The 55,902-nt window shown below is 72.0% G+C and carries 51 protein-coding genes (2 of these 51 running past the window's edge); 35 read left to right on the top strand and 16 right to left on the bottom strand.

Translation table 11 applies throughout. From position 1 onward, the window contains the following. Nucleotides 1-385, top strand: partial view of a diaminopimelate epimerase gene (dapF, locus tag ACH54P_RS16595; protein ID WP_489913654.1) — the end only. Its footprint begins 443 nt before the window's first position; only the last 385 of its 828 coding nucleotides appear in the window; its start codon lies beyond the left edge, outside the window; its stop codon occupies nt 383-385. Between the two features lie 377 nt (nt 386-762). Here dapF and valS read toward each other — a convergent pair whose 3' ends face one another. Together valS and ACH54P_RS16585 are read right to left on the bottom strand one after the other, a co-directional pair. Next, nucleotides 763-3,282: a valine--tRNA ligase gene (valS, locus tag ACH54P_RS16590; protein WP_489913652.1), complete on the bottom strand. Its 2,520-nt coding sequence runs from the start codon at nt 3,280-3,282 to the stop codon at nt 763-765. Between the two features lie 9 nt (nt 3,283-3,291). Further along, a complete protein-coding gene (locus ACH54P_RS16585) occupies nt 3,292-4,545 on the bottom strand; it encodes an MFS transporter (RefSeq protein WP_489913650.1) in 1,254 nt (417 codons plus the stop codon). Nucleotides 4,546-4,609: 64 nt separating this feature from the next. Between ACH54P_RS16585 and ACH54P_RS16580 the strand changes: the two genes are divergently transcribed. The 3 genes from ACH54P_RS16580 to ACH54P_RS16570 are packed head-to-tail and all read left to right on the top strand — an operon-like array spanning nt 4,610 to nt 7,666. Continuing rightward, entirely contained in the window at nt 4,610-5,113 is a 504-nt protein-coding gene (locus tag ACH54P_RS16580) for an ArsR/SmtB family transcription factor (RefSeq protein WP_489913648.1), read from the top strand. A 43-nt stretch (nt 5,114-5,156) separates the two neighbouring features. Further along, on the top strand, nt 5,157-6,605 hold the full coding sequence (hflX, locus tag ACH54P_RS16575; RefSeq protein ID WP_489913646.1) for a GTPase HflX: 1,449 nt from the start codon (nt 5,157-5,159) through the stop codon (nt 6,603-6,605). 53 nt (nt 6,606-6,658) lie between these two features. Further along, a complete protein-coding gene (locus ACH54P_RS16570; protein ID WP_489913644.1) occupies nt 6,659-7,666 on the top strand; it encodes a hypothetical protein in 1,008 nt (335 codons plus the stop codon). Between the two features lie 238 nt (nt 7,667-7,904). On the opposite strand, the gene lexA is transcribed toward ACH54P_RS16570, so the two are convergent. Next, nucleotides 7,905-8,564 (bottom strand): transcriptional repressor LexA, encoded by a 660-nt coding sequence (gene lexA, locus ACH54P_RS16565; protein ID WP_051736098.1) that lies wholly within the window; start codon nt 8,562-8,564, stop codon nt 7,905-7,907. A gap of 359 nt (nt 8,565-8,923) precedes the next feature. Between lexA and ACH54P_RS16560 the strand changes: the two genes are divergently transcribed. The 3 genes from ACH54P_RS16560 to ACH54P_RS16550 all read left to right on the top strand — a co-directional run bounded on the left by ACH54P_RS16560 (nt 8,924) and on the right by ACH54P_RS16550 (nt 13,047). Beyond that, a complete protein-coding gene (locus tag ACH54P_RS16560) occupies nt 8,924-9,406 on the top strand; it encodes a LysM peptidoglycan-binding domain-containing protein (protein ID WP_489913641.1) in 483 nt (160 codons plus the stop codon). Between the two features lie 300 nt (nt 9,407-9,706). Further along, on the top strand, nt 9,707-10,222 hold the full coding sequence (nrdR, locus tag ACH54P_RS16555) for a transcriptional regulator NrdR (protein WP_489913639.1): 516 nt from the start codon (nt 9,707-9,709) through the stop codon (nt 10,220-10,222). An 11-nt stretch (nt 10,223-10,233) separates the two neighbouring features. Next, nucleotides 10,234-13,047: a vitamin B12-dependent ribonucleotide reductase gene (locus ACH54P_RS16550; protein WP_489913637.1), complete on the top strand. Its 2,814-nt coding sequence runs from the start codon at nt 10,234-10,236 to the stop codon at nt 13,045-13,047. A 34-nt stretch (nt 13,048-13,081) separates the two neighbouring features. Here ACH54P_RS16550 and ACH54P_RS16545 read toward each other — a convergent pair whose 3' ends face one another. Beyond that, nucleotides 13,082-13,873, bottom strand: a complete 792-nt coding sequence (locus tag ACH54P_RS16545) for an isocitrate lyase/PEP mutase family protein (protein ID WP_489913635.1) — start codon at nt 13,871-13,873, stop codon at nt 13,082-13,084. 76 nt (nt 13,874-13,949) lie between these two features. Between ACH54P_RS16545 and ACH54P_RS16540 the strand changes: the two genes are divergently transcribed. Genes ACH54P_RS16540 through ACH54P_RS16530 form a run of 3 tightly spaced genes read left to right on the top strand, consistent with a single transcriptional unit; the run spans nt 13,950 to nt 16,887 of the window. After that, nucleotides 13,950-14,828, top strand: a complete 879-nt coding sequence (locus ACH54P_RS16540) for a LysR family transcriptional regulator (protein ID WP_489913633.1) — start codon at nt 13,950-13,952, stop codon at nt 14,826-14,828. Next, on the top strand, nt 14,825-16,087 hold the full coding sequence (locus ACH54P_RS16535) for a hypothetical protein (protein WP_489913631.1): 1,263 nt from the start codon (nt 14,825-14,827) through the stop codon (nt 16,085-16,087). Before ACH54P_RS16540 ends, ACH54P_RS16535 begins: the two co-directional genes overlap by 4 nt. Before the next feature lie 53 nt (nt 16,088-16,140). Then, nucleotides 16,141-16,887, top strand: coding sequence for a ferritin-like domain-containing protein (locus tag ACH54P_RS16530; RefSeq protein WP_489913629.1), 747 nt, complete (start codon nt 16,141-16,143; stop codon nt 16,885-16,887). Here the strand turns inward: ACH54P_RS16530 and ACH54P_RS16525 are convergent. Then, nucleotides 16,884-17,984, bottom strand: coding sequence for a Shedu anti-phage system protein SduA domain-containing protein (locus tag ACH54P_RS16525; RefSeq protein ID WP_489913627.1), 1,101 nt, complete (start codon nt 17,982-17,984; stop codon nt 16,884-16,886). The two genes, ACH54P_RS16530 and ACH54P_RS16525, sit on opposite strands and share 4 nt — an antisense overlap. Nucleotides 17,985-18,089: 105 nt before the next feature. Next, entirely contained in the window at nt 18,090-18,641 is a 552-nt protein-coding gene (locus ACH54P_RS16520) for a TetR/AcrR family transcriptional regulator (RefSeq protein WP_489913625.1), read from the bottom strand. Between the two features lie 76 nt (nt 18,642-18,717). Between ACH54P_RS16520 and ACH54P_RS16515 the strand changes: the two genes are divergently transcribed. After that, nucleotides 18,718-19,329: an FMN-dependent NADH-azoreductase gene (locus ACH54P_RS16515; protein ID WP_489913623.1), complete on the top strand. Its 612-nt coding sequence runs from the start codon at nt 18,718-18,720 to the stop codon at nt 19,327-19,329. After that, a complete protein-coding gene (locus tag ACH54P_RS16510; protein WP_489913621.1) occupies nt 19,329-19,643 on the top strand; it encodes a DMT family transporter in 315 nt (104 codons plus the stop codon). Before ACH54P_RS16515 ends, ACH54P_RS16510 begins: the two co-directional genes overlap by 1 nt. On the opposite strand, the gene ACH54P_RS16505 is transcribed toward ACH54P_RS16510, so the two are convergent. Continuing rightward, on the bottom strand, nt 19,633-21,645 hold the full coding sequence (locus tag ACH54P_RS16505) for a prolyl oligopeptidase family serine peptidase (protein ID WP_489913619.1): 2,013 nt from the start codon (nt 21,643-21,645) through the stop codon (nt 19,633-19,635). The two genes, ACH54P_RS16510 and ACH54P_RS16505, sit on opposite strands and share 11 nt — an antisense overlap. A 112-nt stretch (nt 21,646-21,757) precedes the next feature. Between ACH54P_RS16505 and ACH54P_RS16500 the strand changes: the two genes are divergently transcribed. After that, nucleotides 21,758-22,753: a neutral zinc metallopeptidase gene (locus ACH54P_RS16500; RefSeq protein WP_489913617.1), complete on the top strand. Its 996-nt coding sequence runs from the start codon at nt 21,758-21,760 to the stop codon at nt 22,751-22,753. Here the strand turns inward: ACH54P_RS16500 and ACH54P_RS16495 are convergent. Further along, on the bottom strand, nt 22,750-23,319 hold the full coding sequence (locus tag ACH54P_RS16495; protein ID WP_489913615.1) for a TIGR03086 family metal-binding protein: 570 nt from the start codon (nt 23,317-23,319) through the stop codon (nt 22,750-22,752). The two genes, ACH54P_RS16500 and ACH54P_RS16495, sit on opposite strands and share 4 nt — an antisense overlap. An 83-nt stretch (nt 23,320-23,402) precedes the next feature. Between ACH54P_RS16495 and pdxR the strand changes: the two genes are divergently transcribed. From pdxR to ACH54P_RS16480, 3 genes are all read left to right on the top strand, one after another. Continuing rightward, nucleotides 23,403-24,815, top strand: a complete 1,413-nt coding sequence (gene pdxR, locus ACH54P_RS16490; protein WP_489913613.1) for a MocR-like pyridoxine biosynthesis transcription factor PdxR — start codon at nt 23,403-23,405, stop codon at nt 24,813-24,815. Beyond that, nucleotides 24,812-25,258 carry a hypothetical protein gene (locus ACH54P_RS16485; RefSeq protein WP_489913611.1) on the top strand — a complete coding sequence of 149 codons (447 nt, stop codon included), beginning with the start codon at nt 24,812-24,814 and terminating at the stop codon, nt 25,256-25,258. Before pdxR ends, ACH54P_RS16485 begins: the two co-directional genes overlap by 4 nt. A 102-nt stretch (nt 25,259-25,360) precedes the next feature. Continuing rightward, the gene (locus tag ACH54P_RS16480) at nt 25,361-25,792 is read left to right on the top strand and encodes a CBS domain-containing protein (protein ID WP_489913609.1); all 432 of its coding nucleotides are present in this window, start codon (nt 25,361-25,363) and stop codon (nt 25,790-25,792) included. A gap of 58 nt (nt 25,793-25,850) precedes the next feature. Here ACH54P_RS16480 and ACH54P_RS16475 read toward each other — a convergent pair whose 3' ends face one another. After that, nucleotides 25,851-27,407, bottom strand: coding sequence for a DUF4139 domain-containing protein (locus ACH54P_RS16475; RefSeq protein WP_489913607.1), 1,557 nt, complete (start codon nt 27,405-27,407; stop codon nt 25,851-25,853). Nucleotides 27,408-27,492: 85 nt separating this feature from the next. Here ACH54P_RS16475 and ACH54P_RS16470 point away from each other — a divergent pair, with 85 nt between their 5' ends. From ACH54P_RS16470 to ACH54P_RS16460, 3 genes are all read left to right on the top strand, one after another. Next, on the top strand, nt 27,493-29,298 hold the full coding sequence (locus tag ACH54P_RS16470) for a Xaa-Pro dipeptidyl-peptidase (RefSeq protein WP_489913605.1): 1,806 nt from the start codon (nt 27,493-27,495) through the stop codon (nt 29,296-29,298). Then, nucleotides 29,298-29,960 (top strand): YdcF family protein, encoded by a 663-nt coding sequence (locus ACH54P_RS16465; protein WP_489913603.1) that lies wholly within the window; start codon nt 29,298-29,300, stop codon nt 29,958-29,960. The genes ACH54P_RS16470 and ACH54P_RS16465 overlap by 1 nt, the downstream gene beginning before the upstream one ends. 76 nt (nt 29,961-30,036) lie before the next feature. After that, nucleotides 30,037-31,434 carry an FAD-binding oxidoreductase gene (locus ACH54P_RS16460; protein ID WP_489913601.1) on the top strand — a complete coding sequence of 466 codons (1,398 nt, stop codon included), beginning with the start codon at nt 30,037-30,039 and terminating at the stop codon, nt 31,432-31,434. 4 nt (nt 31,435-31,438) lie between these two features. Here the strand turns inward: ACH54P_RS16460 and ACH54P_RS16455 are convergent, their stop codons facing one another. Both ACH54P_RS16455 and ACH54P_RS16450 read right to left on the bottom strand, forming a co-directional pair. Then, nucleotides 31,439-32,080 (bottom strand): response regulator, encoded by a 642-nt coding sequence (locus tag ACH54P_RS16455; RefSeq protein WP_489916466.1) that lies wholly within the window; start codon nt 32,078-32,080, stop codon nt 31,439-31,441. Beyond that, nucleotides 32,077-33,192, bottom strand: a complete 1,116-nt coding sequence (locus ACH54P_RS16450; protein WP_489913599.1) for a sensor histidine kinase — start codon at nt 33,190-33,192, stop codon at nt 32,077-32,079. Before ACH54P_RS16450 ends, ACH54P_RS16455 begins: the two co-directional genes overlap by 4 nt. Nucleotides 33,193-33,285: 93 nt before the next feature. Here ACH54P_RS16450 and ACH54P_RS16445 point away from each other — a divergent pair, with 93 nt between their 5' ends. Next, complete coding sequence (locus ACH54P_RS16445) at nt 33,286-34,140, top strand: M23 family metallopeptidase (protein WP_489913597.1); 855 nt, start codon at nt 33,286-33,288, stop codon at nt 34,138-34,140. A 158-nt stretch (nt 34,141-34,298) separates the two neighbouring features. Then, nucleotides 34,299-35,360: a DUF4192 domain-containing protein gene (locus ACH54P_RS16440; protein WP_489913595.1), complete on the top strand. Its 1,062-nt coding sequence runs from the start codon at nt 34,299-34,301 to the stop codon at nt 35,358-35,360. A gap of 304 nt (nt 35,361-35,664) precedes the next feature. Here ACH54P_RS16440 and galE read toward each other — a convergent pair whose 3' ends face one another. The 3 genes from galE to ACH54P_RS16425 all read right to left on the bottom strand — a co-directional run bounded on the left by galE (nt 35,665) and on the right by ACH54P_RS16425 (nt 38,645). Further along, nucleotides 35,665-36,645 (bottom strand): UDP-glucose 4-epimerase GalE, encoded by a 981-nt coding sequence (galE, locus tag ACH54P_RS16435; RefSeq protein ID WP_489913593.1) that lies wholly within the window; start codon nt 36,643-36,645, stop codon nt 35,665-35,667. Nucleotides 36,646-36,747: 102 nt separating this feature from the next. Continuing rightward, a complete protein-coding gene (gene galK, locus ACH54P_RS16430; RefSeq protein ID WP_489913591.1) occupies nt 36,748-37,932 on the bottom strand; it encodes a galactokinase in 1,185 nt (394 codons plus the stop codon). After that, complete coding sequence (locus tag ACH54P_RS16425) at nt 37,929-38,645, bottom strand: iron-dependent transcriptional repressor DtxR (RefSeq protein WP_103351598.1); 717 nt, start codon at nt 38,643-38,645, stop codon at nt 37,929-37,931. Before ACH54P_RS16425 ends, galK begins: the two co-directional genes overlap by 4 nt. A 113-nt stretch (nt 38,646-38,758) precedes the next feature. Here ACH54P_RS16425 and ACH54P_RS16420 point away from each other — a divergent pair, with 113 nt between their 5' ends. The 4 genes from ACH54P_RS16420 to ACH54P_RS16405 all read left to right on the top strand — a co-directional run bounded on the left by ACH54P_RS16420 (nt 38,759) and on the right by ACH54P_RS16405 (nt 44,998). Beyond that, entirely contained in the window at nt 38,759-39,604 is an 846-nt protein-coding gene (locus ACH54P_RS16420) for a sulfurtransferase (RefSeq protein WP_489913589.1), read from the top strand. 398 nt (nt 39,605-40,002) lie between these two features. Then, entirely contained in the window at nt 40,003-41,172 is a 1,170-nt protein-coding gene (locus tag ACH54P_RS16415; RefSeq protein WP_489913587.1) for an acetoin utilization protein AcuC, read from the top strand. Nucleotides 41,173-41,174: 2 nt separating this feature from the next. Continuing rightward, a complete protein-coding gene (locus ACH54P_RS16410; RefSeq protein ID WP_489913585.1) occupies nt 41,175-43,856 on the top strand; it encodes a bifunctional acetate--CoA ligase family protein/GNAT family N-acetyltransferase in 2,682 nt (893 codons plus the stop codon). 2 nt (nt 43,857-43,858) lie between these two features. Further along, nucleotides 43,859-44,998 (top strand): serine hydrolase domain-containing protein, encoded by a 1,140-nt coding sequence (locus ACH54P_RS16405; protein ID WP_489913583.1) that lies wholly within the window; start codon nt 43,859-43,861, stop codon nt 44,996-44,998. Here the strand turns inward: ACH54P_RS16405 and ACH54P_RS16400 are convergent. Both ACH54P_RS16400 and ACH54P_RS16395 read right to left on the bottom strand, forming a co-directional pair. After that, entirely contained in the window at nt 44,995-46,029 is a 1,035-nt protein-coding gene (locus ACH54P_RS16400) for an acyl-CoA dehydrogenase family protein (protein ID WP_489913581.1), read from the bottom strand. The genes ACH54P_RS16405 and ACH54P_RS16400 overlap by 4 nt on opposite strands. Nucleotides 46,030-46,037: 8 nt before the next feature. After that, nucleotides 46,038-47,201 carry an acyl-CoA dehydrogenase family protein gene (locus ACH54P_RS16395; RefSeq protein WP_489913579.1) on the bottom strand — a complete coding sequence of 388 codons (1,164 nt, stop codon included), beginning with the start codon at nt 47,199-47,201 and terminating at the stop codon, nt 46,038-46,040. 70 nt (nt 47,202-47,271) lie between these two features. Here ACH54P_RS16395 and ACH54P_RS16390 point away from each other — a divergent pair, with 70 nt between their 5' ends. The 10 genes from ACH54P_RS16390 to ACH54P_RS16345 all read left to right on the top strand — a co-directional run. Then, nucleotides 47,272-47,463: a ferredoxin gene (locus tag ACH54P_RS16390; protein ID WP_489913577.1), complete on the top strand. Its 192-nt coding sequence runs from the start codon at nt 47,272-47,274 to the stop codon at nt 47,461-47,463. An 84-nt stretch (nt 47,464-47,547) separates the two neighbouring features. Further along, on the top strand, nt 47,548-48,405 hold the full coding sequence (locus ACH54P_RS16385; RefSeq protein ID WP_489913575.1) for a 3-oxoacyl-ACP reductase: 858 nt from the start codon (nt 47,548-47,550) through the stop codon (nt 48,403-48,405). Further along, nucleotides 48,402-49,160 (top strand): glucose 1-dehydrogenase, encoded by a 759-nt coding sequence (locus ACH54P_RS16380; RefSeq protein ID WP_489913573.1) that lies wholly within the window; start codon nt 48,402-48,404, stop codon nt 49,158-49,160. Before ACH54P_RS16385 ends, ACH54P_RS16380 begins: the two co-directional genes overlap by 4 nt. Nucleotides 49,161-49,258: 98 nt before the next feature. Beyond that, nucleotides 49,259-50,047: an MlaE family ABC transporter permease gene (locus ACH54P_RS16375; protein ID WP_013224299.1), complete on the top strand. Its 789-nt coding sequence runs from the start codon at nt 49,259-49,261 to the stop codon at nt 50,045-50,047. Further along, nucleotides 50,047-50,895, top strand: a complete 849-nt coding sequence (locus ACH54P_RS16370) for an MlaE family ABC transporter permease (protein WP_489913571.1) — start codon at nt 50,047-50,049, stop codon at nt 50,893-50,895. Before ACH54P_RS16375 ends, ACH54P_RS16370 begins: the two co-directional genes overlap by 1 nt. Beyond that, nucleotides 50,892-52,226, top strand: a complete 1,335-nt coding sequence (locus tag ACH54P_RS16365; protein ID WP_489913569.1) for an MCE family protein — start codon at nt 50,892-50,894, stop codon at nt 52,224-52,226. The genes ACH54P_RS16370 and ACH54P_RS16365 overlap by 4 nt, the downstream gene beginning before the upstream one ends. Continuing rightward, complete coding sequence (locus ACH54P_RS16360; RefSeq protein ID WP_489913567.1) at nt 52,223-53,260, top strand: MCE family protein; 1,038 nt, start codon at nt 52,223-52,225, stop codon at nt 53,258-53,260. The genes ACH54P_RS16365 and ACH54P_RS16360 overlap by 4 nt, the downstream gene beginning before the upstream one ends. After that, the gene (locus ACH54P_RS16355; RefSeq protein ID WP_489913565.1) at nt 53,257-54,327 is read left to right on the top strand and encodes an MlaD family protein; all 1,071 of its coding nucleotides are present in this window, start codon (nt 53,257-53,259) and stop codon (nt 54,325-54,327) included. The genes ACH54P_RS16360 and ACH54P_RS16355 overlap by 4 nt, the downstream gene beginning before the upstream one ends. Then, nucleotides 54,324-55,517: an MCE family protein gene (locus tag ACH54P_RS16350; protein WP_489913563.1), complete on the top strand. Its 1,194-nt coding sequence runs from the start codon at nt 54,324-54,326 to the stop codon at nt 55,515-55,517. Before ACH54P_RS16355 ends, ACH54P_RS16350 begins: the two co-directional genes overlap by 4 nt. Then, nucleotides 55,514-55,902 carry the start of an MCE family protein gene (locus ACH54P_RS16345; protein WP_489913561.1) on the top strand. It continues 775 nt past the right edge of the window, so the window shows 389 of its 1,164 coding nt (coding positions 1-389); the start codon lies at nt 55,514-55,516; its stop codon lies off the right edge, out of view. The genes ACH54P_RS16350 and ACH54P_RS16345 overlap by 4 nt, the downstream gene beginning before the upstream one ends.

Below are 55,902 nucleotides of genomic sequence, written 5' to 3'. Positions count from 1 at the left end.
CGACGTCGGCAACCCGCACCTGGTGTCGCTGCTCGACGACGACGTCGCGGAGCTCGACCTGCGGGACCAGCCCGACTTCGACCACGACGTCTTCCCGCACGGGGTGAACCTCGAGTTCGTCAACCGCCTCGGCGAGGGCGCGCTGCGGATGCGCGTGCACGAGCGCGGGGTGGGGGAGACGCGCGCGTGCGGCACGGGCACGGTCGCCGCGGTCGCCGCGGCCTTCCACCTGGCGGGCACGGACACCGGCGCGTCCACTGTGGACATCCCGGGTGGCCGGGTGGAGGTGACGGTGTCACGGGGCGCTTCGACGCTGTCGGGCCCCGCCGAGATCGTGGCGCGCGGCGAGATCGACGACGCGTGGTGGGCCGCCGCCGGTTCCTGACCGGCGTCGGGTCATCTGGGGTGATCCAGGCCTCGCCTCGGCTCGAGCGGCGGAACGCTCCGTCGCGAGCGACCGGAAGGGCCGACTCCGTAGGCCCGTTGAAGGGAATTGCTGAGCCCAAGACGGTCCGGTCAAGAGGACGACGGCTGTGGAGCCGGCCGTATCCACGCCACCACACTTCCCGCTTGTGGCGTGGCTTCCCCTTCCCGAAGTTTGGCGAAGGCGGCGATGGGTGATTTTCGGTGCGCTGCTGCCCAGCCGCGACCCAGGCGCCGCTGAACTCGCCGAAGAAGATCCGGCCACGACGCTCCCCCATCGCTGTTCCTCGATGTACGCCCGGTGGGCGGAGTGGCTGAACGCCGCTCCGCCCACCGGGGTCAGGCGCCGATCTTCGCCTCCAGCGCGAAGTCGCCTTCGCGCGTCTCCACCGAAGCGATCGCCCCCGCGGTGCGGATGTCCGGCTCGATGGCCGCGAAGCGCTCCAGCAGCTCGGCCGGTCCGGTCACGGTGAGCGTTTCGACGGCGGACCGCATGGACACCTTCGCGTCCGTCTTCGCCCGGCGCACCGCCGCGATCACCTCGCCGGCCAGGGTGAGCAGCTCCGGGTCGCCGTCGCCGGTTTCGGGGACCGGCCACGAAGCCCGGTGCACCGATCCCTCCCGCCACCACGACCAGACCTCCTCGGTCGCGAACGGCAGGAACGGCGCGAACAGCCGCAGCACCGCCGACAACGCCGTGACCAGCGCCGCCTGGGCCGAGGAGGCGGCCGCCGGCCCCAGGTCGCCGTACGCGCGGCCCTTCACCAGCTCGACGTAGTCGTCGCAGAACGTCCAGAAGAACGTCTCCGTCACCTGCAGCGCCCGCGCGTAGTCCAGCGCCTCCAAGGCCGCGGTCGCCGAAGAGACGACGGCCGAAAGCGACGCCAACAGCGCCCGGTCCAGCGGCTCGGTGGCGACCGCGGCCGAAGCAGGCACGCCGAGGCCGAGCACGAACCGGCTCGCGTTGAGCAGCTTCGTCGCCAGCCGCCGCCCGACCTTCATCTGGCCTTCGTCCACCGCCGTGTCGACGCCGGGCCGCGCGCTCGCCGCCCAGTACCGCACCGCGTCCGAGCCGTGCCGCTCCAGCATGCCCACCGGGGTCGTCACGTTGCCCTTGGACTTCGACATCTTCTTGCGGTCCGGGTCGAGCACCCAGCCCGCGATCGACGTCTCCCGCCACGGGAGCACGCCGTGCTCCAGCTCCGCGCGCACCGCCGTCGAGAACAGCCAGGTGCGGATGATCTCGTGCGCCTGCGGCCGCAGGTCCATCGGGAACACCCGCGCGAACAGGTTGTCGTCCAGGCTCCACCGGCCGACGATCTGCGGCGTGAGCGACGACGTCGCCCAGGTGTCCATCACGTCGGCTTCCGCGACGAACCCGCCCGGCATTCCCCGTTGCCCGGAGGTGAAGCCGGGCGGGACGTCGCTGCTCGGGTCGACCGGCAAGGTGTCCGGCAGCAAGCGGGCGTCGTAGTCCGGCTCGCCGTGCGCGTCGAGGCGGTACCACAACGGGATCGGCACCCCGAAGAACCGCTGACGGCTGATCAGCCAGTCCCCGGCCAGGTTTTCCACCCACGACGAGTACCGCACGCGCATGTGCTTCGGCACCCAGTTGAGCTCTTCGCCGCGGGCGAGCATCTTCTCCCGGAAGGAAGCGTCGTTCCCGCCGTTGCGCAGGTACCACTGGCGGCTGGCCACGATTTCGAGCGGCTTGTCGCCCTTTTCGTAGAACTTCACCGAGTGCGTGATCGGCCGTGGTTCGCCGCGCAGGGCACCGGCTTCGCGCAGCAGGCGGACCATGATCTCGCGTCCCGTGTGGACGGTCTTGCCCACCAGCGGCGCGTAGGCGTCCGCGGGCACGTCGTGCGGCGCGTCGGGCAGGAACCGGCCGTCCCGGCCCAGCACCACCCGCGTCGCCAGGCGCAGCTCGCGCCACCAGGTGACGTCGGTGGTGTCGCCGAAGGTGCACACCATCGCGATGCCGCGGCCCTTCTCCGGATCCGCGAGGTGGTGCGCCACGACGGGCACCTCGACGCCGAACACCGGCGTCCGCACGGTCTTCTCGAAGAGCGGCTTGAACCGCTCGTCATCGGGGTGCGCGACCAGCGCGACGCACGCGGGCAGCAGCTCCGGCCGGGTGGTCGCGATCACGACGTCGGCGCCGTCCGGCCCGGTGAACGCGAGGTCGTGGAAGGCACCCGGGCGTTCGCGGTCCTCCAGTTCGGCCTGCGCGACGGCGGTGCGGAACGAGACGTCCCACAGCGTCGGCGCTTCGGCCTGGTACGCCTCACCGCGTTCGAGGTTGCGCAGGAACGCGCGCTGCGAGATCAGCCGCGAGTCGTGCCCGATCGTCTGGTAGGTCATCGTCCAGTCGACCGACAGCCCTAGCCGCCGCCACAGTTCCTCGAAAACCTTCTCGTCGGTCTCGGTCAGGGTTTCGCACAGCTCGACGAAGTTGCGCCGCGAGATCGAGACCACGTCCTTGCCCGGCTTCTCCGGGGCGCGGAAGTCCGGGTCGTAGGGCAGCGACGGTTCGCAACGCACGCCGAAGTGGTTCTGCACCCGGCGTTCGGTCGGCAGGCCGTTGTCGTCCCAGCCCATCGGGTAGAAGACTTCGAGCCCGCGCATCCGCTTGAACCGCGCGACGACGTCGGTTTGGGTGAAGGAGAAGACGTGCCCGATGTGCAGCGCCCCGCTGACCGTCGGCGGGGGAGTGTCGATCGAATAGATCTCGTCCCGGTTCTTCGTGCGGTCGAAGCGGTAGGCACCCGTGGATTCCCATACGGGTACCCACTTGGCCTCCAGACCGTCGACACCGACCTTGTCCGGGACTCGCGGGCGCTCGTATGGAGTACTCATGAATCAACTCTAGGCGGCCCCGGAACCGGTTTTCGCTTCGGTCGGCAGGTCGCGCATGTGCCGCAAGGGCGAGCACACGACCCACAGGACCGCCGCGGCCTCGCCGGCGACGGCGACCCACATCGCGCCGCGCAGCCCGAGTCCTTCGCCGAGCGCACCCCCGAGCAGACCGCCGAGCGGGATGGTGCCCCAGACGACGAACCGCACGCTCGCGTTCATCCGGCCGAGCAGCCGGTCCGGGCAGATCGCCTGCCGGTACGAAACCTGCGCGATGTTGTAGATGATGATCCCGAACCCGCTGGCGACGAGCCCGAACCCGGAGAGCCCGAGCCGCCAGTCCGGCGCGGCGAGCGGGACCAGCAGGTAGCCGGGCGCGGTGACCAGCGGGACCAGCCAGATCGCGCGGGACTGGCCGACCCGGCGGGTGACCGCGCCCGAGCAGACCGCGCCGAGGATGCCGCCGGCGCCGCCGACCGCCATGAGCGCGCCCACCGCGGCCGGCGGCAGCCCGACGGTCCGAGTCAGGAACAGCACGTACACGGCGGTGAACGCGCCGTTGAAGAAGTTCGCCGTCGCCGTCGTGCCCACGATCGCCCGCAACGGCTTGTCGGAGAAGACGAACCGCAGACCCTCGGCGATCTGCGGGAGCAGCCGGGCGTGGCCGTCGCGCTGCGGCGCGGGTTCCTCCGCGTGGATCCGCAGCAGGCACAGCGCCGAGGTGAGGAAGCCGAGGCCGGTGACCAGCACGGTGTTCGCCGCGGTCACCAGCTGGACCAGCACGCCGGCGGCGCCCGGCCCGGCGATCTGCGCGGTCGACTGGACGGCCTGCAGCTTCGCGTTGCCCTCGAGGAGGCGCTCCCGGCCCACGAGCGAGGGCAGGTACGACTGGTAGGCGATGTCGAAGAACAGCGTCGCGATGCCGACGAGCAGCACGACCACCAGCAGCTGCGCGAGGGTCAGCACCCCCGCCCACCAGGCGACCGGAACGCTCAGCAGCAGCGCCGCCCGCGTGAAGTCGGCGGTGAGCATGACCCGGCGGCGGCGCATCCGGTCGACCCACACGCCCGCGGGCAGCCCGATGAGCAGGAAGGCGAGCGTCTCGGCCGCGGTGAGCAAGCCCATCTCGAACGGCGTCGCGGCCAGCGTCACCGCCGCGAGCAGCGGGACGGCGGTGGTGCCGACGAACGTGCCGAACTGGCTGGCCGTGTCGCCGGCCCAGAGCCGCCTGAAGTCGGCGTGACGGAAGAGTGACCCCCGGTGCATGGGTCCCGAGTCTGGCGTGAGTGATTGGAAAGTGTCAATCACTGTTCGCTCTAAGCTGTCCCGCGTGCTCCCCGCGAAACGACGTGCCGCGACCGAAGCCGAGGCCGCCGCGCTGGCCTCCGGAATACGGCTGCGCATCATCCGGTTGACCTTTTCGGAGGCGCTGACGAACAAGGAGCTCGCCGAACGGCTGGGCCGGGACCCGGCGACGACGCTGCACCACGTGCGCAAGCTCGTCGAGACCGGTTTCCTCACCGCGCAGCCGCCGCGCCGCGGAGCCCGGGGCGCCAGGGAAATCCCGTATCTTTCGACGGGCCTTTCGTGGACACTCGACTCATGCGGTGACAAGGGCGTGGAACAGGCGGTTCTCGAGGCCTATCTGGCCGAGATCGCCGAGACCGGATTCGACGGCGTGCACCAGGCACGCCTGGTCGTCCAGGTGGCCCCGGAGGAGCGCGCGGAGCTCGAAACGCGGCTCAACGCCCTGCTCGAGGAGTTCCGCGCGCGACCCCGCCGTCCCGGCGCGGAACGCACCGCGGTCTACCTCGCCACCTATCCCAGCAGCTAATGAGTTCGGTTCCCGCGGCGAATCGTGGGACCATGGAGGCACGATGACAGAACTGACACACACCGAAGACCACGACGACAACCTGTACGACGGAGACCCGTCGACGGGCGAGATGGAGCTCGAAGACCGGGCGTCGCTGCGCCGGGTCCGGGGACTGTCCACGGAACTCGAGGACGTCACCGAGGTCGAGTACCGGCAACTGCGGCTGGAACGCGTCGTGCTGGTCGGCGTGTGGACCGAGGGCACGGCCCTGCAGTCCGAGGCGTCGCTGGCCGAGCTGGCGCGCCTGGCCGAGACGGCGGGCTCGGAGGTCCTCGAAGGCCTCATCCAGCGGCGGCCCAAGCCGGACCCGGCCACCTACATCGGCTCGGGCAAGGTGCGGGAACTGCGGGACATCGTCGGCTCCACCGGCGCCGACACCGTGATCTGCGACGGCGAGCTCTCGCCCGGCCAGCTGCGGCAGCTCGAGGAGAAGGTCAAGGTCAAGGTCATCGACCGGACCGCGCTGATCCTCGACATCTTCGCCCAGCACGCCCGGTCGAAGGAGGGCAAGGCGCAGGTCGAGCTGGCCCAGCTGCAGTACCTGATCCCGCGGCTGCGCGGGTGGGGTGCGTCGCTGTCCCGGCAGGCCGGTGGCCGCGCCGGGGGCGCGAACGGCGGCGTGGGCCTGCGTGGTCCCGGTGAGACGAAGCTCGAGACCGACCGGCGGCGGATCAACAAGCGCGTGGCGAAGCTGCGCCGGGAGATCGCCGCCATGGACACCATCCGCGAGACCAAGCGCGGGCGGCGGCTGGCCAACGAGGTGCCCAGCGTGGCGATCGTCGGCTACACCAACGCCGGCAAGTCGAGCCTGCTCAACGCGCTGACCGGGGCCGGGGTGCTGGTGGAGGACGCGCTGTTCGCCACCCTCGACCCGACCACGCGGCGCGCGCAGACCCCGGACGGCCGCGGCTACACGCTGACCGACACCGTCGGGTTCGTGCGGCACCTGCCGCACCAGCTGGTGGACGCGTTCCGCTCGACGCTGGAGGAAGCGGCCGACGCGGACCTGCTGGTGCACGTGGTCGACGGGTCCGACCCCGCGCCGGAAGAGCAGGTCAGCGCCGTGCGCGAGGTGCTCGGCGAGATCACGCGCAAGCGCAAGGAGCCGCTCCCGCCGGAGCTGCTGGTGATCAACAAGACGGACGCGTCCGACGACGTCACCCTCGCCCGGCTGCGGCACGCGCTGGCCGGGTCGGTGCCGGTGTCCGCGCGCACCGGCGCGGGGATCCCCGAGCTCGTCGAGGTGATCTCCGAACGCCTGCCGCGGCCGGAGGTCACGGTCGACGTCCTCCTGCCCTACTCGCGCGGCGAGCTCGTCGCGCGGGCGCACGCGGAGGGCGAGGTGCTCGAAGAGGAGCACGCCGAGGACGGCACGCGCCTGCTGGTGCGGGTCCGCCCGGACCTCGCCGCGGCTTTGCGCGAGTTCGAGACCAACTCGACCAGGGCCTGAGACGTCTCCGTAGTGTGCGGTCCACGGGGATCGCACACTACGGAGGTGGCTGGGTGCGCTGGGCTGTCGTTCTGGTCTTCTTGACCGTGCTCGGCGGGGCGGTGCCCGCGTCGGCGGCGGAGACGCCCCAGCCGGTGTGCACGATGAAGGATTCCCGGATCGGCGAGCTGTCCGGCCTGGTGTCCGACGGCTCGACGCTCTACGCGATCAACGACGGCGGCACCAAGGTGCAGGTGTTCGTCCTCGGGCGCGACTGCAAGGTGCAGAAGGTCCTCACCGATCGCACCGACCCGTTCGACGTCGAGGACCTGGCCCGCACCCCGGACGGGCGGCTGTGGCTGTCCGACACCGGTGACAACCAGAAGGGCCGGCTGACGGTCGCCCTGCTGGAGATGAGCCCCCAGGGCAAGGTCACGCTGCACCGGCTCACCTATCCGGACGGCCAGCACGACACCGAAGCGCTGATCATGGACAAGGCGGGCACGCCGTACCTGATCACCAAGGACGTCCTCGGCGAGGCTCGCGTCTACCGGCCTTCGGGTCCGCTGGGGAGCCCGGGCCCGACCAACCTCGAGAAGGTCGGTTCGCTGAAGATCGAGACGACCGACACCCAGGGCGGCCCGGTGGGCTCGATCGGTTCGGTGCTGGTCACCGGCGGCGCGTCCACCGCCGACGGCACGGTCGTGGCCGTGCGCACGTACACCGACGCCTATGTCTACGCCGCGCCGGACGGCGATGTCCTGGCCGCGCTGCAGCGGACGCCGGTCCGGATCCCGTTGCCGGGGGAGAAGCAGGGCGAGGCGATCGCGTTCGACCCGGACGGGACGCTGCTGTCCGGCAGCGAGGGCGTGGGCCAGCCGATCCGCGCGGTCAAGGGCGCCGCGGCCCTGGCGGCGGAGTCGTCGGCGGCGTCGACGAACGACAAGCCCGCTTCGAGTGCGAGCGGCGGGGGGTCGTCGGACGGCGGAGGCGTGCCGTTCCTGCCGGCGGCGGGCATCGCGGTGGCCGTGGTGGGCCTGGGCTGGTTCGGGTTCAGCCGGTTGCGCCGCCGCCGCGGCTGAGGGCCGCCGCTCGCTGGCGTGGGTGCGGGGCGCGGCCGCTCGGGCCGCGCGTCCTGCGCACCGCACGGGGGAAACCACGAGCACGGCGTCCGGCCGGCGGGGGACGAGGCCGGGCTTCCCGTCCTCCCCGCCGCCGGACGCGCGGTCGCGGTGGCGCTGCCGATCTCGGCTCCCCACGGCCAAGATCACTCGATCCAGTGAACGTTTCCGGGCCGTGCGATAGCCCGGAAGCGTCGTTTCACAGCCTGCGAAGCACCGCCACGACCTTGCCGAGCACCGTGGCGTCGTCACCGGGGATCGGCTCGTACGCCTCGTTGTGCGGCATCAGCCAGATGTGGCCGCCCTTGCGCTTGAACGTCTTGACCGTGGCCTCGCCGTCGATCATCGCCGCGACGATCTCACCGTTGTCGGCGTCCGGCTGCTGCCGGACCACGACCCAGTCGCCGTCGGTGATGGCCGCGTCGACCATCGAGTCGCCGGTGACCTTGAGCAGGAACAGCTCGCCCTCGCCGACGATCTCCCGCGGCAGCGGGAACACGTCCTCGATGGCCTGCTCGGCCAGCACCGGGCCACCGGCGGCGATCCGGCCGACCAGCGGCACGTACGCCGCCTTCGGCATGACCGGCTGCTGGTCCATCTCGATGCCCATGGGGTTGTCGTCGGTCGCCGAGAGCACCCCCACCGCGCGGGGCCGGTTCGCGTCCCGGCGCAGGTAACCCTTGCGCTGCAGGGCACGCAGCTGGTGCGAGACCGACGACGTCGACGTCAGCCCCACCGCCTCGCCGATCTCGCGGACGCTCGGCGGGTAGCCGAACCGGCTCACCCAGGAGCGGATCACGTCGAGCACCTGCTGCTGGCGGACCGTGAGGGTCTCGTCCACGTCGTACACCTCGGGCATGGAGTGCACCTTTCCGGCGCCCCCGGGGGACCCACTGGTCCTGCCCGCCTTGTTCTCCTTCGCCACTGCGTCGCCTCCCAGACGTTCGCTGCACGTATCTGCGCGCCGGCCGCCGCCCGCGGGTGCGGGCAGCCTCGCCGGCGGCATCTGCCCGGCAGATGCCCTGGTCACCGACGTTAGCCCCCGGGCACGACGATTTCAAACATCTGTTCGATCGACACGCCGTGTCCGCTCGATTTTGTCGGTGGTAGGTGGTAGACCTTCGCACGGGCGTTCGATAGAACGCCTGTTCGACCTTGATCCACGGGCCTGCGGTGGCCCGCGAATCGGGCGGACACCAGGGTTTCGAGGAGGTTCGGATGTCCATTCTGGCCGAACGCGGGCACGCCCGCCCGGCGACCCCGGTCCCGGCGCCACCCCGTCCCGTGCGCGTGCTGCGCGGCCGCCGGGGAGAAGTGCAGCGTCCGCCGACGCGCGTGCGGGTCGTCGCGGGCCGCCGTCCGGCCGGCGCGCCCTGCGCGGCGCCGCGGCGGGTGCCGGTGCGGTGGCCGTGGCTCGCCGGGCTCGCCGTCGCGAGCTGCCTCGTGGTCACCGGATTGGGTCTTTTCGGCGGCGGCGTGGGCGGTGCTTCGGGCGCTCCGGTGCCGGAGCAGACCGCGACGGTGTCGGTCGAACAGGGCGACACGCTGTCCTCGCTGGCCGCGCGATTCGCGCCGGAGAGCGAGCCTGGCGCGGTTGTCGCCCGGATCAAGGAGCTCAATCGCCTGGACGGGGCCGTTCTGGTGCCCGGGCTCCCGCTCACGGTCCCGGTCGCCGGCCCCGCCGCCGGGTCCGCGCCCTGAGCCGTCCCGCATCGCCCGGACGGGTTCTTCCGTCTTGTCCACCGTGCCGTGTCGGCTTGCGCGCGCCCTCCCCGAGTTCTACGCTCGCCCGCTATATGTAGTAGTTACACCGCTGTAGTTGGTCCACAGGTTGGGGTAGACTGGGCAGCAGTTGTCCACAGCTGGCCGGCGTTTACCCACCGGATGTCCACAAGTCGATCACCAGGTGCAGGGGTACCGGGTGATCGCGGCACGGCCACGCGTGGTGGCCGGGGGGACGTCGACCGGGGCAGCCGGCGCGGAGGGGAAGGTGATCGGCGGATGAGGTGCCCGTTCTGCCGGCATGCGGACTCTCGGGTCGTCGACTCCCGAGAGGTGGATGAAGGCCAGGCGATCCGCAGGCGGCGCTCGTGCGCGTCGTGCGGACGGCGGTTCACGACGTCGGAGACGATGGTGCTCGCCGTCGTCAAGCGGTCCGGGGTCACCGAACAGTTCAGCCGGGACAAGGTGGTGAGCGGCGTCCGCCGTGCCTGCCAGGGCAGGCCGGTCGACGACGACGCGCTGCAGCAGCTCGCGCAGCGCGTGGAGGAGTCGATCCGCTCCGCCGGCTTGGCGGAGATCCCGAGTCACGAGGTCGGCCTGGCCATCCTGGGCCCGCTGCGTGAGCTCGACGGGGTCGCCTACCTCCGGTTCGCCAGTGTCTACCGGTCCTTCTCTTCGGTCGAAGACTTCGAGAAGGAGATCGCCGACCTGCGTGAGGCCATGGCGGGTTCTGCTGCCCAGGAGGAGAGCGATCAGCGCGAAGACGGCGATCAAGCCGTCCCGCTGCGGGAGTGAGGGTTCAACCGATGACCGAAACCGTGGGAACCGGAGCCGGCGCGGCCACCGGCAAGAAGAGCAAGGCCGCCGGCGGGCTGAGCGTGCGGCGCGTCTTCACGACCGAGGGGCAGCACCCGTACGACCAGGTGACCTGGGAGCAGCGGGACGTCGTGATGACGAACTGGCGCGACGGCACGGTCAACTTCGAGCAGCGCGGCGTGGAGTTCCCCGAGTTCTGGTCGGTCAACGCCACCAACATCGTCACCAGCAAGTACTTCCGCGGCGCCGCCGGCAGCCCGCAGCGTGAGCGCAGCCTCAAGCAGCTGATCGACCGCGTCGTGAAGACCTACGTCAAGGCCGCGGGCGACCACGGCTACTTCGCCACGCCGCAGGACCTCGAGATCTTCGAGCACGAACTCACCTGGATGCTGCTGCACCAGGTCTTCAGCTTCAACTCCCCGGTCTGGTTCAACGTCGGCACGGCGTCGAAGCAGCAGGTCAGCGCGTGCTTCATCCTCGCCGTCGACGACACCATGGAGTCGATCCTCAACTGGTACCGCGAGGAGGGCCTGATCTTCAAGGGCGGCTCCGGGGCCGGCCTGAACCTCTCCCGCATCCGCTCCTCGAAGGAACTGCTCACCTCCGGCGGCACCGCCTCCGGCCCGGTCTCGTTCATGCGCGGCGCCGACGCGTCCGCGGGCACCATCAAGTCCGGCGGCGCCACCCGGCGCGCGGCCAAGATGGTCGTGCTCGACGTCGACCACCCGGACATCGAGGAGTTCATCCAGACGAAGGCCCGCGAAGAGGAGAAGATCAAGGTCCTCCGCGACGCCGGGTTCGACATGGACCTCTCCGGCGCGGACATCTCCTCGGTGCAGTACCAGAACGCGAACAACTCGGTCCGCGTGTCCGACGAGTTCATGCAGGCGGTGGAGAACGGCACCGACTTCGGCCTGCGCGCCCGGCTCACCGGCGAGGTGATCGACCGGACCGACGCGAAGAAGCTGTTCCGCAGCGTGGCCCAGGCCGCGTGGGAGTGCGCCGACCCCGGCATCCAGTACGACGGCACGATCAACGACTGGCACACCTGCCCCGAGTCGGGCCGGATCACCGCGTCCAACCCGTGCAGCGAGTACATGCACCTCGACAACTCGAGCTGCAACCTGGCTTCGCTGAACCTGCTCAAGTTCGTCACGCCCGAGGGCACGTTCGACGCGCCGCTGTTCGCCCGCGCCGTCGAGTTCGTCATCACGGCGATGGACGTCTCGATCTGCTTCGCGGACTTCCCGACCGAGCCGATCGCCGACACCACGCGCAAGTTCCGCCAGCTCGGCATCGGCTACGCCAACCTCGGCGCGCTGCTGATGGCGCTCGGCCACGCGTACGACTCCGACGGCGGCCGCGCGCTGGCGGCGGCGATCACGTCGCTGATGACCGGCGTCTCCTACCGGCGCTCGGCCGAGCTGGCCCGGGCCGTCGGCGCGTACGAGGGCTACGCCCGCAACGCCGAGGCGCACCAGCGCGTGATGCGCAAGCACGCGGCGGCGAACGAGCTCGTCCGCACCTACCACTCCAACGACGCCGCGGTCCGCGCGCTCGCGACGGAGGAGTGGAAGAAGGGCATCGACATCGGGACGAAGCACGGCTGGCGCAACGCGCAGGCGTCCGTGCTCGCCCCCACCGGCACCATCGGCTTCATGATGGACTGCGACACCACCGGGATCGAGCCGGACTTCTCGCTGGTGAAGTTCAAGAAGCTCGTCGGCGGCGGCTCGATGCAGATCGTCAACCAGACCGTGCCGCGCGCGTTGTCCGCGCTCGGCTACCAGGACGAGCAGGTCGAGGCGATCGTCGAGTACGTGGCGCAGCACGGCCACGTCGTCGACGCGCCGGGGCTGCGGCCGGAGCACTACGAGGTGTTCGACTGCGCGGTCGGCGAGCGCTCGATCGCGCCGATGGGGCACGTCCGGATGATGGCCGCGGTGCAGCCGTTCCTCTCCGGCGCCATCTCCAAGACGGTCAACATGCCGGAGTCGGCGACGGTCGAAGAGGTCGAGGAGATCTACTTCCAGGGCTGGAAGCTCGGGCTCAAGGCGCTGGCGATCTACCGCGACAACTGCAAGGTCGGCCAGCCGCTGTCCACCGGCAAGAAGGAGACGGCGGCCGCCGAGCCCGAGAAGGTCGTCGAGTACCGGCCGGTGCGCAAGCGCCTGCCGAAGAAGCGCCCGAGCCAGACGGTGTCGTTCACCGTCGGCGGCGCGGAGGGCTACCTGACCGCGGGCTCGTACCCGGACGACGGCCTCGGTGAGATCTTCGTCAAGCTGGGCAAGCAGGGCTCGACCCTGGCCGGCGTGATGGACGCGTTCTCGATGTCGATCTCGGTCGGCCTGCAGCACGGCATCCCGCTCGAGTTCTACGTCTCGAAGTTCTGCAACCTGCGCTTCGAGCCGGCGGGCATGACCGACGACCCGGACATCCGCATCGCGACGAGCGTGATGGACTACCTGTTCCGCCGCCTGGCGCTGGACTACCTGCCGTACGAGAAGCGTTCGCAGCTGGGCATCCTGTCGGCGGACGAGCGCTCGGCGGAGGTCGAAGCCGGCTACGGCAACCAGGGCGTCGACCTCGAAGCGTTGCAGTCCACAGTGGATTCCTCGCCCGAGCCGCACGCGGAGGAAACCGAGCACCCGCACCGCGAAGCCCAGACGACGACGGAGCTGATGGAGCTGCGCCTCGGCAAGGCGGCGGACGCCCCGCTCTGCATGACGTGCGGCACGAAGATGCGCCCGGCCGGCTCGTGCTACGCCTGCGAAGGCTGCGGCGCGACCTCGGGTTGTAGCTGACGGCCGAGGCTGGCCCGGGCGAGCTCCGCCCGGGTCAGCCGAACGCCTGCTGCAGTTCCGAAATCGGCGGCAGGTCGGCGACGAAGCCGAACCGGCCCGCCCGCATCTCCTTGGCTCCGTCCATGAAGGACTTCAACGCGAGCCGGGACAGCGCCGCGCCGATGCTGACCCGCCGGACGCCGATCCCGGCCAGCTGCTCCAGGGTGATCGACGGGTCCGCGAACCCCATCACGACGTTGACCGGCTTGCCCACCGACGACACGACCGCGCGCATCTCCTCCAGCGTCCGCAGTCCCGGCGCGTACAGCACGTCGGCGCCCGCTTCCTCGTAGGCCTGCAGACGCCGGATCGTGTCGCCGAGGTCGTTGACCCCGAGCCAGAGGTTCTCGCAGCGGGCGGTGAGCACCACCGACCGGGCGCGGGCCGTCTCCACCGCCGCGCGGACGCGGTCGACCGCCAGGCCGAAGTCGTAGATCGGGGTGCGGGTGTCGCCCGTGTGGTCCTCGATGGACGCGCCGACCACTCCGGCGTCGGCCGCCGCTTCGATCATCTTCGCGGCTTCGGCCGGTTCGTCGGCGAAGCCGTTCTCGAGGTCGGCGTTCACCGGCAGCGGCGTCGCCTCGGCGATCTCCCGGCAGTTGTCCAGGATCTCCGCCCGGGTCGCGCGGGCCCGGCCCACGACGTTGGCCACACCCAGGCTCGTCGTGGCCAGGGCTTCGAAGCCGAGACTCGCCAGCAGCCGGGCGGTCCCGGCGTCCCACGGGTTCGGCAGCAGGAAGGGTTCGGGACGTTCGTGCAGGGCGCGGAACTGCTCGACGGTCGTCATCGCTCCAGCTTCCCGCCGTCCCGTCCATCGGACAAATGCATAGTTTTCAGACCAGCCGATCAGGAATACTGATCGGGTGACGGTCGACGAGCTCGAAACCTTCGTCTGCATCGCCGAGGTGGGCGGGTTCACCGAGGCGTCGCGGCGGCTGCACCGGTCGCAGCCCGCGGTGAGCCGCCGGATCCACGAACTGGAACACGGCCTCGGCGCGCCCCTGTTCGAACGCGCCGGCCGCCGGGTCACGCTGACCGACGCGGGACGCGCGTTGCTGCCGCACGCCGAGGCCGCGCTGGCCGCGATCCGCGACGGCGAGCGAGCGGTCCGGGAGCGCGGGACGACGTTCCGGCTGGCCATCGTCGGCACCCTGGCCGACTCGCAGGTGGTGGACGCGCTGCGCGAGTTCACCGCGCGGCGGCCGGTCGGCATCGACCTGCGCACGGCGACCAGCCGCGAAGTGAGCGCGCTCGTCCGCGGCGGCGAGGCCGACCTCGGCGTGCGCTACCACCCGGACGCCGACCTCGAATCCATCCCGCTCGGCGACGAGAAGCTGCACGTCGTGCTGCCGGCCGGCCACCGCGTCACGGCCGGGCGGCTCCCGGACCTGGGCCCGCTGCGGGACGAGAAGTGGCTGGGCTTCCCGGCCGAACGCGGCGGTGCCGGCTCCTTCCGCGGCCTGCTGGAACACCACCTGGCGGCGGCCGGGCTGACCGACCCCACGATCACGACGGTGGACAGCCTGACCGCCCAGAAACGCCTGATCGAGGCGGGTTTGGGAGTCGCGCTGATGCCCCTGGCGAGCATCCGCGAGGAACTGCGGATCGGCAGCCTCCGGACGGTGGAAGTGTCCGGTGTGGACGCCCGCGTCCCGGTGGTGGCGGTCCGCCGCCCCGGCGGCCACCCCCACCCGGCGGCCGACGAGTTCCTCGCCGTGCTTCGGGAAAGCGGAATTCGATGAGCGACGACTACGTCCTGGCCGGATACGCCGTGATCTCGCCTCCGTCGGGAGCAGTGTCGGTGAGTTCCTGCGTCGTGGACCTGGTGGTCGCCGATCCGGACCGGGACGACTGGTTCCCCGACGCCGCCTCGGCCGCCCGCGCCGGCTTCCCGGTGTTCGAGATCGGCTTCCCGGCCGACGACGTGCCGGTGCTGCTGGAGGAGTTCGCGGCGGCCGGGTGGGCAGCCGACGCCGGCGGCCTGCCCACCCGGCTGGCGCGTCCGGAACCCTTGCGCCACCGGACCGGCGGGCAGTTGGCGGGGTTCGAGCCCGTGGGTTTCGACACGGGGTGGTGCCACTCCTGGACCTGCCTCGACGGCCTGGTCGACGACGTCCGCCGCGCCACGGGCATCCGCGCCGAGCGCGGGCTGATTTCGGACGAGCGAGCGGCGCGGGAGGCGGCCCGCTGGCTGACGGCGTCCGGGCTCGGCGACCCGAAGGTCTTCTTCTGGACCGTGGCGATGGTGCTCGCTCCACCGCTCGGACGAGAATTCGGTGGTCCGCCGGGCGGCTCGGCGCCTATCGTGCCGCCGACGACATCGAGGGGACAGCGGATGCGGCTCGCCGGACGGGAGTGGCGGACGGTGGTGAGCACCGCCCGGTTGGACGGCCGCGCCTACCGGGTGATCCGGCCGGCGCGGCCGATCGTCCACGCGTCCCTGCGCGAACAGCGCTACGGGGCCCAGCTGTCGGTCGGAAAGACCGAGACCGCGGATTTCGCGTGCGCGTGGTGGCTGGCGGCACGCTCGCCGCGCAGCATCGTCCACCTTCCGCTGCGGTCGGGCGCGTCGAGCTGCGGCGAGGAGGACGGCGGCCGGAAGCTCGATCTGGTGCTGCTGCACCACAGTCTCGGGTTTCCGGCGTCCCGCTGGAAGCGGCTGCGCGCCCGGCTGTCCCCGCCCGCGCCGCACAAGGTGACGCTGCCGCCGCGCGCCTTCCCGCCCGCGGACCACACGCGGTACCACCACCGGGAGTTCCGCGACCACCTCCGCTGGACGATCGCCGCCGACACCCTGTTCGTCACCGGCAGCCGGCGCGCCTTCGAACTCGGGGGTGAGGAGGTGCGCGCCCTCGCCGAGGATGCCCCGGCGCACCTCGCCGAAGAGCCCGACGCCCACTGCTGCGCGGAGATCGCGATCGGCGTCTGGAGCTTTAATCCCCGGCGGAACCCGATGGCGTTGCTGCACGTCGAGCGCTGCACGCGGCCCGGGCTTCACTGAATCTCCACCGAAGCCGCCCACGAAGTCCACAGGTGCCGGGCATCATCGGTGCGATGACGGACGCGCACTGGCTCCAGGACTTCGAAACCGAGGCCGAACGCAGGCGGCAGCGCGAAGACCCGCCGTGGTCGCGCGGGGCTCGCCTGCACCCCGACGTCGCGCGCAGCGTGCAGCGGTTCCAAGTCGGCGAAGCCGGCGACGGCGCCAACCTCATCGCGAAGGCCGCGGGCGACGACGTCTACCTCGCCGCCGTCAAGCTGTTCGTGGCGGAGGAGCAGAACCACGCCCGGATGCTCGCCGAGCTGCTCGCCGCCGCCGGGGTGCCCACCATCGCGAGCCACTGGTCGGACACGGTGTTCGTGCGGTTGCGCCGGGCGCTCGGGCTGCGGCTGGAACTGATGGTGCTGCTCATCGCGGAGGTCGTCGCGCTGCGCTACTACCGAGCCCTCCGCGACGGCGACGACGACCCGCTGGTCACGCAAGTGGCAGCCCGCATCCTCGCCGACGAGGAGCGGCACGTCCCGTTCCACTGCGCCCGCCTACGCATCGGCTTCGCCGGCTTCCCCAAGCCACTGCGCGCGGCGGTGTTCGGCGCATGGCGGGTGCTCCTGCTCGGGGTGGCGATCACGGTAGCCGCCGACCACGGCCCGGCCCTGCACCGCCTCGGCGTCGGAAGGCTGGTGTTCGTCGCCGACGTGCTCACGGCGTTCGAAGCCGCGCTTGCGCGGATCCGGGGAGAGGAACCGAAGCCGAAGCCGCGATACCTGCCGAAACGGGCCCGGCCGCGGGGGCTCGTCTAGTCCTTCTCGCCATCGATGGAGAGGGAGCGCTCGGCGTTGTCCAGCAGTTCCTTGTAGGTGATCACGGTGATTCGGGCGTGTTCGGCGTTGTAGGCCCGAAGCGTCTCCGCGATCTCCTGCTCGCTGAACTGCGGTTGGAACGCCGGATGCCCGATCACGACGGTGCCGGTGGCCCGCCGGGACTCGATGCCGTACTCGCGACGTATCGCGTCGCGATCTTCGTCGAAGGCGGTGAGATAGTTCGAGACCTGGCTTGTCGCTTCGTGGACCCGTCGGTCGACGATCAGGCCGAACGTGCGGTAGTTCCGGACCAGCGGCACGTTCGCCCGCTTGAGCTCGACGACGTGGAGCGAGCCGTCGGGACGCAGGAGCGGAATGTCGACCTCGGTTCCGGTGGTGAAACGACGCCGATTCGCTTCCCCGACGTAACTTCCCCCGAAGAGCCAGTAGGAGCCTTGGAGCGCTCGCTGAAGGTGGGCTTCGGTGCTGTTCGGATTTTCGACGACGTCCCGGATCACGGACAGCCGCTCCCGGCGAAGTTGGAGATGAGCTGCCTCGACCAGGCTCGTCAGCTGGATATCCGACAGGTCGAAGACTCCGGCTTCGTGGCCGAGATCCGCGTGCATTCTTCGGGTCAGAACTTCGGCCAGCCAGACCTGTGTCTCGGTGTCGAGGCGGAGGATCCGGTAGTGACCCCGCTCGCGGTCTTCGACCACCCTGGTCGACAGCTCACTGAGTCTCTCGAGGTGGTTGACGAGTTCCGCGGCCGTGGCCCCCGGGTTCTCGGCCAGGTACTTCTTGGCTTGGTGGGCGCCCAGAGCATGCGCGTTGGAGCTCATCAGTTCGACCGCGTGGAGATTGGTCTCCCGCGCGTCGTAGAGCTGGTACCGCCGGGTCACATCGTTGGTCAGAATCCGGCCCGTCGCGTGCCCGATCAGGTCGTCCAGGCGATCGGCCGTTGCCGTGTCGCCGGCCGCCAGTGCTTCGCGGCGGGCGAACTCGGCGAGTTCCAGCATCTTCTTCCCGCCCCGGTTCCGAGACCCGGCCAGGTGCTCACGCAAGTCGGCGACCCCGGCGCTGACGTCCGGGTCGGTCACGTGCTCCTCGATGCAGTCGAGGAGCAGCCTCGTGACCTGGTCCGAACGGATGGTCTTGCGCGATCCGTCGGTGTGGGGCGTCGGGGTCTCCAGTCAGAGTGCCTGTCAGGAAAGCGACCGCAGCGCCAGCTCCCGCAGCGTCCGGACCAGCCGCTCCGGCGACACGCCCCGGCTCATCTGGTGCAGGAACAGCTCCGGCGCCAGCGGGGCCAGCAGCACGTCAGCCAGCACATCCGGATCCGCAGCCCCTGCCGCCTCCGCCAGGACCCGGACGTGGGTGCGCCAAAACCCGTACGCCCCCGTCGTGAAGCGGGAATGGCCGACCTCCGTGCCCAGCACCAGGGGCGCGTGACGCTCCAGCAGTTCCACCATCGCTTCGTAGAACGCCGCCAGCCGCAAGGCCGGAGAGGCGCCCGGGCCCAGGGGCGGGTCGCCGCGGAGTAGCGACTCCTGCAGGCGGCGCTCGTGCTCGTCGAGGAGGGCGACGGCGATCGCCGCGCGGTCGGGGTAGCGGCGGTACAGCGTTCCGCGGCCGACGCCGGCCGCGCGGGCGATGTCCTCCATCGTCACCTCGGCCGCGCCGCGGGCGGTGAACAGCTCCTCCGCCGCCGCGAGGATCTTCGCGCGGTTGCGGGCCGCGTCGGCGCGTTCGGGCATGGCGTCAGCCTAGGGAATATCCGGACACGGCGTCCAGTTGAGTCAAGCGGACACCGTGTCCACTTGAGGAGGAACCGTGACCCACCTGCTGCACCTCGACTCCAGCGCCCGCCGCACGTCGTTCTCGCGCGAGCTGTCCGCCCGGTACGCCGCCACCTGGGAAGGCACCCGGACCTACCGCGACCTCGCCGCCGACCCCGTCCCGGTGATCGGCGAGGGCTGGACCGAGATCTGCGACGCGCTCCTGACCGCGGGCATCACCGATCCCGCGCGCTACGCCGACGTCGTCGCGACGCCCTCCCGGAAGCAGGCGTGGGCGATCGTCGAGCCGCTGCTGGCCGAGCTGCTCGAAGCCGACGTCGTCCTCATCGGCGCGCCGATGTACAACTTCTCGATCCCGGCCGCCCTGAAGGCGTGGATCGACCAGGTGACGTTCCCGCGCATGGATCTGCAGGGCAAAGCGTTCGTCATCGCCGGCGCCCGCGGCGGGACGTACGCGCCCGGGACGCCGAGGGCCCCGTTCGACCACCACGAGCGCTACCTGCGCGACTTCATCGCCGGGCACTACAACGTCGACGACGTCCGGTTCGTGCACGCCGAGCTGACCAACGCCCTCGTCGACCCGCACCTCGCCGCGCGCGACGGTGAGCGGAAGGCTTCGCTCGAAGCGGCACTGGAGGCGCTCTGATGGGCTGGGTGACGCTCGTCTTCGCCGGGCTCGTCGAGATCGCCTGGTCGCAGAGCATCAAGCCGACGGAGAGCTTCACGAGACCGTGGCCGACGCTGCTGTGCTTCGTGCTCGGCGCCGCCGCCGTCTACCTGCTCTCGCGCGCGATGGACACCGTCCCGGTGGGCACCGCCTACGCGGTGTTCACCGGGATCGGCGCCGTCGGCGCGATCGTGCTCGGCGTCGTCGTGAACAAGGACCCGCTGAGCGTCGGCCGGGTGGCCGCGCTGGCCCTGATCGTCGGCGGCGTCGTGCTCGCGCGGGTCACTTCGTGAGCTGCTCCCACAGGAACTCGAACACCAGCGCCCACTTGAACGCCAGCTGCTCGTTGTCCGCCGCGGCGCCGTGGCCGCCTTCGATGTTCTCGTGATACCGGACGTCGTGCCCCTGCTCACGCATCCGCGCCACCATCTTGCGGGCGTGGGCGGGGTGCACGCGGTCGTCGCGCGTCGACGTCACGAACAGCGAAGGCGGATACGCACGTCCACTGTGGACGTTCTGGTACGGCGAGTACTTCGCGATGTACTCCCATTCCGCGGCCTCGTCCGGGTCGCCGTACTCGGCCATCCACGACGCGCCGGCCAGCAGGAGGTGGTAGCGGCGCATGTCCAGCAGCGGCACCTGGCTGACGATCGCGCCGAACCGGTCCGGGTAGCGCGTCAGCATGACGCCCATCAGCAGCCCGCCATTGCTGCCACCCTGGATGCCGAGCTTCTCCGGCGTCGTGATGCCCCGCGAAACCAGGTCCGCCGCGACCGCGGCGAAGTCCTCGTACACGCGGTGGCGCTCGGCCTTGATCGCCTGCGTGTGCCAGCCGGGCCCGTACTCGCCGCCGCCGCGGATGTTCGCGACGACGTACGTGCCGCCGCGCGCGAGCCAGCCGCGGCCGATCATCCCGCTGTAGGACGGCGTCAGCGAAACCTCGAAGCCGCCGTAGCCGGTCAGCAGCGTCGGGCCGCCTTCGGCACCGGACGGCCGGACGACGAAGTACGGGATCTTCGTGCCGTCCTCCGACGTCGCGAAGTACTGCGCCACGCTCATGCCCGAAGCGTCGAAGAACGCCGGAGCCTGCTTCAGCACTTCGACCTCTTCGCCGACGTGGCCGTAGCTCAGCGTCGACGGCTGGAGGAAGCCGCTGGAGTTGAGCAGGTACTCGTCGCTGACGTCGGGGTCGGTGTCGAAGATGTCCGCGCTGCCGAACTCGGGGCCGCCGGACAGCGGTTCCTCCGCCCAGCCGTCCGGGCCGGGCGTCAGGGTGCGCAGCTCCGTGCGGACGTCGCGCAGCGTGCCGAGCAGCAGGTGGTGGCGCGTCCAGGCCCAGTAGTCGAGCGAGGTGTGCTCGTCGGGCGTGAAGAGCGTGGTGAAGGCCCGGTCACCGGCCATGAAGGCGTCGAACGGGATGGCGATGAGCGAACCCGCCGGGTGCTCGGTCCCGCCGACCGCCCACGCCGTCCGCGGCCGCACCAGCAGCCATTCGCGGTGGACGGACGCGCTCGCGTCGTCGGGGACGTCGATCTTGACCAGCGCCTCGGGCGTCCGCAGGTACAGCTCGGAGCGGTAGAAGTCGATCGCGCGGCTGACGAAGTCGCGTTCGAAGCCTTCGGTCGGGTCGTGGGACGCGCCGATCGAGACGTCGTCGGGCTTGCCCTCGTAGACCGTGACGGCTTCCTCGAGCGGCGTGCCGCGGCGCCACTCCTTCGCCAGCCGCGGGTAGCCCGAGCTGGTCAGCGTGCCCTCTCCGAAGTCGGTGCCGACGTAGACGCGGTCTTCGTCGATCCAGCCGATCCGCGTCTTCGCCTCGGGGAGGGTGAAGCCGCCGTCGACGAACTCGTGCGCGTCGAGGTCGAACTCGCGGACCACTGTGGCGTCCGCGCCGCCGCGGGACAGCTCGACCAGGCCGCGGCGGTAGCCCGGCCGCAGCACCGTGGCGCCCTGCCAGACCCAGTTCTCGCCCTCGGCCTCGGCCAGCGCGTCGACGTCGAGCAGCAGCTCCCAGTCGGGCTCGGCCTGGCGGTAGGAGTCCAGCGTCGTCCGCCGCCACAGGCCGCGCGGGTGGGTCGCGTCCTGCCAGAAGTTGTAGAGGAACTCGCCGCGGCGGCGCACGTACGGGATCCGGTTGTCGGCGTCGAGCACCTCGCGCAGCTCGTCACGCAGCTCGGCGAAGCGCGCTCCGGTGGTCAGCTCGGCCAGCGTCTCGTCGTTGCGGGCGCGCACCCAGTCCAGCGCGTCGCCGCCGGTCACGTCTTCCAGCCACAGGTACGGATCCTCGACACTCATGCCGACAGTTTCGCCTGCCCACGGTCCTGGTGGCCACCGGGCGGCGTTTTCGTTTCGTGATCCTTCCCTCCCGGGCGGTCCGTATGCTGGTCGGACCAAGCAGGGGGAGAACGTGAACGACGACGGATACCCCGGTTTTCCCGCGCCGCCGGGCGGGGACCGGTCACCGGAACCCGCGTGGACGCCGGAGCCGAGCCCCTGGGCGCCGAACTGGGCCGCCGCGCCACCCGTCCCGATCGCCCCGCCGCGCAACCGGCTCTGGGGCGCCGTCGGCGGGGTCATGGTCGTCGTCCTGGCCATCTCCCTGATCGCCGCCACCATCCCCCGCCGGGTCGACGGGCGCGCGTTCGCCGCGCAGGGCGCCGACACCGGCCGCGCGTACAGCGGCGGCTCGGACGGCAAGCCGCCGAAGGCCGTGCCTGAGCTGGCCCGCAACCCGCTGCTCGCCGACGGCATCAGCCCCGGCCCCGCCACGTGCTCCCTGCCCGACCTCGGGCGCGCCCCCGAGCAGCTCCAGGCCTACTACCGGGCGCTCGTCGAGTGCCTCGAACAGTCGTGGCGCCCGGCACTGGCGAAGGCGAACGAACCGACGCTGACCGCCACCGTGTCGATCACGCTGCCCGAGCACAGCGCGTGCGGCGAAGCGCCGACGGAGAACGAAGCCGTCGCCTACTACTGCGGCGGCGACACCACGATCTACGCCCCGACCGAGTGGATGCTGTCCGACGCCGGGCTCAACAAGGCGCGGCACATCGCGACGATCGCCCACGAGTACGGCCACCACGTGCAGCGCGAGAGCGGCATCCTCGCCGCGGCGGCGGACAAGATGACCTCGCCGGACGAGGACAGCGCGGCCGACAAGGAGGTCGTCCGCCGGATCGAGCTGCAGGCGAACTGCTTCGGCGCCCTGTTCCTGTCGGCCGTCGCCGGCTCGGGCTCGGTCAGCCGGTCGCTGGCGAACGCCGCGGTCGCCGACTACGGCCGGGCCAACGACAGCGACACCCACGGCTCGCGCGAGCACCAGCTGTCCTGGGCGAAGGCGGGCTACGACGGCAAGGCCACGAAGGCGTGCGACACGTGGAGCGCGCCGGTCGCCGAGGTGAGCTAGGCCGTCCAGGCCGGGTCGCGGCCGAGGAGCGCGAGGAACCGGTCGAGTTCGTTCGCGTCCCCGGGCACCTCGACGCTGCGGGCGAACGAGCCGTTGACTTCGCGGCCCTCGTCCGGGATCCGCTCGGCCAGCTTCAGGGCGACGTGGACGGCTTCGGCGTCGGGCTCGTAGGGCAGGCCGAGCGTGCGGGCCAGGTCCCAGCCGTGCGCGACGGTGTCGACGAGGTGCATGTGCGCGGCGATCGTGCCGGGGAACGTGCCGAAGTGGTTGATGGTGAGCTGCCGGTTCAGCACGGCGTCGTCGGCCATGGCGTCGAGGAAGTCGTCGACGGACGCCCGGTAGGCGGCGTACGCGTCGTCGCCGAGCTCGCCGGCGTCCCAGTCCGGGGCCGAGCCCTCGCGGGCCGCGGTCGCGAAGGCGTGGTTCTCACTGACCTGGTGGCGGAGCAGATCGGCCAGCGTCCAGCCGGCGCACGGGGTCGGGCGGGCGAGGTCGGCGGGCGTCGCGGCGGCGACGAGCTTGTCGAGGACGAGCAGGGTGCGGCGGTCGAGTTCGCGGAGATCCATGCTTCGCACGCTAGGCGGGGGAGCGGACCACGAACAGTGCCAAATCCATGGGATGTCCGGTGGGCCAATCTAGACTCGAGCCGGTGGACGTCCACATCGACCTGGCCGGGACGCGCGGCCACCGCGACGCGATCTACCGGCAGCTGCGCGCGGCGATCCTGGCCGGCCGGATCCGGCCCGGGGAGGCGCTGCCGCCGACCCGGGAGCTGGCGCAGCGGCTGGCGGTCTCCCGGACGACGGTCAGCGCGGCCTACGACCGGCTCACCGCCGAGGGGTTCCTCGCCGGGCGCGTCGGCTCGGGCACCTTCGTCACCGGTTCCGCGGCGGCCCGGCCGTCGGCGTCTCCCGTTTCGGGGCTGCGGCCGCTGCCGGAGTGGGACGCCGTCCCGCCGCCGCCCGCGCCGTTCGCCCCGGCGCCGGAGTTCGACTTCCGGCCCGGCGTCCCCGATCTCTCGCTGTTCCCGTTCGACACGTGGCGCCGGCTCGTCACGCAGCGGCTGCGCGCCGGCCAGGCCGACCTGATGACCTACGGCGACCCGCAGGGCCACGCGGCGTTGCGCGCCGAGATCGCCCGGCACGCCGGGGTCTCGCGCGATGTGCGGGCGAGCGCGGACCAGGTCGTCGTCACCGCCGGCGCCCAGCAGACGACCGACCTGGTCGCGCGGGTGCTGCTGCGGGCCGGTGACCTGGCGGCCGTCGAAAACCCCGGCTACCCGCCGCCGCGGCTGGTGCTCGGCGCGCGCGGGGTCCGGGTCGCGCCGGTGCCCGTGGACGCGTCCGGGATCGTCGTCTCGGCGATCCCGGCCGGGACGCGGCTGGCGTACGTGACGCCGTCGCACCAGTACCCGCTGGGCCTGGCGATGTCGCTGGACCGCCGTCTCGAACTGCTCGACTGGGCCGAGCGGAACGACGCCGTGCTCGTCGAGGACGACTACGACACGGAGTTCCGCTACACCGGGCGGCCGCTGGAACCGTTGCACAGCTTGGATTCCCGCGGCCGGGTCGTGTACGTCGGGTCGTTCTCGAAGGTGCTTTCGCCGGCGCTGCGGCTGGGTTTCCTCATCGCCCCGCCGTCGCTCGTGCCGGCGTTGGTCAAGGCCCGGTACCTCACCGACTGGCACGCGCCGAACGTCGAGCAGGCGGCGCTGGCGGCGTTCATGGCCGAAGGCGGTTTCGCCCGGCACGTCCGGCGGATGCGGAAGGTCTACCGCGCGCGCCACGAGCTGCTGTCCGGCTTGCTCGCGCGGGATTTCGCGGACTTCCTGACGCCGTTGCCGTCGAGCGCGGGCCTGCACCTGAGCGCCGGTTCCGCGGCCGATTGCGGAGGTTTGGTCCGCGCCGCGCGACGTCGCGGCGTCCGGCTGTATTCGCTGGGGGACTTCGCCGTGGGCGAGCGGCGGCCCGGGCTCGTCTTCGGCTACGGTGCGGTCGCGGCCGAGCGGATCGAGCCGGGACTGGCCCGGCTGCGGGCGCTGGTGGACGAAGGAGCGGCATGACCGACGACGTGATGGTGGCGATCGACGCCGGCCTGCGGCAGCACATCGGCGGCGACCGCGCCGGCGCGTATGCGACCTTCACGGAGTTGTGGGCTTCGATCGGACCGGACGGCGATCCGCTGCACCGCGTCGCGCTCGCGCACCACATGGCCGACGTCTGCGACGACCCGGCGGAGGAGCTCGAGTGGGACCTGCGGGCGTTGGCGGCGGCCGATTCGCTGACGGACTCGCGGGCCCAGGAGTACCACTCGTCGCTGGCCGTGCGCGGCTTCTACCCGTCCCTGCACCTCAACCTGGGCGAGGACTACCGCAAGCTCGGCGACCTGGCCGCGGCCCGCGAGCAGCTGGCCCTGGCGCGCTCCCGCCTCGACGCCCTGTGCGACGACGACTACGCGGCCGGGATCCGGCTCGCACTGGACGGCCTGGCCGAACGCCTCGGCTGAATCGGTTCGAATACCACGAAGACGCCCCGTTTGCCGGACTTTCGCCCCGGCCCGGGTGGCCCTAACCTGTGGTGATCCAGCTCACCGACGGGAAGGATCGCCATGCGGATTGCGGATCTGCTGCGCAAGAAGGGGTCGGCGGTCGCGACGGTCACCCCCGAGACCACGGTGACCACGCTGCTGGCCGGACTGGCCGAACACAACGTGGGCGCGATGGTGGTCGTCGCCCCCGACGGCTCGATCGCGGGAATCGTCTCCGAACGCGACGTCGTCCGGCGGTTGAACGAGCACGGCCCGGGCCTGCTCGACGGGCCGGTGTCGGAGATCATGACGAAGCTGGTCGCGAGCTGCGGCCCGGACGACTCGGTGGACCAGCTGTCGGTCCTGATGACGGAGAGGCGCATCCGCCACGTCCCCGTCCTCGCCGACGGCCGCCTGGCGGGGATCATCTCCATCGGGGACGTGGTGAAGAACCGGATGGAGCAGCTCGAGCAGAGCCAGGAGCAGTTGCAGGCCTACATTTCGCAGGGTTAGTCCTGGTCGCGTGTGCTCGCCGGACCTTCCGGCGAGCACACGCTGCGGTCCGGGTGCTTCACTCCCGCCAGCCCGAAAGCTCCACGCCCTTCGCGACATCCACCCGGTACGACAGCTTCACCTCGCCCGTCTCACCCGGGCCCAGCGTCAACTTCCACGTGAACTCGCCCAAGGCCGACGTCTCCGCCGGCTCCGGTGACGTCTTCACGTCCCGCACCGTGATCGTGTCGTCCCGGGATACCGGTGCCTGGTCCAGCACAGTCACCACCGCCTCACGCGGCCCGTGGTTGCCGACCGAAATGCGGTACTCCGCCTCCCGCCGCTTCTGCCCGGACAACGTCGCCTTCGAAGCGGTGCGGCGCACGAGCTCCCGCTCGACGCGAATCCGGTCGTCGACCCCCAGCGCCAGTTCCAGTTCCTCCCCGGGAGCCCACGCCTCCAAGACCGTCGTCCCGACGAACTCGGCGTCGTGGAACACCGAAGCCCGCCCGGGCCGCAGCGCCTGCGGAGACGTGTTCACCACCGTCGCCCGCAAGTACGCCTCCTCCGCCAGCACCGGCGCCGTGACGTACCCCAGCGAAGCGGTGAGATCCAGCTGCGCCAACGTCGTCCGGTGTCCCTGCGCGCCGGACGGCACCGCCACCGGGCGCGACGGCCGGTACGTGACCGCCGTCGTGCCCTGTTCCACTGCCGCGAACTTCGGCGCCATGGCCGGAGCCGCCGCCGCGAATCGCGCCATCTGCGCGCCTTCGGGGATGCCCCCGCCCGTGCCGCCGTACGCGGCCGCGGGCGCGGGCGGGACCGGATGCACCCGGTCGAGGTACCACGGCTGGAGTTCCGGCACCACGACCGAGACCGCCGGCCGCGCCGTCGACAGCGCCAGTTCGCATTCCGGCCAGTCCTCGCCGGTGTGCTGGGTGACCAGCCCGTACGACAGCACCGTGACGTCGGTGCCGCGCACCCGGACGTCGTAGCCCGGTTCCCAGCTCGCACCGGGGACCACATAGGACAGTTCCAGCTCGGCCGAACCGGACGGCTCCGAGATCTCCAGCTCCACCACCACCGACGTACTGTCCTCTTCGGACCGCGCACTGTGGGATCCGATCCGGCGGTCCAACGCCGCGAGGTCTTCGCGCAGCCGGGTGATCCGGTCGGAAACCACCCGGCGAGCCTTCAACGCCGCCGCCAGCCGTGCGCTGAGCGCGTCGGTCACCTCGCCGACCCGGGACGGCTCGGCGGTCCCGGCGGCCAGCGCCTTCGCGAAGCTGCCGCCACTGCGCTTCGCGAGCGACCTCAGCAGATCCACCTTCATCGTTTCGGCCGCTTCGTCGTCCAGAACGCCGTCCAGCGCGGCTTGGTCCGAACGCCGTTGCTCGACCAGCGCCCGCAAGGCGGCGTCGGCCGGCGCGGCGTGCCGCTCCGTGCGGACGTCGACGCCGGTGATCAGCGCGGGCCCGGTGCCGGTGACGCGCACCGAAGCCGGGTCGAGGGTCAGGGGCAGCCCGGCGAACGTCAGGTGCGGCCCGCCGTCGAGCGGAGCCCGGCCCCGGCGGGTGATCCGGGCCTGCTGCGGGTAGACGGTCACGGCGGCGATCGGCGCTTCCACGGTCGGCATGCCCCCGACGTTAGTCTCTTGACACTCCCGAGGCCGGGGCGGAAGTCTCGACGGGTCGTCCGCTTCGCCCGGCTTGGGGGTTTGAGTGAAAGCCGCACGAACCGCAGTCCTGTTCCTCGCACTGGCGACCTTGCCGCTCACCGTGGGCACCGCCGAAGCCGCGCCACCCTCGCCGGTGTTCACCGGCGGCCAGGCGCAACCGGTGTTCGACCCCGCCGACGTCGTCCGCGAAGACGTCTGGGTCACCGCGCCGGTCGACAGCGACCACGACGGCGCCGACGACCTCGTGCACGCCCAGGTCGTGCGCCCGCGCGCCACGCAGCAGGGCCTGAAGGTGCCGGTCGTGTACCAGGCCAGCCCGTACTACGCCGGCGGCAACGACGTCGCGAACCACGACGTCGACGTCGAGCTGTACGCGCCCGGCCACGCCCGCGGCCCGGAAGGCCCGCGCGTCGCCGCGCACGGCGTCGGCCCGGCCACCCCGATCACCTGGCGCTACCAGGACTACTTCACCGCGCGCGGCTTCGCCGTGGTGTACGGCGAATCGCTCGGCACCGGCCTCTCGACCGGCTGCCCGACCACGGGTGACGTCAACGAGACGATCGGCGCGCGCTCGGTCGTCGACTGGCTCAACGGCCGCACACCCGCGCGCGACGCCGCCGGCGCGGCCGCGAAGGCGGACTGGAGCACCGGCAAGACCGGCATGATGGGCGTGTCCTACAACGGGACGCTGCCGAACGCCGTCGCGAGCACCGGCGTCGAAGGCCTCGAGACGATCGTGCCGATCGCCGCGATCTCCAGCTGGTACGAGTACTACCGCCACGACGGCGCGGTTGTCGCGGCCGGCGGGTTCCAGGGCGAGGACGCCGACGTGCTCGCCGAGTACGTCTACACCCGCGAAGACCGGCAGATCTGCCGCCCGGTGATCGACGGGCTGGTCCGCGACCAGGACCGGGTGACCGGCGACTACACGCCGTTCTGGGACGTCCGCAACTACCGCGACGACGTCGCGAAGGTGCACGCGTCGGTGCTCGCGGTGCACGGCCTCAACGACTGGAACGTCAAGACCGAGCAGGTCGCGACCTGGTACGAGGCGCTGAAGGCCCACGGCGTCGAGCACAAGATCTGGCTGCACCAGTCCGGCCACGCGGACCCGTACTCGCTGCGGCGCGACGTCTGGCTGACGACGCTGAACAAGTGGATGTCGCACTACCTCTACGGGATCGACAACGGCATCCAGAACGAGCCGAAGGCGACGATCCAGCGCGAGGACCTGTCGTGGACCGACGAGGCGGACTGGCCCGCGCCCGGCACGTCCGACGTGCGCGTCTACCCGTGGCCGGGCGGCCGCTCGAAGGGCGCCATCGACACCCGCAACCCGGTGCCGGGCACTGCCGCCGTCGAAACCCTGGCCGACGACGCGACGAAGACGATCGAGCAGCTGGCCGGGCTCGCGTCGTCCGGAAACCGGCTGCTGTACGCGACTTCGGCGGCGAAGCAGTCCGTCCGCCTCTCCGGCACCGCGCGCGCCGACCTGGCGCTGGCGTTCGACCGGCCCGCGGCGAACGTCTCGGCGATCCTGCTCGACCGCGCCCCCGACGGCACGTCCCACGTGATCAGCCGCGGCTGGACCGACCCGCAGAACCGCACGTCGCCGGCGCGCACGGAACCGATCACGCCCGGGCGGACCTACCGGGTCGGCGTCGAGCTGATGCCGAAGGACTACGTCCTCGCGGCGGGCCACCGGCTGGAGTTCCTGCTGGCCTCCAGCGACCACGACTACACGCTGCGGCCGAAGCCGGGCGCGGGCCTGGCGCTCGACCTGACGAAGACCTCGGTGACGCTCCCGGTGACGGGTGGGAAGCCGGCCCTGCGAGCCGCGTTCGGGTGATGCTGCCGGAACACCTCCGCGCGGACGTCCGCACGTTGTGGGACTACCACGACCTGCGTCACGCACCGCGGCGGTCCGACGTCGGCGTCGGGCTCGGGAGCCGGGATCCCGGCGTGGCCGCCCACACGGCGGAACTCTTCCACGCCGGGCGGTTCCCGCTGATCGTCTTCACCGGGGCCAACGCGCCGACGACGGTGGACCGCTTCCCGCGCGGCGAGGCGGTCCACTACCGCGAGATCGCGCTGGAGCTCGGCGTGCCCGACGACGTGATCCTGGTCGAGCCGGAGGCCCGCAACACCGGGGACAACATCGCGTTCACCCGGCGGCTGCTCGCCGAGCGCGGCGTCGCGGTCGGGTCGGTGACGCTCGTGTCGCGGCCCTACCAGCAACGCCGGGCCTACGCCACGGCCAAGCGGCTGTGGCCGGGCGTCGACATCGTGTGCGCGTCGAAGGCGGTCTCGCTCGAGGACTACCTCACCGGCATCGAGGACGTCGACCGCGTGATCGGCATGCTCGTCGGCGAGACCCAGCGGATCACCGAGTACGCCGCGCGGGGCTTCGCGATCCCGCAGGAGGTCCCGGCCGGCGTCGCGCGGGCGTTCGGCCGGCTGGCCGACGCGGGGTTCACGCAGCGCCTGCTGCCGCGTCGTCACCATCCGTAAGCGTGATCACGCAATGTAACGATCGGCGCAGGTCAGGCGACTTACGAGGGCTCTGTCCGCTGAGAGAGGACCCGCCATGACCTCGACCGCCGAACCCACCTTGGAGAGCCTGCGCACCCGGCTGGCCGGAACCGTGCTCACCGCCGGCGAACCCGGCTACGACACCGCCCGGTCGGTCTGGAACGGGGAGATCGACCGCCACCCCGCCGTCGTCGTGCGGCCCGCCGGACCCGAGGACGTGGCGACGGCGCTCGCGTACGCGCGCGAAGCGGGCCTCGACCTCTCCGTCCGCGGTGGCGGGCACAACTTCGGGGGCGCCGCGGTCGTCGACGGCGGTCTCTGCATCGACCTGAGCTCCCTCGACGCGATCAGCGTCGACCCCGACCGCCGGACGGCGCGCTGTGGCGGCGGCGCGACGTGGGCCCAGCTCGACGCGGCCACGCAGGAGCACGCGCTCGCGGTGCCGGGCGGCACGATCAGCCACACCGGCGTCGGCGGGCTCACCCTCGGCGGCGGCTTCGGCTGGCTCACCGGCAAGCACGGCCTCTCCTGCGACAACCTGCTCTCGGCCGAGGTCGTCACCGCCGACGGCGAGGTCCTGCGCGCGTCCGCCGACGAGCACCCGGACCTGTTCTGGGCGCTGCGCGGCGGCGGGGGCAACTTCGGCGTCGTCACCGAGTTCGAGTTCCGGCTGCACCCGGTGGGCCCGATCGTCCACCTGGGCCTGTTCTTCTGGGGCCTCGAAGACGGCGTGGCCGCGCTGCGCCAGGCCCGGGAGGTGCTCGAGACGCTGCCCAGCGACATGGGCGTGCTCGTCGCCGGGCTCAACGCGCCGCCCGCGCCGTTCGTCCCCGAGGCCTTCCACTTCCGGCCCGGCTACGCCCTGGTGATCGCCGGGTTCGCGGGGGAGGAGCAGCACGCCGAGGCGATCCGGGCGGCGCGGTCGGGGCCGGCGCCGCTGTTCGAGTTCGTCTCGCCGATCCCGTACGTCGACCTGCAGCAGATGCTCGACGAAGCCGCGCCGTGGGGCATCCTCGGCTACGAGAAGGCCGCCTACGCCGACGGGTTCAGCGACGAGGTCATCGACGTCATCGCGGACTTCCTGCCGCGCAAGACGTCGCCGATGTCCATCATGCCGGTCTTCTCGCTGCACGGGGCGTTCACGGAAGCCGCCGAAGACGCGACGGCGTTCGGCGGGCCGCGGCGGGCGAGCCTCGTCGTGAACATCACCTCGATCGCCGCGGAGCCGGAGCCGTTCGCCGCGGACCGCGCCTGGGTGCGGGAGTTCTGGGCGGCGCTGGTGCCGTACTCGTCGAACACGGCGGGCTACGTCAACTTCATGGCGGAGTACGAAGCGGACCGCGTCCGGACGTCGTACGGCGCCGGGAAGTACGAGCGGCTGGCCCGGATCAAGGCGCAGTACGACCCGCGCAACGTCTTCCACCACAACGCGAACATCCCGCCCGCGCGGTGAGGCGTCAGCCGGCGATGCCGGCCCGGTAGGCGAAGGCGACCGCCTGCGCGCGATCGCGCAGCCCGGCCTTGGTGAACAGGTGGTTCACGTGGGTCTTGACGGTCGCCTCGCTCACCACCAGGGTGCGCGCGATCTCGGTGTTGGACAGCCCCGCCGCGATCAGGCGCAGCACCTCGATCTCGCGCGCGGTCAGGCCTTCGATCTCCTTGACCCTCTTGGGTGTGCTGCGGGTGGCGGCTTCGACGAGCCGCCGCTGCAGCTCGCCGTCCACTGTGGACTGGCCGGCGGCGGCCGAGCGCAGCGCCCGCGCGATGGACTCGGCGTCGGCGTCCTTGGTGAGGAACCCGCGGGCGCCGGCGCGCAGCGCGGCCAGCAGCGACTCGTCGTCGGCGTAGGTGGTGAGCACGACGACCTCGGTGCCCGGGTGCCCGGCGCGGATCCGTTCGGTGGTCTCGACGCCGTCGCAGCGCGGCATCCGCAGGTCGACCAGCACGACGTCGGGGTGGTGCTCGGCGACGAGGTCGAGCGCGGCGAGCCCGTCGGCGGCGGCGCCGACCACTTCGACCCCGGGCAGCAGCCCGAGCAGCGTGACCAGGCCTTCCCGGACCACCGCCTGGTCGTCGGCCAGCACGACGCGCAGCGTCACGCCGGCACCGTCAGGTGAATCCGCCATCCGTCCTCCCCCGGCCCGCTCTCCAGCTTTCCGTCGAGCAGCGCGACCCGTTCGCCCATCCCGCGCAAACCGTAGCCTGCCGCGGGCGCGTCCGGCGGGCGCCTGCCCTGGCGGTCGGCCACGGTCAGCCGCACCGATCCGTCGGCGTAGTCCAGCTTGACGTCGACTTCGGCGTGCGCCGCGTGCTTGCGGGTGTTGGCCAGCGCCTCCTGCACCGCGCGGACCAGCGCGGTGCCGACCGCCGCGTCGAGCTCGCGCGGCTCGCCCTCGACGGTCAGGTCCGCCCGGGCCCCGCTGTCGAGCCGGTACGCGGCCAGGAGGTCCGCGATCGTGCGTTCGACCCCGACGGCGTCCTCGCGCAGCGCGGCCACCGCTTTCCGCGCCTCGGCCAGGCCTTCCGACGCCAGCGTCTGCGCCCGTTCGATCTGCGCGACGGCGTCCGGGCTCGCCCCGTCGCGCACCAGCATCAGCCGCGCGCCCTGCAGGTTCAGCGAGAGGCCGGCCAGCGAGTGCGCGAGGACGTCGTGCAGCTCGCGGGCGATGCGGGTGCGTTCGGCGAGGGCGGCCGCGCGCGCGTGCTCCTCGGTGGCCGTCTGCGCGCGGGCCAGCGCCAGCTCGGTCTGCTCGATGCGCGCGAGCCGGGCGCGCCGGTTCAACCCCATCAGCACGATCACGGCGAGGGCCGCGTACGTCGACAGGGCGCTTTCCCAGAGGTCGTGGCGGGTCACCCAGACCGCGGTGATCATCGCGGCGGTCAGCGCGACCGCCAGCACGATCGGCACCGGGGACTGCCGCAGCACCACGAAGAACGTCGTGCTGAACATCGCGACCGACGCCCAGCTGCCCGGCAGGACCACCCACAGCCCGCCCGCGGACGCGATCACGGCGAGCGCCAGGACCGCCGACGGCGTCCGAGCGCCGAGGTCGTGGATCCACGGCATCGGGATCGACAGGGCGAGGGTGACCCCGATCAGCACCCAGGCGAGCGCGTCCGCGCGGGGCATCGCGGTGACCATCGGCACCGCGATGAGCGCCCAGCGCAGCCAGCCCTGTGCCGGGGGGAACCGGGCTCGTCGGGTCGTCATCCGGGCATCCTCCGCGGGGGCTTGTACGGAAAATGTACCGACGCGGGCTTCGCTTCGGGTGTCAAGATGTCCCCTTTGCCAGGAGGTTCCCCCATGTCCAGGTTGCGACGGCTCGCCCTGCTCGCCGCCGCCGCGGCGCTGCCCGCGCTCGGCCTCACCCTCGCCGGCCAGGCCACCGCGTCGGCCGCGCCCAACTTCCAGGTGCCGTTCAAGTGCGGGGTCACCGTGACCGCGGCGACGTTCAGCGGCCACAGCCCGGCCTACTCCGTCGACTTCCAGAAGTCGGGCATCACCGGCATGCCGGTGCTCGCGTCGGCCGGCGGCACGGTGACGCGGGTGGCGGACGAGGGCAGCGACAGCTACGGCAAGTGGATCGAGCTGGACCACGGCGGCGGCTGGCGCACCCGGTACGCGCACCTGTCGGCCCAGGAGGTCTCGGTCGGGCAGTCGGTCGCCGGCGGCAAGGAGATCGGCAAGGCGGGCGCGACCGGCGGGGTCACCGGGCCGCACCTGCACTTCGAAGAGCGGCTCGACGGTGTGGTGCAGAAGGCGAAGCTGAACGGCGTCGCCGTGCCGTACTACGGGCACACGGACTTCACGAGCAAGAACGGCTGCGGCGGCAACCCGTACTCGGCCGGCGAGGTCTGCGGCGACGGCTTCTCCGTCGTCGACCAGCAGGCGCTGGCGAACTCGTCGGGCACGGCCTACCTGCTGTACAACGCCTCGACCAAGGCGAACTGCGTGACGACGCTGAAGGCGACGTCGCTCGGCACGGCCAGCCCCGTCTCGGCCTTCCTCGAGGTGCAGGGTTCGGCGCGGGTGACCGATTCCGGCAGCTTCACCTACTACGCCGGGCCGGTGAAGAAGACCGCCGAAGCCACCTGCGTGAAGTGGGGCGGCTCGGTCGGCAGCAACACCTACGAGAGTGCGTTCGAGCACTGCGGCTGAGCCGCGCCGGTCGGTGGGGCCGGGCAGCATAGCCCGCCCCACCGACAGGAATGCCCCACCCGGCCGGCGCCGGGCCGGTTCCGTCCACATCGGCCCGGCCCATCCACAGATTTGCCGCCACCGCCCCAGCCGGCCCCGTTCTGCCCCACGGTGGAGGCATGACCACTTCCACCCCGGCCGGCCGGGCGCCGGTCAGCATCCGGGAGCCGGCGCAGCTGCTGGCCGCGCTCCCGTACCTGATCGGGTTCCGGCCCGAGAACTCCGTCGTCCTGCTCGGCCACCGGGCTCCCGAGGGCACCCGCCTGGGCCTAGTGCTGCGCGGTGATCTCCCGCGCCCCGAGGACCGGGTCCGCCAGGCCCGGGCGCTCGCCCCGCGGTTCGCCGCGGGGGCGCACCTCGGCGTCACGCTGGTGGTCGTCGGCGGGAGGCGAAGACCCGGGAACCCGCCTCCGCACGCGGGTTTCGTCTCGGAACTGGCGGACGCGCTGGGCGACTGCGGCCTCCCGGTCCTGCACGCGATGTGGGCCGCCGGCATCACGGAAGGCGCTCCCTGGGGCTGCTACGCGGACGCGGACTGCGGCGGCTCACTACCGGATCCCCGCACGACCGTGACGGCGGCGGTCGCCACCGAGGGCGGCACGGTGGCGTTCGGCAGCCGCGACGAGCTGGCGGCCCTGCTCGCCCCACGATCACCGGAAGCCATCGCCCGCCGGACGCGGTCGGTTTCGTCGCCCTGGCCGGAGGCGGCCCGCATCGCCGACGCGGCCTCGGTGATCCGCGCGGCGTTCGACCGTCAGCGCCGGGGCGAAGGCCCCCCGACGGACGAAGAGGCCGTGCAGCTGGCCGGTGCCCTGACGGTCTCCGAAATCCGCGACGTGTGCCTGGCGATGGCGGTCCCACCGCTCACCCCGGCGGCCCGAGAGGCCGAGCGCCTCTGGCTGACCCTGGTCCGCGAACTCCCGGCCCCGGAACGAGCGGAAGCGGCGGCCCTGCTGGGCTACACGGCCTACATGCGCGGCGACGGTGCCTTCGCGGGCATGGCACTGGAGAACGCGCTGGAGGCGGATCCGGGCCACGTCCTGGCCGGGCTGTTGATGACGGTGCTGAGCCGGGGAATGCCCCCGGAGCAGCTGCTGGGCCTGGCCATGACGGCCGACCCGGGGGAAACGTCCGGCTTCGGCCTTGCCCCACCGGGTTCCGAGGCGGAGCACGCGGCATAGGCCACGGCGTTGGATGCTGGCCGCGCTCGGCTAGGCGAGCGTCGCGATTGGACGGTGGGCAGCCGGCGTCCGCCTGCCGGCCGAACTACCCGCCGCCCGCCTCGATGTCCTTGCCGCTGCCCTCGGCGACCCCGGTCGCGACCGGAGAGCTGTCGGCCGGGCAGCAGGTCTCCCGGCGACCCGGCGTGGGAGCCGTTGGCCGGGCAGCGAATCTCCGGCGGCCCCGCCGTGCGAGCTGTCGGCCGGTCCGCTGGTGTCGAGCCTTCGGTGCGGGCAGGCCGCGAGGCCTACCCGCCGGCCCGATTCAGCCGCGCCGGGCCTGGGTGAACTCCCAGGCGTCCCGCACGATGCCGGTCAGCTCGGTCCGTTCCGGCTTCCAGCCGAGCTCCTCGCGGGCCCGGTCGCTGGCGGCGACGAGCACCGACGGGTCGCCCGCGCGACGCGGGGCCACCGCGGCCGGCACCGGGTGGCCGGTCACCTCGCGACAGGCCTCGATCACCTCGAGCACGGAGAACCCCGTGCCGTTGCCCAGGTTGTAGATGCGGTGCTCACCCGCGGTGGCGTGCTTCAGCGCCAGCAGGTGCGCGTCCGCGAGGTCCACGACGTGGATGTAGTCGCGGACCGCGGTGTGGTCGGGCGTCGGGTAGTCGTCGCCGAAGATCTGGATGCGCTCACGGTCGCCCGTGGCGACCTGGAGAACGAGAGGAATGAGATGGGTTTCCGTGGCGTGGCGCTCACCGAAGGCGCCGTACGCGCCCGCGACGTTGAAGTAACGCAGGCTCACCGCGGCCAGGCCGTGCGCACCGGCGAAGCTGGTGATCGCGGCGTCGATGGCGAGCTTCGTGGCGCCGTAGGTGTTGGTCGGCCGGGTCGGCGCGGACTCCGGGATCGGCGACTGCTCCGGTTCGCCGTACGTCGCCGCGGTCGAGGAGAACACCAGCCGGGGCGTGCCGTGCTCCTGCATCGCCTCGAGCAGGCGCAGCGACGTGACGACGTTGCCTTCCCAGTACTTCGCCGGCTCGGCCATCGACTCGCCGACCAGCGACTTGGCCGCGAAGTGCAGCACGCCGTCGAAGCCCTCGCGCAGCAGGCTGCCGGCCACCTCGGCGGCGTCGCCCTCGATGAACCGCGCGTCCGGGTGGACGGCGTCGGCGTGCCCGGTGGACAGGTTGTCGACGACGGTGACCTGGTGCCCGGCTTCGACCAGCCGGGCGGTGCAGACGCTGCCGACGTACCCGGCGCCGCCCGTCACGACCAGTTTCAGGGCGTTGCTCTGCTCCGACACATCCAGGCCTTCCTGCCGAGGGTGGTGACTGTGTGCATCAGTCTTCCCCCTCGCCGACGCGCGGGTCCGCCCGGGGGTTGCCCCGGACGGACCCGCGCGGCGTCAGAGCGTGTCGCGGCCGGCGCCGCGGGACGGCACCGCCGTGAACATCCGCGGCCGCCGGTAGCCGGCCTTTTCGTACGCCGCCTCGACGGCCGCCTTGACCCCGTCGAGGTCGGCGTCGCGGACCAGCGCGATCGCCGAGCCGCCGAAGCCGCCGCCGGTCATCCGCGAGCCGAGGGCACCGGCCTCGCGGGCCGAGTCGACCGCGAGGTCCAGCTCGGCCGTGGAGATCCGGTAGTCGTCGCGCATGCTGACGTGCGAGGCGTCCAGGTACGGGCCGATGTCGGCCAGCCGCCCGGCGCGCAGCAGCTCGACCGTCTCGAGCACCCGCTGGTTTTCGGTGACGACGTGCCGCACCAGCGGCACCAGGTCCTCGGGCAGCCGGTCGAGGGCGTCGGCGAGACCTTCGACGGTGACGTCGCGCAGCGCCTTCACCCCGAGCAGCTCGGCCGCCCGCTCGGTGCCGCGGCGGCGCTCGCCGTACCCGCCCTCGGCGTGCGAGTGCTTCGTGCGGGTGTCCATGATCAGCACCTGCAGCCCGGCCTCGGCCAGCCCGAACGGCACCTGCTCCTGCTCGCCCGAGCGCACGTCGAGGAACAGGACGTGGGACTCGGAGCAGCAGAGCGACGCCGTCTGGTCGAGCAGGCCGGTGGGGGCGCCGACGAAGTCGTTCTCGGAGCGCTGCACCCACCGCGCCACCTGGGGCCGGGTCGGGACGCGCTCGCCGGGGCCGTCCAGTTCCAGGCCGGCCAGGCCCAGCAACGCCAGCGACACCGCGCACTCGAGCGCGTGGGAGGAGGACAGGCCCGCCCCCGACGGGACGTCCCCGGCGATGACCAGGTCGGCCCCGTTCGCGAAGCCCTGATCGCGCAGCACCCAGGCGACCCCCGCCGGGTACGCGGCCCACCCGTCGACCGTGCCCGGCGCCAGGTCGGCGATCTTGAGCTCGCCGGAGCGCTGGAGCTGGCCGTCGTCGCCCAGGGTGGCCACGGACAGCACCCCGTCCTCACGGGGCGACGCCGCCGCGGCCAGGCGGTGCGGCAGGGCGAACGGCAGCACGAAGCCGTCGTTGTAGTCGGTGTGCTCGCCGATCAGGTTGACCCGGCCCGGCGCCGACCAGACGCCGGCGGGCGCGCCGCCGTGGACCGTGCGGAACGCCGCCACGGCCTCCGAAGCGGGGCTCACCTGGCCTGCGCCAGGACGGCGTGCAGCGCGGAGCTGGCGACCTGGGCGGTGGTGTCCCCGCCGGTGACCTCGATGGTGCCGCCGTTGGCCTTGCCGATGGTGACCGTGCCGCCCGGCACGATGCCGACCGACTTGAGCTCGGTCATCAGCGACTCGTCCAGCTGGACGTGCTCGGCGATGCGCCGGATCTCGACGCGGCCGCCGCCGGTGCGGGCGAACTCGTCGAGCCGGACCAGGTCGGCCTCCGCGGGGGGCGCCGGGTCGCCGTCGCCCAGCTTGTCCAGGCCGGGGATCGGGTTGCCGTAGGGAGAGGTGGTCGGGTGGTCGAGCAGCTTGACCAGCTTGCGCTCGACGGCCTCGCTCATCACGTGCTCCCACCGGCACGCCTCGTTGTGGACGTGCTCCCACTCGAGCCCGATGACGTCGACGAGGAGGCGTTCGGCCAGGCGGTGCTTGCGCATGACGGCGATGGCCAGTTCGCGGCCGTGGTCGGTCAGCTGGAGGTGCCGGTCGTCGGCCACCACGACCAGCCCGTCGCGTTCCATCCGGGCGACGGTCTGGCTCACGGTCGGGCCGCTCTGCTGCAGGCGCTCGGCGATGCGGGCGCGCAGCGGAACGACACCCTCTTCTTCGAGCTCGTAGATAGTACGTAAGTACATCTCGGTGGTGTCGATGAGATCGTTCACGCTGTCCCCTTCGTCCGCGTTGCTCATCGTAGTCGTTGACCCCGACGGCGGCGGCGGCCCTTGGGGATAACAACTCGCCGGTGACGGATATGTCCGCACCCCGGCGCGGCCGGACGCGCGGCCGCTGGAAGATGGGAGGCATGCGTCCGCTGATCAGCACCACCGACCTCGCCGCCGCGCTGGCCGGCCCGGCCGGGGACCGGCCCGTCGTCCTCGACGTCCGCTGGCGGCTCGCCGGCCCGCCCGGCGCCGACTCCTACCGCGAGGGCCACGTGCCCGGCGCGGTGTTCACCGACCTCGACCGCGTGCTCGCCGGCGAGCCGGGCGAGGGCGGCCGGCACCCGCTGCCCGACCCCGCCGACCTGCAGCGCGACCTCCGCGCGGCCGGGGTGCGGGCGGGCGCGCCGGTCGTGGTCTACGACGACGCCGACGGCTCGGTGGCCGCGCGGGCGTGGTGGCTGCTGCGCTGGGCCGGGCACGACGAGGTGGCGGTACTCGACGGCGGTTACGCCGCGTGGACGGCCGGTGGCCACCCGGTCAGCACCGAGCCGGCGCGCCCGGAACCGGGCGACATCACGGTCCGGCCGGGCGGGATGCCGGTCCTCGACGCCGACGAGGCCGCCGCCCTGGCGCGGGACGGCCTGCTGCTCGACGCTCGCGCGACCCCGCGCTACACGGGCGAGACGGAGCCGGTCGACCCGCGGGCCGGGCACATCCCGGGCGCGGTCAACGCCCCGTTCGCGGCCCACACCACGGACGAAGGCCGCTGGCGCACGCCCGAGGAGCTGGCCGCCAGGTTCGCGGACCTGGGCCTGCGCCCGGGCGAGCCGGTCGCCGCGTACTGCGGTTCCGGGGTGACGGCCAGCTCGGTGGTGCTCGCCCTGGAACTGGCGGGCCACCCGGGCGCAGGCCTGTACGCGGGCTCGTGGTCCCACTGGTCCCGCGACCCCGAACGCCCAGCGGCGACGGGCGGCCTCCCCGGCTGAGCACCGGCGAGCGGGCGGGGCGACCTGCCCGGCTGAGCACCGCCGGGCGGCCTGCGTGGCCGCGAACCGGCAGGGCAACCTCCCACCTGAGCACCGCGGGCGGCTTGACTCGTCGGCCACGAGCCTGGCCGCGGGAACAGCCGCCCCGCTCCCGGGGGGCTACCGGACTGGCTGAGCCGCCGCCGGAGTACAGCCCGCCCCGGGCGGGGCTGTACTCCGGCGAACGGAGTGCGCCGCCGTCCGCGGCGAGCTGCCGGCCATCGCGGACCTGTGCGCTCGGCAACCCGGCGCACCGAGCCCCCGCCGCGCCGGCCAGCTGCCGCCGCCCTCGCCGGACCAGCCCGGGCCCGGCAACTTCCGGTCCACGCGTTCCCCCGATCGGCACTAGAGTCGAGCGCATGTCGCCGGCCGTCGTTTGGGACTCCGCCCTTCTCGGTTATGACCTGGGCGGGGACCACCCGTTCAACCCCGTCCGGCTGGAGCTCACCGTCCGGCTGGCCACCGAGCTCGGGGTGCTCGACGGGGCCGAGCTGCTGGTCCCGACCGCCGCCGGGGATGAAGAGCTCCTGCGGATCCACGCCCCCGAGTACCTCGCCGCCGTGCGGGAGGCGCCGCTCGTCGGGTGGGATGTCGGGCACGGGCTCGGCACTGCCGACAACCCCGTCTTCCCCGACATGCACGACGCCTCCGCGCTGGTCGTCGGCTCGACGCTGCTGGCCGCCCGCAAGATCGCCGAGGGCGAGGCCACCCGCGCGGTCAACATCGCCGGCGGCCTGCACCACGCGATGCGCGACCAGGCGTCCGGCTTCTGCGTCTACAACGACTGCGCCGTCGCCATCTCGTGGCTGCTCGACCACGGCTTCGACCGCATCGCCTACATCGACACCGACGTCCACCACGGCGACGGCGTCCAGGCCGCCTTCTACGACGACCCCCGCGTGCTCACCATCTCGATGCACCAGCACCCCTTCACGCTCTGGCCGGGCACCGGCTACTCCGCCGAGACCGGCCGCGGGAAGGCCGACGGCACCGCGGTCAACGTCCCGCTGCCGCCGCGCACGCGGGACCCGGGCTGGCTGCGCGCGTTCAACGCCGTCGTCCCCTCGCTGCTGGCCGACTTCGAGCCGCAGCTGCTGTTCACCCAGTGCGGCGTCGACTCGCACGAAGAGGACCCCCTGGCCGACCTCTCCCTGAGCGTCGACGGGCACCGCACCATCTACGCCACCCTCCGCGACCTCGCCGAGACCTACGCCGGCGGCAAGTGGATCGCCGTCGGCGGGGGCGGGTACCAGCTGATCCGCGTGGTCCCGCGGTCGTGGACGCACCTGATCGCCACCGTCCTCGACCGGGACGTCGACCCGGCGACGCCGTTGCCGCCCGGCTGGGTCTCCACCGTGAGCAAGGCCGCGCCGCACGCCGAGCTCCCGCAAACCATGTCCGACGACCGCGACACGGAGTTCAAGCCGTGGGGCGACGGCGAGGACGACCCGGTCGACATCGCCGTCCGGGACACCCGCCGCGCCGTCTTCCCGTTGCACGGCCTCGATCCGGACGACCCCAGGGACTGACCATGGCGGGACGGGACCCCTTCGACTACCCCCGCGACTGGGAGGCCGACGTCGTGCTGTCCGACGGCGGCACGGTCCACCTGCGCCCGGTCGTCCCCAGCGACGCCGACGGCCTGGTCGCCTTCCACGCCAAGCTCTCGGAGCGCACGCGCTACTTCCGCTACTTCGGCGCCTACCCGCGGATCCCGGAGAAGGACCTGAAGCGGTTCTCCACGGTCGACCACCACGACCGGGTCGCGTTCGCCGCGTTCCTGGGCGACGACATCGTGGCCGTCGGCCGGTACGAACGGCTCGACGACGGGCCGTCGGCGGAGGTCGCCTTCGTCGTGAGCGACGTCCACCAGGGCCGCGGGCTCGGCTCGATCCTGCTGGAGCACCTCGCCGCGGCCGCGTCCGAGTGCGGGCTGCGCCGGTTCGTCGCCGAGGTGCTCGCCGAGAACGCCGCCATGGTGCGGGTCTTCCGCGACGCCGGCTACCAGGTCAGCCGCGAGTTCGAGGAAGGCGTGCTGCACCTGGAGTTCGACATCGACCCGACCGAGGAGTCCCTCGCCGTCGCGCGGTCCCGGGAGCAGGCGGCCGAGGCGCGCAGCGTGCACAACCTGCTGCACCCCACCTCGGTCGCGGTGATCGGCGCGTCCGCCGAGCCGGGCAAGGTCGGCCACGTCGCCTTCGTGAACCTCCTGGCCGCCGCGTTCACCGGCACCGTCTACCCGGTCAACCCGGAGCACCACGCCATCCGGGGCGTCCGCGCGTACCCGTCGGTGCTGGACATCCCGGACCCGGTCGACCTGGCCGTGGTCGCGGTGCCCGCCGAGGCCGTCGAGTCCGTTTTGGACGCGTGCCTGGCCAAGGGCGTGAAGACGCTGCTGATCCTGTCCAGCGGGTTCGCCGAAGCGGGCCCGCACGGCCTGCACGCCGAGCTGCGGCTGGTCGGCGAGGCGCGGGCGCACGGCATGCGCGTGGTCGGCCCGAACGCGCTCGGCGTGCTGAACACCGCGCCCGGCATCCGGCTGAACGCCACGCTCGCGCCGCGGCTGCCCGGCCGCGGTCGCACGGGGTTCTTCTGCCAGTCCGGCGCGCTCGGCACCGCGATCCTCGCCGACGCCGAGTCGCGCGGCCTCGGCCTGTCGACGTTCGTCTCGGCCGGCAACCGCGCCGACGTCTCCGGCAACGACCTGCTCCAGTACTGGGAGACCGACCCGGACACCGACCTCGTCCTGCTGTACCTCGAGTCCTTCGGCAACCCGCGCAAGTTCGCGCGGCTGGCCAGGAGGCTCGCGCGGACGAAGCCGATCGTCGCGGTGAAGTCGGGGCGCCACGCGGTCCGCCCGCAGCTGGCGGCGACGTCGACCGAGATCGACGAGGCCAGCGTCCAGGCGCTGTTCGAGCAGGCCGGCGTCGTGCGGGTGGAGTCGCTGGCCCAGCTGTTCGACACCGCGCTCGTGTTCGCCCACCAGCCGCTGCCCGCCGGCCCGCGGGTGAGCATCGTCGGCAACTCCAGCGCGATCGGGCTGCTGGCCGCCGACACCGCGCGGATGCAGGGGCTGCGGCTCGCGTCCGATCCCGTGGACGTCGGCCCGCAGGCCGGGCCGGACGACTTCGCCAAGGCGGTCCGCGAGGCCCTCACCTCGCCGGACACCGACGCGCTGGTCGTGGTGTTCGCCCCGCCGATCGCGATCCCCGGCACCGCGTACGCGCGCGCCCTGCGGGAGACCGTCGTCGAACTCGGGCAACGAAAACCGATCGTCTCGACGTTCCTCGCCGCCGAAGGCGTGCCCCACGAACTCGCCGTCCTCTCCGGCGACGGCGTGCCGACGCGCGGTTCGATCCCGTCGTACTCGAGCCCCGAACGCGCGGTGACGGCGCTCGCGCGGGTCGTCCGGTACGCCGCGTGGCGGCAGCGCCCGCAGGGCACGCTCGTGCGGCCGGGCGGGATCCACACCGAGCAGGCGCAGGGCCTCGTCCGCGAGCTCCTGGACTCCGAAAGCGGGAAGACGACGCTGCTTTCGGACACCGACGTCGTACGGCTGCTCGGCTGCTACGGCATCGACGTCGTCCCGTTCCGGGTGGTGTCCACTGTGGACGAGGCGGTCGCGGCGGCGGCCGAGCTGGGCTACCCGGTGACGCTCAAGGCGGTCGACGAGCGGCTGCGCGGCCGTCCCGACCTGGCGGGGGTGCGGCTCGACCTGTCCTCGCCGGATTCGGTGCGCACCGCGTACTCGACGCTGCGGGAGATCTCCCACGACGACGACGTGTACGTCCAGCGGATGGCGCCGAAGGGCCTGTCGTGCGTGATCGGGCTGCAGGACGATCCGTCGTTCGGCACGCTCGTGTCGTTCGGGCTGTCCGGGCTGGTCAGCACCCTGCTCGGGGACCGGGCCTACCGGGCGGTGCCGGTCACCGACGTCGACGCGGCCACCCTGGTGCGCGAGCCGCGGACGGCGCCGCTGCTCACCGGCTACCGCGGCGACGAGCCCGCCGACCTCGCCGCGCTGCAGGACATGGTGCTGCGCGTGGCCGCGCTGGCGGAGGACAACCCGGAGGTGCGGTCGCTGGTGCTCGACCCGATCCTGGCCTCGCCGGACGGCGCCTTCGTCGCCAACGCGCGGCTGGTCCTGGGCGCGCCGCCGTCGCGGCCCGACACCGGCCCCCGCCGGCTGCGCGCGATCAACCCCGTGGACTGACCGTGTCCCCGCTGACCGCGTTGCTCACCCGGCACGTCGAGGCCGGGGACGTGCCGGGCGCGGTGGCGCTCGTGGCGCACGGCGAGCAGGTCGAGGCGTCGGCCGTGGGCTCCGCCGACGCCGGGGGCACCCTGCCGATGGCGCGGGACGCGCTGTTCCGCATCGCCTCGCTGACCAAGCCGATCACGGCCGCGGCGGTCCTGCTGCTCGTCGACGAAGGGGAGCTCGCGCTCGACGACCCGGTGGCGCGGTGGCTGCCGGAACTGGCGTCGCCGGTGGTCGTCCGGACGCCGGCCGGGCCGGTCGACGACGTCGTGCCCGCCGTCCGCCCGATCACCGTCGCCGACCTGCTGACCTCCCGCTGCGGGTACGGTCTCGCGGCCGACCCGGCGCTGCCCGCGGCCGACCTGCTGCTCCAGGTGGCGGGCCGGCCGGCCGCGTCCCCGCGCGCCGTGCCGCCGGACGAGTGGCTGGCGGCGCTGGCGCAGGTGCCGCTGCTGCACCAGCCGGGCGAGGCGTGGCTCCACGACACCAGCTCGGACCTGCAGGGCGTGCTGATCGCGCGCGTGTCGGGCCGTCCGCTGCCGGAGTTCCTGGCCGAGCGGCTGTTCGAGCCGCTGGGCATGGCCGACACCGGGTTCGCCGTGCCGACCGCCGCGCTGGGCCGGTTCACCAGCGCCTACCGACGCGGCGAGGACGGGTTCCGGCTGATCGACTCGCCGGAGGGCCGGTGGAGCGGGCCGCCGCCGTTCCCGTCCGGGGCGGGCGGGCTCGTCTCGACGGCGGACGACCTCCTAGCCTTCGCCCGGTTCCTGCTGGCCGAAGGCACGGCCGGTGACCACCGCCTGCTGACGCCGGAGTCGGTGCACCGGATGAGGACCGACCACCTGACCCCGGCCCAGCGGGCGGCGGCGCGCCCGTTCCTGCGCGGCCAGGGCTGGGGGTACGGCGGCTCGGTCGACGTCGAGGCGAAGGAGCCGTGGGAGGTGCCGGGCCGCTACGGCTGGGCCGGCGGCGCGGGAACGGCGTGGCACGTGATCCCGTCGACGGGCACCGCGACGGTGCTGCTGACCCAGGTCGAGCCGGCCGGCCCGGACCCGACCCCGCTGATGCGCGGGTTCTGGACCTACGCGGCGGCCTAGCCCGGCTGTCCGGGGTCGGCCGCGAGGAGGTCTCCGAGGGCCAGGAGCTGGGGGGTGGCCGGGCCGAGCAGGAATTCCAGGCGCTTCGCCGCCACGAAGTACCGGTGCACGACGTGGTCGACGTCGATGCCGACGCCGCCGTGGACGTGGACCGTCGTGTGGGCCACCCGGTGGCCCGCCTCCGCTGCCCAGAACTTGGCCGTCGCCACCGCCTCCGCCGCCGGGAGGTCCGAGACCAGCCGCCACGCCGCCTGCAGCGACGTCAGCCGCACCGCCTCGACGTCGACGTACGCGTCCGCGAGACGCTGCCGGACCGCCTGGAACCCGCCGATGACGTGGTCGAACTGCTTGCGCTCGGCCGCGTACGCCGCCGTCAGCTCCAGGGCCCGCTCGACGACGCCGAGCTGCTGCGCGCACGCCCCGGCCGTCCCGCGCAGGCGCAGCCATTCGCCGATGTCGCCCAGCGACGTCCCCGGCACGCCGGAGAGTTCCAGCAGGCAAGCGTCCGCGTGGTCGGTCGTCCGCTGCGGCCGCACCGAGACCCCGGACGCGGCCGCGTCGACGAGGAAGACCTCCTCGGCCGCGGCCACGAGAAAGCCGTGGGCGAACGCGCCGAACGCGACCGCGGGCTGCGAACCGGACAGAAGGCCGTCCGAGACGGTGAAGCCGGTCAGGGCCACCGCTAGAACGCGTTCTCCCCGCAGGACCGGCAGCACCCAGCGGTCCACCAGCTCCGGCGTGCCGAACTCCGCCAGCGCCGACGCCGCCATCGTGATCGACGGCAGGTAGGGGACCGCGGCCACCGCGCGGCCGATCTCGGTGAGCACCGCGCACTGCTCCAGCAGGCCGAACCCGCCGCCGCCGAGCGACGACGGCAGCGCCGCGTCGAGCACGCCCGCCTGCCCGAGCGCCGTCCACAAAGGAGCGTCGAAGCCGCCCGTGCCGTGCGGGTCGTGGGTGACCTTGTCGGCGAGGATCCGCCGGGTCAGCGCGGCGAGGTCGGCCAACGCTTCGGAAGGGGTGAAGTCCATGGACGCTCCTAGCGCGTGACGGGCAGGCCGAGGGCGGTCGCGGCGATCATGTCCCGCTGGATCTCGTTGGTGCCGCCGCCGAAGGTGAGGATCAGCGCGGACCGGTGCAGCCGCTCGATCCGCCCGGCCAGCAGCGCGCCCGGCGAGCCTTCGCGGACGACGGCCGCCGCGCCGAGCACCTCCATCAGCAGCCGGTAGGCCTCGATCGCGAATTCCGTGCCGTACACCTTCGTCGCCGACGCCTCCGCCGGGCCGAGCTCGCTCGCCGCGGCCGCCCAGGCGATCCGCCAGTTCCGCAGCTTCAGGTACTCCGCGCCGGCGTGCACCCGCGCGAGGTGCAGCCGCACCCATTCGTGCTCGATGACGCCGGTCTCCTTCGCCCACGCCAGCACGTCGGCCAGGGCCTTGCGGACCGGCGCCGACGACGTCAGCGCGACGCGCTCGTGGTTGAGCTGGTTGGTGATCAGCGGCCAGCCCGCGTTCTCCTCGGCGACGCGCGCCGACACCGGCACCCGGACGCCGTCGTAGTAGGTCGCGCTCGTCCCGGCGCCCGCGACCGTGTGGACCTTCGTCCACGAAAACCCGGGAGAAGACGTCGGCACGATGAGGATCGACAGGCCGCGGTGCTTCTTCGCCGAAGGATCGGTGCGGACCGCGAGCCAGACGTAGTCGGCGTACTCGATCAGGCTGGTCCACATCTTCTGCCCGGTGACGACGTACTCGTCGCCGTCGCGCTCGGCGCGCGTCCGCAGCGACGCGAGGTCGGTGCCGGCCTCCGGCTCGGAGTAGCCGATCGAGAAGTGCAGCTCGCCGGCGGCGATCTTCGGCAGGTAGAACGCCTTCTGCTCGTCGGTGCCGTAGCGCATGATGGTCGGCCCGACGGTGTTCACCGTGAGGAACGGGACCGGCACCCCGGCGATCGCCGCCTCGTCGGTGAAGATGAGCTGGTCGAGCATCGGCCGGCCCTGCCCGCCGTGCTCCCGCGGCCAGCCCAGCGCCAGCCAGCCGTCCTTGCCCAGCTGGCGGACGATCTCCTTGTAGGCCAAGCCGTCGCCGTACTCGCCGCCGCCCGAGCGGAGGCCGTCGCGTCGCTCGGGCGTCATCAGCTCGGCGAAGTACTCCCGGAGCTCGGCCGCCAGCGCGCGCTGCTCCGGTGTGTAGTCGATCCGCACCCGTCACCCCGATCCGGCGTTATACTAGAACCTGTTCTAGTTGTACCAGGACTCACGCGGCGGAGGAAGCATGGAGATCGGGGTCGACCGCTCGCTCTGCGAGGCGAACGCGGTGTGCGTGGGGTTCGCGCCGGACGTCTTCGACCTGGACGACGACGAAGAACTCGTCATCCGGCCCGGCGCGGTGCCCGACGACCAGGTAGAACGTGTTTCCGATGCCGTCAAGGGCTGTCCGAAGAACGCCCTGTTCATCGTCGGTTAGCACCGTTCACTGAAAAGCTTGCTCTGAACGAGAACAGATTCTACTGTAGGTCGCCAGATCCGGGACTCGATGAGGAGGCCTCGCGTGAGCCTGACCGGCAGGACAGCGATCGTCACGGGCGCCGCCGCGGGACTGGGCCGGGCCGAAGCGCTCGCCCTGGCCGCCCGGGGCGCCACCGTCGTCGTCAACGACGTCAGCGAGCCGAAGGACGTCGTCGGCGAGATCGAGGCGGCCGGCGGCCAGGCCGTCGCGGTCGCCGGTGACGTCGGGGAGCGGGCCACCGCCGACGCGCTCGTCGGCGCCGCGCTCGACCTCGGCGGGCTGGACATCGTGGTCAACAACGCGGGCGTGCTGCGCGACCGGATGCTGTTCTCGATGTCCGACGACGACTGGGACACCGTGCTCCGGGTCCACCTGCGCGGTCACTTCCTGTTGTCCCGCAACGCCGCGAAGCACTGGCGCGACCGGTCCAAAGCGGACGGCAAGCCGGTGTACGGGCGGCTGGTGAACACGGCGTCCGAGGCGTTCCTCATCGGCTCGCCGGGCCAGCCCAACTACGCCGCGGCGAAGGCGGGCATCACCGCGCTCACCATGTCGGCTGCCCGCAGCCTGGCCAAGTACGGCGTCCGCGCCAACGCGATCTGCCCGCGCGCGCGGACGGCGATGACCGAGGGCGTGTTCGGCGCCGCTCCTGCCGACGGCGCCGATCCGCTCTCGGTCGAGCACGTCGCCCCGTTCGTCGCCTACCTCGCCTCACCCGCGGCCGAGCACGTCAACGGCCAGGTGTTCGTCGTCCACGGCGGCACGGTCGCCCTGGTCGAAGCGCCGCGGATCGAGCGGCGCTGGTCGCTCGACGAGCTCGAGACGTCCGTGAGCGCCTTCTTCGCCGACCGCGACCCCGGCCGGATGTTCGCCGCCACCGAAATCCTGGGAGAGTCATGAGGCTGGACGGGAAGATCGCCCTGATCACCGGCGCCGCGCGCGGGCAGGGCGAGGCCGCCGCCCGCGCGTTCGTCGCCGAAGGCGCGCGGGTGGTGATCGCCGACATCCTGGACGACGAGGGCAAGCAGCTCGCCGCCGACCTCGGTGAAAGCGCCGTCTACCAGCACCTCGACGTCGGCAGCGAGGACGACTGGGCTGCCGCGGTCGAGCGCGCCACCACCGAGTTCGGCGCGCCGGACGTGCTGGTCAACAACGCCGGCATCCTGCATTTCTCGGAGCTCGGCAAGACGACGCTTGCCGATTACGAACGCGTGATCCGGGTGAACCAGATCGGGGCGTTTCTCGGCATGCGCTCGGTCGTTGAACCCATGACCGCCGCCGGCGGTGGCTCCATCGTCAACGTGTCCTCTGTGGAGGGTCTGGCCGGGATGCCGTACCTCGTCGCCTACACCGCGAGCAAGTTCGCGATCCGCGGGATGACCAAGGTCGCGGCGATGGAGCTCGGCAAGAAGCACATCCGCGTCAACTCGGTGCACCCCGGCGCGATCGACACCAAGATGGTCGAGACCGCGGCGGGCGGCCAGAAAGTCGACATGTCGTACGTCGGGAAGAAGGTCGCCCTCCGGCGGGTCGGGCAGCCCGAGGACGTCGCCAAGCTGGTGTTGTTCCTGGCCAGTGACGAGAGCGCGTACTGCACGGGGGCGGAGTTCGTGGCGGACGGCGGGGCGACGGCGACGCATGCCCTCAACTTCTGAAGGAGAACTGCCGAAGCGTGAGTAAACACCGCTAACCAAAAGCGGGAACCGGGTGTGGAGAAGACTCGGAGGTCAATGGCGATCTACTGGGAGGTGTGGTGAGCGGAGGTACTGGCACGCTCCCGGGAACCGCGGCCCTGACCCAGGTCGGCCGGCTCGCGACGCTGTCCTGGGAAGTCCTGCGCGCGATCTTCAAGCGCCCCTTCCAGGCCCGCGAGTGGATCCAGCAGTGCTGGTTCTTCGCCAGCGTCACGATCCTGCCGACCGCACTGGTGGCCATCCCGTTCGGCGCGGTGATCGCGCTGCAGCTCGGCTCGCTGACCGCGCAGATCGGCGCCCAGTCGTTCACCGGCGCGGCCAGCGCGCTGGCGATCGTGCAGCAGGCCAGCCCGCTGATCACGGCGTTGCTGGTGGCCGGCGCCGGCGGCAGCGCGGTGTGCGCCGACATCGGCGCGCGCAAGATCCGCGAAGAGATCGACGCCATGGAGGTCCTCGGCGTCAACCCCATCCAGCGGCTCATCGTGCCGCGGGTGCTCGCCGCGATGGTCGTTTCGGTGCTGCTCAACGGCTTGGTCAGCGTGGTCGGCGTCCTCGGCGGCTACTTCTTCAACGTCGTCCTGCAGGGCGGCACGCCCGGCGCGTACCTCGCCAGCTTCAACGCCTTGGCCCAGGTGCCGGACCTCTGGGTCAGCGAGATCAAGGCGCTGCTGTACGGGTTCGTCGCCGGCGTCGTCGCCGCGTTCCGCGGGCTGAACCCGGCGGGCGGCCCGAAGGGCGTCGGCGACGCCGTCAACCAGGCCGTCGTGATCACGTTCCTGCTGCTGTTCCTGATCAACGTCGTGCTCACCGCGATCTACCTGCGGATCGTCCCGCCGAAGGCCATGTGATGACGGCGGAACCCCTCGACCGCGACCGGACGCTCGAGTACATCGCGCGCCCGGGCCAGAGCCTGGAAGGCCTCGGCAAGCAGCTCGCGTTCGCCGCGAAAGCGCTCGCCTGGTCACCGCGCACGATCCGCCGCTACAGCCGCGAAACGCTGCGGCTGCTCACCGAGGTCTGCTTCGGCACCGGGGGCCTCGCCGTCATCGGCGGCACGCTCGGCGTGATGATCGGGATGACGCTGTTCACCGGCCTCATCGTCGGCCTCCAGGGTTACTCCGCGCTCAACCAGCTCGGCACGGCCGCGCTGACCGGGTTCATCTCGGCCTACTTCAACACGCGCGAGGTCGCGCCGCTGTCGGCCGGGCTCGCGTTGAGCGCGACCGTCGGCTGCGGCTTCACCGCGCAGCTCGGCGCGATGCGGATCTCCGAGGAGATCGACGCGCTGGAAGTCATGGGCGTGCCGAGCATGCCGTACCTGGTCACGACCCGCGTGCTTGCCGGGGTGGCCGCGGTGATCCCGCTCTACGCGGTCGGCCTGCTCTCGAGCTACCTCGCCTCGCGGCAGATCACCATCTGGCTCTACGGCCAGTCCGCGGGCACCTACGACCACTACTTCACGCTGTTCTTGCCACCCGGTGACGTCCTCTGGTCGTTCGGGAAGGTGATCGTGTTCAGCGTGCTCGTGATCCTTTCCCACTGTTATTACGGCTTCAACGCCGGCGGAGGCCCGGCCGGGGTCGGCGTGGCGGTGGGCCGCGCGGTGCGGACGTCGATCGTGCTGATCTCGGTGCTGGACTTCTTCCTCAGCCTGGCGATCTGGGGGGCGAACACCACGGTGAGGATTTCCGGATGAGGCGCGAGCTCTGGCAGCGGCTCCGGTACCAGGTGCTGGGGCTGGCCTTCCTGCTCGTGGCCGCGTTGTTCATCGCGTTCACGCTGGCGGTCTACCACAAGGCTTTCACGCCGGTGACCCTGGTGAAGCTGGAGACCGACCGCGTCGGCAGCCAGCTGCGCACCGGCGGCGACGTCAAGGTCCGCGGCATGCTCGTCGGCGAGGTCCGCTCGGTGCTGGCGAAGGGCGACCACGCCGAGCTGGAGCTGGCCCTCGACCCGGACAAGACGTCCGTCATCCCGGCGAACGTGTCCGCGCGGCTGCTGCCGAAGACGCTCTTCGGCGAGCGGTACGTCGCCCTGCAGCTGCCCGGGAAGAAGGACCGGCCGATCCGGGCGGGAGACGTCATCCCGCAGGACCGCAGCAGCACCGCGATCGAGCTGCAGAAGGTCCTCGACGACGTGATGCCGCTGCTGCAGGCCGTGCAGCCCGAAAAGCTGTCGAGCACGCTCACCGCGGTGGCGACCGCACTCGACGGCCGCGGCAAGCAGCTCGGCCAGACCCTCGCCCAGCTGTCGGACTACCTCGGCAAGCTGAACCCGTCGCTGCCGGACGTCAAGGCCGACATCACCGGCCTGGCGAACGTGGCGGAGACCTACGACAAGGCCGCGCCGGACCTGCTGGAGGCGTTGTCCGACCTGACGACGACGAGCCGCACGATCGTCGAGCAGCGCGACCGGCTCAGCGACCTCTACGCCACCGTCACCGCGGCTTCGGTCGACCTCACGAGCTTCCTGCAGGTCAACAAGGACAACCTGATCCGGCTCACGACGGCGGTCCAGCCGACGCTGGACGTCCTCGCCAAGTACGCGCCCGAGTACCCGTGCCTGATGCGGCAGCTGGCCGAGTCGGTGCCGCGGGCGGAGCTGGCCTTCGGCAAGGGCACCGCGCACCCGGAGGTCAGCCGGGTCACCATCGAGTTCGCCGCGAGCCGCGGGAAGTACCTGCCCGGTGTCGACGAGCCGAAGTACGAGGACAAGCGCGGCCCGCGCTGCTACCCGACGGTCCCGAAGCCCGGGGTGTGGCCGCAGTACCCGCCCGACGGCGCGATCGAGGACGGCTCCAGCAAGCCGGCGCCGCCGAAGTCGCCGGGCGGCGAGCTGCCCGGCCCGGTCACCGCGGGCGGCGGTGCCGTCGGCGGGGACGGCTCGATCGTCGGGTCGGCCTACGAGGACGAGCTGATCGGCCTGCTCGCGTCGCCCGCGCTCGGTGCCGCGCCGGACCAGGTGCCCGGCTGGGCGGGCCTGCTCGTCGGGCCCCTGTACCGCGGGGCGGAGGTGGAGCTGAAGTGAGGAGTTTCGTCCCGTCCCTGGTGAAGCTGGCGGTGTTCGCCGTCGTCACCGTGCTGTTCACCGGGATCCTCGCGGCCACCATCGCGAACACGAACTTCGGCGAGACGCACGCCTACCTGGCGAAGTTCACCGACGCGTCCGGGCTCAAGGAGGGCGACGACGTCCGCATCGCCGGCGTGAAGGTCGGCCAGGTCGACTCGATCGGGGTCGTCGAAGGGGAGCGGAACCTCGCCGAGGTGCGGTTCGACGTCGAGCACGCCTACCGGCTGCCGGAGACGGTGACCGCGACGATCAAGTACCGCAACCTCGTCGGCCAGCGCTACCTCGCCCTCGGCACCGACGTTCCCGGCGACAAGGCCCTGCCGGACGGCGGCACGATCCCGCCCGAGCGCACCAAGCCCGCGCTGAACCTCACCGTGTTGTTCAACGGCTTCAAGCCGCTGTTCAAGGCCCTGAGCCCGAAGGACGTCAACCAGCTGTCGGCCGAGATCATCAGCGTCTTCCAGGGCGAGGGCGGCACGATCACCAGCCTGCTGCAGCACACCGCGTCGCTGACCACGGCGATCGCGAGCAAGGACCAGGTGATCGGCCAGGTGATCGCCAACCTCAACACCGTGCTCGGCACGGTCAACGCCCACGGCCCGCAGCTCGGCGACCTCATCGAGCAGACCCAGAAGCTCGTCAGCGGCCTGGCCGAGCAGCGCAAGCCGATCGGGGACGCGGTCAGCGCGCTCGGCGAGCTCGCCGTCTCGACCACCGGGCTGCTGGCCGACGCGCGCCCGGCGCTCAAGGACGACGTCGCCCAGCTCGGCGTGCTGTCGCAGAACCTCGGCGACTCGGGTGAGCTGCTCAACCACCTGCTCGAGGTGCTGCCGGGCAACCTGCAGAAGTTCACCCGGACCCTGAGCTACGGCAGCTGGTTCAACTACTACCTGTGCGGGATCACCGGCACCATCGGCATTTCCTCGCTCGACATCACGCTGCCGATCATCCCGATCCCGGGCACCCAGCGCGCGGAGAGGTGTGGCCCATGAGTCGGTTGGGGGGTCCAGGGGGGCCCCAGAAGACAGGGAAGCCGCTGAAGGAACGCAACCAGGCCGCGGTCGGCGCGGTCGCGCTCGTGCTGATCGTGCTCGTCACGGCCACGACGTACTTTTCCGACCAGCTCCCGTTCTTCGGCAACGGCACAACGTATTCGGCGTACTTCGGCGAGTCCGCCGGGCTGGCGCCGGACAACGAGGTCGAGGTCGCCGGCGTGAAGGTCGGCACCGTGTCGTCGGTGACCCTGGCGGGCAAGCAGGTGCTGGTGCGCTTCCGGGTGAAGGACGTCCGGGTCGGCGACGGGACCACAGCATCCATTGAGATCAAGACGCTGCTGGGGGAGAAGTACCTGGCGCTCGACCCGAAGGGCGCCGGCGCGCAGGAGCCGAACTCGACCATCCCGCAGGCCCGCACGCGCACGCCGTTCCAGCTGCAGGACGCCTTCGAGCAGCTGTCCACGACGGTCGGCGACATCGACACCAAGCAGCTGGCGGACAGCTTCAACGCCTTGTCCGACAGCCTCAAGGACAGCCCGCAGTACCTGAAGGACACGCTCAACGGGTTGTCGTCGCTGGCGAAGACGGTGTCCTCGCGGGACGCCGACCTGCACACGCTGCTCGCCAACACGAGCCAGGTCTCGAAGACGCTGTCCGACCGCAACGCCCAGCTGCAGCGCGTGATCAGCGACGGCAACCTGCTGCTCACCGAGCTGCAGAACCGCAAGACGGCGATCCACGCGCTGCTGACCGGCACCCAGCAGCTGTCGCAGCAGCTCACCGGGCTCGTCGAAGACAACCGCGCGCAGCTGAAGCCGACGCTGGACAAGCTGGGGAAGGTGACCGACATCCTGCAGCGCAACCAGGGCAACCTCGACAAGAGCCTGCAGCTGATGGCGCCGTTCGCCCGCGTCGGCGCGAACGCCACCGGCAACGGCCGCTGGTTCGAGGGCTACCTGTGCGGGCTGCTGCCGCCGACGATCACCGTGGGCGGGCTGCACATCAACCCCGAGGGCTGCACCCCGCCGATCGCGGCGCCGAACCAGGGAGTGGGCGGCCGATGACCATCCGCACCTACCGCGGGCGCAGCCTGGTGACGTGGCTGGCGTTCGCCTGCGTCCTGGCCCTGCTCCTCACCGCCGGGCTGTGGCTGGTGTTCCGGTCGTCGAACGGCACGAAGCTGTCGGCGTACTTCGGCAAGACCGTCGGGCTGTACGCGGGCTCGTCGGTGCGGGTGCTCGGCGTGCCGGTCGGCGAGGTCACCGATGTCACCCCGCAGGGTGACGCGGTGCGCGTCGACATGCGCGTCGACGACGTGCCGCTGCCGGCCGACGTCGGTGCGGTCGTCGTCGCGCCGAGCCTGGTCAGCGACCGGTACGTCCAGCTCACCCCGGCCTACGACAGCGGGCCGGTGCTGGCCACCGGCACGGTGCTGGCCAAGGACCGCACGGCCACGCCGGTCGAACTGGACGACCTGTACTCCAGCCTGGACGAGCTTTCGACAGCTCTCGGCCCGAACGGCGCCAACAAGGACGGCGCGCTGTCCGGCGTGCTCGACACCGCGGCGAAGACCCTGGCGGGCAACGGCGCTTCGCTGAACTCGACGGTGGGGCAGCTCGCCGACCTGGCGAAGACCTTGGACGGTTCGAAGGACGACCTGTTCTCGACCGTGCAGAACCTGAACTCCTTCACCGGCGCGCTCGCCCAGAGCGACCAGCAGCTCAACGAGTTCTACGGCCGCGTCGCCGACGTCAGCCGGTTCCTCGCCGCGGACTCCGCCGACGTCGGCGCGGCGCTGCAGTCCCTCGGGGGCGCGCTCGGCGACGTCCAGCAGTTCGTCAACGACAACAAGGCGGCGCTGGAGTCCAACGTGGACAAACTGGCGTCGCTGTCGAAGGTCCTGGTCGACCAGCGCGCCGCCCTCGCCGAGGTGCTCGACATCGCGCCGACCGGCGCCACCAACTTCATCAACTCCTACGACGCCGCGTCCGGCACGATCGCCGTCCGCGACAACCTCAACGAGCTCACGAACCCGCCGATCCTCACCGTGTGCCGGCTGATCAGCTCGTTCACGCCGAAGGAAGTCCCGGACGCGCTCGGGAACATCTGCAAGCAGCTGGCCCCGGTCCTGGACGGCGTGCTCAAGCTGCCGACGATCCCGCAGGTGCTCAACTCCCTGCAGAACGGCGAACTCCCGCCGCTGCCGCTGCCGCTCGTCGACGTGATGGAGCAGCTTTCGGGGGGTGCGAAGTGAACCGGCGGCAGCGGGTCGCCGGGGCACTCGCCGGCGTGCTCGTGCTGGCGGGCTGCAGCGACGGCGGCTTCAACGGCCTCTACGGCACACCGCTGCCGGGCGGCGCCGACGTCGGCGACCACCCGTACCACGTCACCGCGCTCTTCACCGACGTGCTCGACCTGGTGCCGCAGTCCAGCGTCAAGGTCAACGACGTCGCGGTCGGGCGCGTCGACAAGATCGCCCTGACCCCGGACACGCGGTCCGCGCTGGTGTCGATGACCGTCAACGGCGACATCACGCTGCCCGCCAACGCGCACGCCGAGCTGAAGCAGTCTTCGCTCCTGGGCGAGAAGTTCGTCGAGCTGAGCGTCCCCACGGCGGAACCGGCCACCGGTCGCCTGGG

This window comes from Amycolatopsis sp. N2S4-7 (assembly GCF_058119595.1).
This window is presented reverse-complemented; position numbering and strand designations above follow the sequence as displayed.

Excerpts from the sequence above, each read along its gene's own strand:
- ACH54P_RS16550 (WP_489913637.1), top strand. The coding sequence starts at position 10,234 with ATGACCGAAACCGTGGGAACCGGAGCCGGCGCGGCCACCGGCAAGAAG.
- ACH54P_RS16440 (WP_489913595.1), top strand. The coding sequence starts at position 34,299 with ATGACCACTTCCACCCCGGCCGGCCGGGCGCCGGTCAGCATCCGGGAG.
- ACH54P_RS16365 (WP_489913569.1), top strand. The coding sequence starts at position 50,892 with ATGAGGCGCGAGCTCTGGCAGCGGCTCCGGTACCAGGTGCTGGGGCTG.
- ACH54P_RS16545 (WP_489913635.1), bottom strand. The coding sequence starts at position 13,873 with ATGACGACCGTCGAGCAGTTCCGCGCCCTGCACGAACGTCCCGAACCC.
- ACH54P_RS16370 (WP_489913571.1), top strand. The coding sequence starts at position 50,047 with ATGACGGCGGAACCCCTCGACCGCGACCGGACGCTCGAGTACATCGCG.
- ACH54P_RS16425 (WP_103351598.1), bottom strand. The coding sequence starts at position 38,645 with ATGAGCAACGCGGACGAAGGGGACAGCGTGAACGATCTCATCGACACC.
- ACH54P_RS16495 (WP_489913615.1), bottom strand. The coding sequence starts at position 23,319 with ATGGATCTCCGCGAACTCGACCGCCGCACCCTGCTCGTCCTCGACAAG.
- ACH54P_RS16480 (WP_489913609.1), top strand. The coding sequence starts at position 25,361 with ATGCGGATTGCGGATCTGCTGCGCAAGAAGGGGTCGGCGGTCGCGACG.
- ACH54P_RS16485 (WP_489913611.1), top strand. The coding sequence starts at position 24,812 with ATGACCGACGACGTGATGGTGGCGATCGACGCCGGCCTGCGGCAGCAC.
- ACH54P_RS16415 (WP_489913587.1), top strand. The coding sequence starts at position 40,003 with ATGTCGCCGGCCGTCGTTTGGGACTCCGCCCTTCTCGGTTATGACCTG.
- ACH54P_RS16560 (WP_489913641.1), top strand. The coding sequence starts at position 8,924 with ATGTCCATTCTGGCCGAACGCGGGCACGCCCGCCCGGCGACCCCGGTC.
- ACH54P_RS16465 (WP_489913603.1), top strand. The coding sequence starts at position 29,298 with ATGCTGCCGGAACACCTCCGCGCGGACGTCCGCACGTTGTGGGACTAC.
- ACH54P_RS16505 (WP_489913619.1), bottom strand. The coding sequence starts at position 21,645 with ATGAGTGTCGAGGATCCGTACCTGTGGCTGGAAGACGTGACCGGCGGC.
- hflX (WP_489913646.1), top strand. The coding sequence starts at position 5,157 with ATGACAGAACTGACACACACCGAAGACCACGACGACAACCTGTACGAC.
- ACH54P_RS16390 (WP_489913577.1), top strand. The coding sequence starts at position 47,272 with ATGGAGATCGGGGTCGACCGCTCGCTCTGCGAGGCGAACGCGGTGTGC.
- ACH54P_RS16450 (WP_489913599.1), bottom strand. The coding sequence starts at position 33,192 with ATGACGACCCGACGAGCCCGGTTCCCCCCGGCACAGGGCTGGCTGCGC.
- ACH54P_RS16530 (WP_489913629.1), top strand. The coding sequence starts at position 16,141 with ATGACGGACGCGCACTGGCTCCAGGACTTCGAAACCGAGGCCGAACGC.
- ACH54P_RS16420 (WP_489913589.1), top strand. The coding sequence starts at position 38,759 with ATGCGTCCGCTGATCAGCACCACCGACCTCGCCGCCGCGCTGGCCGGC.
- ACH54P_RS16355 (WP_489913565.1), top strand. The coding sequence starts at position 53,257 with ATGAGTCGGTTGGGGGGTCCAGGGGGGCCCCAGAAGACAGGGAAGCCG.
- ACH54P_RS16585 (WP_489913650.1), bottom strand. The coding sequence starts at position 4,545 with ATGCACCGGGGGTCACTCTTCCGTCACGCCGACTTCAGGCGGCTCTGG.
- ACH54P_RS16535 (WP_489913631.1), top strand. The coding sequence starts at position 14,825 with ATGAGCGACGACTACGTCCTGGCCGGATACGCCGTGATCTCGCCTCCG.
- ACH54P_RS16475 (WP_489913607.1), bottom strand. The coding sequence starts at position 27,407 with ATGCCGACCGTGGAAGCGCCGATCGCCGCCGTGACCGTCTACCCGCAG.
- lexA (WP_051736098.1), bottom strand. The coding sequence starts at position 8,564 with ATGCCCGAGGTGTACGACGTGGACGAGACCCTCACGGTCCGCCAGCAG.
- ACH54P_RS16510 (WP_489913621.1), top strand. The coding sequence starts at position 19,329 with ATGGGCTGGGTGACGCTCGTCTTCGCCGGGCTCGTCGAGATCGCCTGG.
- ACH54P_RS16380 (WP_489913573.1), top strand. The coding sequence starts at position 48,402 with ATGAGGCTGGACGGGAAGATCGCCCTGATCACCGGCGCCGCGCGCGGG.
- valS (WP_489913652.1), bottom strand. The coding sequence starts at position 3,282 with ATGAGTACTCCATACGAGCGCCCGCGAGTCCCGGACAAGGTCGGTGTC.
- ACH54P_RS16400 (WP_489913581.1), bottom strand. The coding sequence starts at position 46,029 with ATGGACTTCACCCCTTCCGAAGCGTTGGCCGACCTCGCCGCGCTGACC.
- ACH54P_RS16445 (WP_489913597.1), top strand. The coding sequence starts at position 33,286 with ATGTCCAGGTTGCGACGGCTCGCCCTGCTCGCCGCCGCCGCGGCGCTG.
- ACH54P_RS16350 (WP_489913563.1), top strand. The coding sequence starts at position 54,324 with ATGACCATCCGCACCTACCGCGGGCGCAGCCTGGTGACGTGGCTGGCG.
- ACH54P_RS16520 (WP_489913625.1), bottom strand. The coding sequence starts at position 18,641 with ATGCCCGAACGCGCCGACGCGGCCCGCAACCGCGCGAAGATCCTCGCG.
- nrdR (WP_489913639.1), top strand. The coding sequence starts at position 9,707 with ATGAGGTGCCCGTTCTGCCGGCATGCGGACTCTCGGGTCGTCGACTCC.
- ACH54P_RS16460 (WP_489913601.1), top strand. The coding sequence starts at position 30,037 with ATGACCTCGACCGCCGAACCCACCTTGGAGAGCCTGCGCACCCGGCTG.
- ACH54P_RS16410 (WP_489913585.1), top strand. The coding sequence starts at position 41,175 with ATGGCGGGACGGGACCCCTTCGACTACCCCCGCGACTGGGAGGCCGAC.